Below are 56,437 nucleotides of genomic sequence, written 5' to 3' on the forward strand. Positions count from 1 at the left end.
ACGAGTACATCGCCGGCGCCGTCCCGAAGTCCGAGCCGCAGCGGGTGGGCGGCCTCAACTGGACGCAGTACCCGTCGATCCTCGCCGACGACTGCGTGTTCTACGCCCTCCTCGGCGACAAGTCCTTCGCGTTCGTCAGCGTCTCGGGCCCGGAGCTGGCCAAGTCGTGCGAGCTGGCCAAGACCGTGGTCCCGCAGGTCGCGGCCCACCTGCCCGGCGGGCAGGCCGCGCCGCCGATCACCCCGACCGGGCCGGCGAAGGCCGAGCCGGGCGGCCCGCTGCTGTCGGCGGACCCCTGCGCGACGCTGAAGCCGGACCAGGTCGCGCAGCTGAAGAACATCTCGCCGAACGGCGAAAAGGACAACTCGACCGCGGTGCCCAACGCGACCTACTGCCTCTGGGACGACACCGACGGCAGCGAGGGCCAGAAGGCGTTCGAAGTCTGGTTCGGCCCGAGCACGCCGCTGGCCGACTGGCCGGGCGTGAAGGGCGTCAACCCGCTCGAGACCGTCGACGTCGGCGGCAAGAAGTGGGGCGTCTACCCGAACCTGGGCGGCCTGCGCGTGACCTGCGCGGCGTTCCTGCCGATCACCGAGACGTCGTCGGTGCAGGTGGTCAGCGGGTTCATCGGCGACGACGCCAAGACGTGCGACCTCGTCAAGCAGGGCCTGCCGCTGGTGACGCCGAACCTGCCGGGTTAGTCCTTCGACACCTGGTCGGCGATGTGGCGCGCGATCTCGAGCGCGCTCGTCGCGGCCGGGGACGGCGCGTTCAGGACGTGCACCTGGTCGCGCGCGGTCTCGATGAGGAAGTCGTCGACGAGCGAGCCGTCGCGGCGCATCGCTTGCGCGCGCACGCCGGAGCCGTGGCGGACGATGTCGGCCGCGGTGACGGCCGGGACGAGCCGGGCGAGGCTCGCGGCGAACCGCTTCTTCGAGAACGAGCGGCGCACCTCGTCGAGGCCGGTCGGGAACGCGTACTTCTTCGCCAGCCGCCAGGCGCCGGGGAAGGCGGCGACCTCGGTGACGTCCTTCGCGGAGAAGTCGCGCCAGCGGTAGCCCTCGCGGCGCAGCGCGAGCACGGCGTTCGGGCCGGCGTGGACGCTGCCGTCGAGCATCCGCGTGAGGTGCACGCCGAGGAACGGCAGCGTCGGGTCCGGCACCGGGTAGATCAGGCCCTTGACCAGGCCGCGGCGTTCGGGCTTGAGCTCGTAGTACTCGCCGCGGAAGGGCACGATCTTCGCGGACGGCGTGAGGCCGGCCAGCCGCGCGACGCGGTCGGAGTGCAGGCCGGCGCAGTTGACGAGCGCATCGGCCTGGACGACGTCTTCGCCGGTCGCGACCTCGACCCCGCCGTTCGCCCCGGCGCGGATGGCGAGCACGGGACTGTTCAGCCGCAGGTCGACGCCGGCTTCGTCGAGCAGCCGGACGAGCGCGGCGCAGACACCGGGGAAGTCGATGATCCCGGTCGACTCGACCCGCAGCGCGGCGACGCAGGCGACCTCGGGCTCGTACTCGCGCGCTTCGGCGGGGGAGACCTTCTTCGCCGGGACGCCGTTGGCCTCGGCCCGCTCGGCGAGGGTGTTCAGCGCGGGAATCTCTTTTTCGTCGGTGGCGACGACGAGCTTCCCGCAGACCTCGACGGGCACGCCGTACTGCCGCGCGAAGTCCACGATGGACCGGTTCCCGGCGACGGACATCCGCGCCTTGAAGGACCCGGGCTTGTAGTAGAGCCCGGCGTGCACGACGTTGGAGTTGTGCCCGGTCTGGTGGGCGGCCCAGCGGGATTCCTTCTCCAGCACGGTGACGTCCAGCCCGCGCCTGGTCAGCTCCCAGGCCACGGCCAGACCGACGATCCCGCCTCCGACGACTACGACGTTGCGCACGGTCGACCAGGCTACGCGAGCGGGGAAGGGCCTGGTGAGCCGGTCAGTCCGGCCGTGCTGAGGGCCTTCTGGGCACTCATCCCCAGCCCGGTTCCGTACGCCCGCTCGAAACCCTCCGCGCCCAGCGACTCGACGACCCGGGCCCGCACCGACGACACGTCCGGGTCGCCGCTGATCGCCGTTCCGCGGACGCCGGCCGCCGCTCCCAGCAGGGTTGCCGCGGATTCCGGCCGGGCCACCCCGGCCAGGCCTTCCAGCGCGAACGCCACCACGTCGCCCGCGTGCCAGCGGTGGCCGGCCAGCAGTGCCTCCCGGTGCAGGGCGGCCGCGTCGGCCGGGTGGCCTTCGGCCAAGGCCAGCCAGCCCAGGGCGATCAGCACCGAAGCCCGTGCCGTCTCGGCCGAGAACGAGCCGCCCCGGCACTCGGCCAGTGCGCGCTCGCAGAGTTCCCGGGCCGCCGGCAGATCACGCGACAGCCGGGCCAGCGTGGCCAGGCCGGCGAACGCCGCCGCGCGCGACTCGGGCATGCCCGACCGCCGCGCCGTGGCCGCCGCCAGCTCGTAGTCGGCGCGGGCACCCGCCGCGTCGCCGGCCAGCAACCGGGTGCGGGCGCGGCGGCAGATCAGGTCCGCGACGTCGTCCATCGCGCCGATCGCCCGCATCAGGCCCAGTGCCTCGTCCATCAGCGGCAGCGCGGCGTCGTGCTCGCCCCGCCAGGTCAGCAGCTGCGACAGGTGATCGAGCGCCATCGACAGGCCCCACCGCTCGCCCAGGGCGCGGAACTGGGCCGCGCCCTCGCGCAGGCCCTCCTCGGCCGTGGCGAGGTCGCCGGTCATCATCGCGCCCAGGCCCATCCCCATCGGCAGCAGCGCCCAGCCCCAGGCGTCGCCGGCCGCCAGCAGACCTTCGCCGCGGCTCGTCAGCCCGACATCGCCCGGTGGCCCGCCCACCACACCCAGCAGCATGACCGTCATGGGGTGGTGGGGCCGCCAGGAGTCGTCCCGCACGTACCGGCGGACCAGCGGGAGGTACTGCTCCAGCGACTCGTCCGGATGCCCGGACAACGCGCCGAGCACGCACACCAGGAACTCCTCGGCGTACTGCTCCTGCAGTTCGGGAGGGCAGCACGAGACGACGGCCAGCGACAGCACGGCACCCTCGAACCGCCGTCCGCGCATCCACCAGTACATCGCCAGGTGCGGGACCAGCCGCAGCGCGAGCACGACGTCGTGCTCGGTCGCCCAGCGCAGGGCGGCCAGCAGGTTCTCGTACTCGGCGTCGATCCGGTCGAGCCACTCCAGCTGGGCCGCGGTCCGCAGCATCGGGTCGGCTTCTTCGGCGAACCGCAGGAAGAACTCGGCGTGCGCGCGGTGGACCGCCTCGGTCTCGCCCGCTTCGGCGAGCTTCTCGGCGCCGAACGCGCGGATCGTCTCCAGCATCCGGAACCGGCCGCCGGCGGCCTCGACCAGCGACTTGTCGGCCAGTTCGAGCACCAGCCCGTCGTCGGCGCCGCAGACCTCCGCCGCCGCGGCGAACGTCGCCCCGCCGGGGAACACCGCCAGGCGCCGGGCCAGCTCGCGTTCGTCGTCGCCGAGGAGGTCCCAGCTCCACTCGACGACCCCGCGCAGCGAGCGGTGGCGCGCCTCGGCCGTCCGGCTGCCGCGGCCGAGCAGGTGGAACCGGTCGTCGAGCCGGGCCGCGATCTCGCCGAGGGCCAGGCTCCGGACGCGGGCCGCGGCCAGCTCCAGCGCCAGCGGCAGGCCGTCGAGGGCCGCGCAGAGGTGCTGGACGTCGCCGATGGTGGCTTCGTCGAGGACGAACGCGGGGTCGCTCGCCGCCGCGCGGTCGGCGAACAGCCGGACGGACGGGTACGCCAAGGCCTCCGCGGCGGGCGTGCCCGGCGGTGGGACGGCCAGCCGCGGCACCGGCGCCAGCTGCTCGCCGGTGATGCCGAGCGGCTCGCGGCTGGTGGCCAGCACCCGCAGTCCCGGGCACCCGGCGAGCAACCGGCCGGCCAGCCGGGCGGCGACGTCGACGACGTGTTCGCAGTTGTCGAGCACGAGCAGCGCCGAGCGGTCGCGCAGCGCCGAGATCAGCCGGTCGGCGGGGTCCTGCGGGCCACCGCGCGAGCTTTCGCGCAGGCCCAGCGCGGCCAGGACCGCGCCGGCGACGCCGTCGCCACTGTGCGCGGCGAGTTCCACGAACGCGACCGGCCCGGTCTCCGCGGCGGCGGCTTCGACAGCCAGCCGCGTCTTGCCCGTGCCGCCCGGTCCGGTCAGCGTCACGAGCCGGCTGCGGCCCAGCAGGTCCGCGACCTGCCGCAGCTCGCCGTCGCGGCCGACGAAGCTCGTCAGCTGCGCGGGCAACGCCGGGATCGCCGGCTTCTCGGTCTCGCCGCGCAGCACGGCGAGGTGGGCCTCGGCGAGGTCTGGACCAGGGTCGGCGCCCAGCTCGTCGGCGAGCGTGCGGCGGGCGTCCTCGAACGCGGCCAGCGCGTCGGCCGGCCGTCCGGCGGCGGTCAGTGCCCGGACGAGCTGTGACCGCGGCCGTTCCCGGAGCGGATGCGCGGCGATAGTCTCCCGCAGCTCGCCGAGGACGTCCTCCGCGCGTCCCAACGCCAGCCGGGCCTCGACGTGGTCGTCCGCGGCGTCGGCCCGCAGCTCGTCGAGCCGGGCGGCCTGAGCGGCGGCGAAGGGCGCGTCGGTCAGGTCGGTGAACGCCGCCCCGCGCCACAACGCCATCGCTTCACTGAGGACAGTCGCCGCTCGGGCGTGCTCGCCGTTCTTCAGCAGCGTCCGGCCTTCGCGCGCAAGGCGTTCGAAAGCATGTACGTCCACTTCGTCCGGTTCGACGACCAGCCGGTAGCCCGCCGCGGTGAACTCCACCGGCGCCAGGTCCTTCAACGCCGTCCGCAGCCGGGAGACCTGTGACTGCAGGGCGTTCGCCGCGCCGTCCGGTGGGTGTTCGCCGTACATGCCGTCGATCAGCCGCTCCGCCGGGACGAACCGGCCGGCCTCCAGGGCGAGCAGCGCCAGCAGCGTCCGCGACCGCGGGCCGCCCACCGCCACCTGCGTGCCGTCTTCACCCCACGCGGCGACCGCCCCCAGCACCCCGAATCGCATGCGCACAGCTTAAGACGGCTGCCGACCTGGGGAAGTTGTCACTCGAAAGTGGTCTTCGGCGTGGGGCTGTGAATCACCTGAGTGAGCGTCTATACACTTCGCCGGGTCCCCACGCAATGGGAGAGGTATGTCGACCGACAGCATTGCCCTAGGTCAGCCGACCGTGGGCGAAGAGGAACTCGCCGCCGTCGCGGAGGTCTTCCGATCCGGCTGGCTGGCCGGTGCCGGACCGGCGTGCCGCCGCTTCGAAGAGCGGTTCGCGCAGGTCACCGGCACCGCGCACGCGCTGACGACCGCGAACTGCGGCTCGGCGCTCTTCCTCGGCCTCAAAGTCCTCGGCGTCCAGCCGGGTGACGAGGTCATCGTCGGCGACTACACGTTCCCCGCCACCGGTCACGCCGTCGTGCAGGCCGGCGCGACCCCGGTGTTCGCCGACATCCGCCCGGACGTCTTCAGCGCCGACCCGGCACACGTCGAGTCCCTGATCACGCCGAAGACGGTGGGCATCCTCGCGGTCGACGTCGCCGGCCAGCCCGGTGACTTCGACGAGTACCGCGCGATCGCGGACAAGCACGGCCTCTGGCTGTTCGAGGACGCCGCGTGCGCCGCCGGCGCGACGTACAAGACGCGCCCGGCCGGCAGCCTCGCCGACCTCGCCGCGTTCTCCTTCCACGGCCGCAAGGGCATCACCGCGGGCGAGGGCGGCGCGCTGGTCTCCGACCGGGAAGACCTCATCGCGCACGCCCGCAAGCTGCACACCTACGGCATCGAACCGGCGATCAGCCGCGAAGGCTCGAACGCGCTGCCGATCCCGGAGTTCCACGAGCTCGGCTACAACTTCCGCATGTCGGACGTGCAGGCCGCGATCATGAACGTCCAGCTCGACCGGCTGCCGGACCTCCTCGCCGCCCGCCGGTCGGTCGCGAAGCGCTACCACGAGGCCTTCGAAGACATCGACGCGCTGACCGTCCCGGTGGAACTGTCCGATCGGGAGCACCCGTGGCAGGCCTACCTGCTCACGGTCGCGCCCGAGGTCAGCCGCGACACGCTCGCCCTGCGCATCCGCGAGACGGGCGTCCAGTGCAACTTCGGCACCTACGCCTCGCACCTGCAGCCGATCTACGGTCCCCAGGCGCCGCTGCCCGTCTCGGCCGACGCGTTCGCGCGCCAGCTCGCGATCCCCATGCACGCCAACCTCACCGACGCCGAGGTCACCCGCGTCGGCGAGGTCGTGCGCGAAGCCGTGCAGTCCCTGTCCTGAAGCCCCTACCGAGGAGAAATTGGTGTCCGACAAGAAGGTGCTCTTCACCGGGGGCGGTGGGTTCATCGCCGCGCACGTCATCCCGCTGCTGATCGAGGGTGGCTACACGGTCCGGATCTTCGACAACATGACCCGCGGCGACCGCGCGCGCGTCAACGAGTTCGTCGCCACCGGCCAGGTCGAGCTGGTCGAGAAGGACGTCCGCTACGGCGGCGCGGTCCGCGAGGCCATGCGCGGCTGCACGCACGTCATCCACTTCGCGACGGTGTCGATCAACAAGTCGATCGCCGACCCGCACGAGTCGATCGACATCAACATGATCGGCAACCACAACGTCTTCGCCGCGGCCGCGGACGAAGGCGTCGAGCGCCTGGTGTTCGCCTCGACCGCGTCGGTCTACGGCGACCCGAAGCGGCTGCCGATGCACGAGGACGACGAGCTCAAGCCGCTCACGCCGTACTGCATCTCCAAGCGCGCGGGCGAGGACCTGCTGGGCTTCTACGAGCGCCAGAAGGGCCTGTCCTGGAACGCGTTGCGGTTCTTCAACGTGTACGGCCCGGGTCAGAAGATCGAGGCGTACTACACGTCGGTCATCAACCACTTCATCCAGCGCCTGCGCGCCGGCCAGCCGCCGATCATCGACGGCCGCGGCGACCAGTCGATGGACTTCGTGCACGTCACCGACCTCGCGCGGGCCGTCGTCGCGGCGCTGGAGTCGGAGTCGGCGAACGTGCCGATCAACATCGGCACCGGCATCGACACGTCGATCGCCGCGCTGGCGAAGATCCTCATCGAGGCCGTCGGCGTCGACGTCGAGCCGCTGTTCAACGAGCGTGACGTGCTGGTTTCGCGGCGTGCCGCCGACATCACCCGCGCCCGCGAGGTGCTCGGCTGGGAGCCGCGGATCACCGTCGAGGACGGCATGCGGGAACTGGTCAAGGAATCCGAGTGAACGCCACCGCGGGGCCGGCCCGAGGACGTGCGATGCGCATCGCGGTGGTGAACAACTTCTTCCCGCCCCGCGTGGGCGGGAGCGCGCACATGTCGGCGTCGCTGGCGGCGCAGTTCGTCGAGGCCGGGCACGAGGTCCTGGCCATCACGGCCGCCTACGCCGACGCCCCGGCCGAGGAGGAGCGCGACGGGTACCGCGTCGTGCGCCTCCCCGCGGTGAAGATGCCGCAGGTCGGCCTGTCGATCGACTTCGACATGAGCTTCGCGTCGCTGCGGCCGGGCAACTGGCGGCGGCTGTGGAAGCTCCTGGACGAGTTCAAGCCGGACGCGATCCACCTGCACGGCCAGTTCTTCGACCTGTCGTGGCTGGCCGGGATCTGGGCGCGGCGCCACGGCGTGCCGACGCTGCTGACCATCCACACGCTGCTGATCAGCGACAACAAGCTGTACGGCGGCGTGTTCCGGCTGCTCGACGCGGTGCTCGTGAAGCCGGTGCTGCGGTACATCCGGCCGCGGTACGTAATCCTCGACAAGCTGGGCGTCGACTACTGCGTCGAGCGCTACGGCACCAGCGACGCGAACTCGGAATACTTCCCGATCGCGGTCGACACCGGGCACTTCGCGAAGCCGGTGACGAAGGACGTCCGCGCGGAGCACGAAATCGGCGACGCGCCGCTGATCGTCTCGCTCGGGCACGTCATCCCGCTGCGCAACCGGCTGCCGCTGATCGAGGCGCTGCCGTCCATTTTGGACAAGCACCCCGGCGTCCGGGTGGTCGTCGTCGGCCGCGTGTACCACGACGCGTTCCTGAAGCGGGCGGCCGAACTGGGCGTCTCGGACGCGCTGGTGGTGACGGGCGCGGTGCCGAAGGCGGACGTCCCGGCGTACTTCGCCGCGGCGGACATCGTCACGCACGACCTCAACGGCGGCTGCGGCACGGCGTCCCTGGAGGCGATGCTGTCCGGGACGGCGACGATCGCGTCGGTGACCGAGGACAACTACCCGGGCATCGAGCTGCGCAACGGCGAGAACGTGCTGCTGGTGCGCCCCGACGACTCGGAAGCCGTGGCGCGCACGGTGATCGAGCTGCTCGACGACCCGGACCGCCGCGCCCTGATCGCGCAGCGCGAGAGCGAGATGGTGCGGTCGAACTTCGGCCTCGACGTCGTGGCGGAAGAACACCTTCGTACCTTTGAGAAGCTGGTGTCGGAAGCCGATGTTCTTCGATGACGAGCGCAGCCACCGGCTGCGCCCGCAGATCCTGACCGAGCTCGTTTCGCAGTACATGAACGACGCCGAGCGCGCCCAGTTCTACGGGCTGCCTTCGACATGCCGTGTGCGCGAGCGCGTGAAGATCATCAGCCCCGAGAACCTGAAGATGGGCGACCACTGCTGGGTGGGCGAGGGAGCGGCGCTCGACGCGAGCGGCGGGCTCGAGATCGGCGAGCACACCAGCATCGGGCTGAACACGCTGATCTTCACGCACTCGAGCTGGCTCGCGAACATGACGCTGCAGAACCATTCGGGCAGCGATTTGATCGAGCGCAAGCCGGTGAAGATCGGCAAGGGCTGCTTCATCGGCGGCCTGGTGGTGATCATGGCGGGCGTGACGATCGGCGACTTCGCGACGGTGCAGCCGAACTCGGTGGTGGCGAAGGACGTTCCGCCGCGGACGTTGGTCGCGGGTAATCCGGCGCGGGTTTTCCAGCGGTACGACGAGGAGTACATCCAGTCCGAAGTGGACCGGGTCCGGGCGGAGAACGCCCGCCGCCGCGAGATCGCGGAGCAACGCGGCGGTGACGCCACCGGCTGGGGCGCGCCCTCCGGCGACTTCTCGGAGTAGCGATGGTGACTCTCGACGAGTGGGCCGCGCTGCCCGAAGAAACGGATCGCTTGGTCGAAGTCGTCGCGGGCGAACCGATCCCCGGGCCGCGGCGGGCGGCTTTGCACCAGCTCGCAGTGAACAGGCTGACGAATTGGCTTGATGACAGGCCGCCGACCGAATGCAGTGCCTTGCAGCAGGTCGAACTGATTGTTGCCCGGGTTCCGCTGACGATCCGCGTGCCCGATGTGTTGGTTGCGCCCAGTTCCCTGGTGCAAACCAATCCGCCGCGGCTCGACGCCGGTGATGTCCGGCTGGTGGTCGAGGTGCTCTCCGACGGCACCAGGCGCACCGATCAGGTCATGAAGTTCTCCGAGTACGCCGAAGCCGGGATCGAGCACTACTGGATCGTCGACCTCGACTCGCCGATCAGCATGATCACCTACCGGCTGATCGACAACGACTACGAGAACTTCGGCGAGTTCTCCGGTGTCGCCGAGCTGCAGTTCGCCGGAACGTCGCTCACCATCGACCTGAACGCTCTCGCCGCCCGGCGGCCCTGACGTGGATGACGGCAGCGCCGGCGTCGGCCGCCGGCGCCGCCGTCGTGGGACCGCCCGATCACCCGGCGGCGAAGTCCACGCGCACGGAGGCGCACGCAGCACAATCTAGTCCTTCGTGACCGAGCGCGAGATATCGATTACACAACGTTCGGCGTAGCCTCGGAAGATCAGGAGGCAACCTTTCCGCGGCCCGGCCGTCGCTGGGAGAGGACGGAACGAGGTGACCCATGGCGCGCGGCGACGACGAGTTCGCGGACTTCGTCCGCGCGTCGTCGGCGAGGCTCACCCACGCCGCCTACCTGCTCACAGGTGACCGCCACCAGGCCGAAGACGCCGCCCAGACCGCCTTCACCCGCACCTACGCCGCCTGGGCGCGGGTCCGCCACAAGGACGCCTACGGCTACGCCCGGACCGTCCTGGTCAACCACGTCATCGACGGCTGGCGGCGCCCGATCCGCGAGTACGCCACCGAGGCGATGCCCGACCGGCCGGACCGCCACGACGTCGACAAGGCCGTCACCCAGCGGGCCTGGCTCACCGCGGTGCTGCGGACGCTGACCGACCGCGAACGCGCTGTCGTCGTGCTGCGCCACTTCTTCGACCTGCCCGAGGCCGACGTGGCCCGTGAGCTCGGCGTTTCCCTCGGTACCGTGAAGAGCACGAACTCGCGGGCGCTGGCCAAGCTGCGGGTCGAGGCCGGCGAGGACACGCTGATCGGAGGGAGCGGGCGATGAACGACCTCGACGACTTCCGCGCCGCTCTCCGGCAGCCGCCCGACGAGCCCTTCGCCGAGCCGGACCTCGCCGCCATCATGGCCGGTGGCACGCGCATCCGGCGCCGTCGCCGCGTGCTGACCGGCGCGGCCGGGATCGCCGCCTCGGCCGCCGTCGTGCTGGTGTTCGTCTTCGCCGTCCAGCTGCGTCAGCCCGCGCCCGCGCCGGTCGCGCAGCCGCCTGCGCCGGTCCCGGCCGAGTCGACCACCGCCGCGCTGCCCGCGGAGCAGCCGATGGGGGACGTGATCGGGACGGGGATCCGGACCGGCCGCGGCGAGATCGTCTTCTTCGCGCGGGCGGTCGCCCTGCCGGAACTGCCGGACATCCACTTCGGCCTGGTGGCCGGGTTCCGCTCCGGCGAAACACTGCAGTCGGTGCTGATGACGAACGAGTACCGCGGCTCCGACCGGTCGTTCGGCTTCCACGCCACCGACGGCGGCGAGCTGTCGGGCAACGAGGTGATCCCGGTGTTCGGCTACTTCGCCGGCCAGGCGGCGCGGATCACGACCACGGTGCACGGCAAGACCGTCGAGGCCAGCCTGGCGAGGTGGACCGCGGACCCGAACGTGGTCGTGTTCTGGTTCGACCCCGTCGCCGTGCCGAACTCCGCGGTCCTGACCCCGCTGATCGCCTACGACGCGGCCGGCAAGCGGCTCACCAAGTAGGCGGTACCCGGCGGCACCGCGCGGGCGTAAGAACCCAACCGTGACCTCCAGACGAGCGTTCCTCACCGCGTCGGCCGCGGCCGTGGCGGCGTCCACGATCGGAGTCCCCGCCGGCGCCGCCGAGCTCGGCGACCGCGGGCCCGGCGTCCCCGTCCGCCCCCAGCGTCCCGGCCCCGACTTGCGCGCGCTGCTGCGGCAGGTCGACGAGCGGCGGATCGAAGCGACCGTGCGCCGGCTGGCCGCGTTCGGCACGCGGCACACGCTGTCGGCGCAGGACGACCCCGCGCGCGGCATCGGCGCCGCGCGTGACTGGCTCTTCGCGCAGTACCAGCAGATCGCCGCGGCGTCCGGGGGCCGGCTGACCGTCGCGCTGCAGTCGTACGTCCAGCCCCCGGCCGACCGGATCCCGGTGCCGACCACGATCACCAACGTCGTCGCGACGCTGCGCGGGTCCACCGACCCCGGCCGCGTGTACGTCGTTTCGGGGCACTACGACTCGCGCCGCACGGACGTCATGGACTTCACCGGCGACGCGCCGGGCGCGGACGACGACGCGTCCGGGGTCGCGGTCGCGCTGGAGCTGGCGAGGGTCCTCTCGACGCGGCAGCCGGCCGCGACGATCGTCTTCGCCGCCGTCGCGGGCGAGGAGCAGGGGCTCTACGGCGCGCGGTATATGGCGCAGCAGTTCAAGGCGGCCGGCACCGACGTCCAGGCGATGTTCACCGACGACATCGTCGGCTCCAGCCGCGCCGACGACGGCACGCGCGACCCGTTCACGATCCGCCTGTTCGCCGAAGGCGTCCCGACCGCCGAGACGCCGGCCGAGGCGAACCTGCGCCGCAGCATCGGCGGCGAGAACGACTCACCGCCGCGGCAGCTGGCCCGGTTCGTGAAGTCGGTGGCGGAGAACGACGCGACCGGGATGGCAGTCCGGGTGATCTACCGCCGCGACCGCTACCTGCGCGGCGGCGACCACATCGGCTTCCTGGAGCAGGGCTACCCGGCGGCGCGGTTCACCGAGCCCGCCGAGGACTTCGCGCACCAGCACCAGGACGTCCGCGTGGAGAACGGCGTCCAGTACGGCGACCTGCCGGAGTTCTGCGACTTCCCGTTCGTCGCCCGGGTGGCGCGGGTGAACGGCGCGGCCCTGTGGTCACTGGCGACGGCCCCGGGAACGCCGAAGGGCGTGAAGATCCGCACGGCGGCCCTGACGAACGACTCGGAACTGCTGTGGGACGCGACGCCGGGCGCGGTGGGCTACGAAGTCCTGTGGCGCGAGACGACGGCCCCGGACTGGACGCACGCGCTCGACGTCGGCCCGGCGCTGACGGCGAAGATCGACCTGTCCAAGGACAACGTCTTCTTCGCCGTCCGCGCGGTGGGCCAGGGCGGCCGCCGGAGCCCGGCGGCCTTCCCGGTCCCGGTGAGCTAGGCGGCTGCCTGGGTGAGCACCTGCTCCACGACGTGGTGCGACGGCAGGATCAGGTCGCGCTCGGCGGCCGCGTCGATCTTGCCCTCGAGCAGGTCGCAGAACCGGTCCAGCTGCGTCGCGAGCGGCTCGCGCGCGGTGACCAGCTCCGGGATCTCGATCACCGTCTGCTGGCGGTAGCCGAGGCCGTCCGGCGTGACGGAGTCGTGCGACACGTGCCGGTAGATCGTGACGTCGCGGCGCAGCAGGTCGATCTCGATCAGCCGGTCCAGCTCCGACACCACCAGCGAGCGGACCTTCTTCTGGCCCAGGCGGGACGCCGAAACCGTGGCCAGGCCGGTCGGGAACGACAGCACCGTCTCGATGGTGTCCTCGGCGCCGTCGACCGACGACGGGTGGAAGTACCCCGCACCGGACGTCACGCGCGCCGGCGTCGCGCCGCCGAAGAACTGGATCGCCAGGTCGACGTCGTGGACCAGCAGGTCCCACGCGACGCCCGTCTTGATGCGCGGCGCGTACGGGCCGTGGCGGCGGGCCATCAGGTGCACCGGCTCGTTCACCAGCGCCCGCGCGGTCATCACCGCCGGGTTGTAGCGCTCGAGCAGCCCGCACATCAGCGGGATGTCGTTCTTCGCCGCCAGCGAAACGATTTCCTGCGACTTCTCGAAGCTGTTGCAGACCGGCTTTTCGACCAGCATCGGCTTGCCCTGGCGGAAGATCTCCTGCGCCAGGTCGTAGTGCACCTCGGTGGCCGAGGCGAGCACGACGGCGTCCACATCGGACAGTTCGCCGATCTCCGGCGTCCACTGGGTTTCGTACCGGTCGGCGACCGCCTTGCCGGCTTCCTCGCGCGGATCGATCACGCGCACCAGGTCGACGCGCTCGTTCTGGGCGAGCACGCGGGCGTGCAGCGACCCCATGTTCCCGGTGCCGACAAGAGCGATCCGATGCGTCATGCGCCCAGTACCTCGCGAACGGTTTCGATGATGGTGTCCAGGTCGGACTCGGTCAGGTGCGGGTGCACCGGCAGCGAAAGCGCCTGCTCCGAAACGGCCTTCGCGACCGGGAAGTCCTCGACGCGCGCGCCCGGGATCAGGTCGTGACCCGCGTAGCACTCGTAGTCGAAGACGATCTTGGGGTAGTAGATGCCGTTGCCGATGCCGCGCTCGGTGAGCGCCGCGGCCAGCTCGTCACGCGAGAGGAACGCGTGCGGGCCGACCAGCACGGTGTACTGGTGCCAGACGTGCTCGCGGCCCGGCAGCACCTGCGGGACGTCCAGGCCCGGCGTGCCGGCCAGGCCTTCGGACAGCCGCTTCGCGTTCGCCTGGCGGGCCGCGGTCAGCTGGTCGAGCTTCGCCAGCTGCGGGATGCCGACGGCGGCGTGCAGGTCGGTCATCCGGTAGTTGTGCCCGGCGACCTCGTACTGGTAGCGGGCGCGCATGCCCTGGTTGCGCAGCACGCGCAGCTTGTCGGCCAGCGCGTCGTCGTCCGTCGTGATGACGCCGCCCTCGGCGGTGGTGATGTTCTTCGTCGCGTACAGCGAGAAGCAGCCGATGCCGAACGAGCCGGCCTGCTTGCCCTCGAACGACGCGCCGACGGCCTGCGCGGAGTCCTCGATCACCTTCAGGCCGTGCTCGGCGGCGAGCGGGGCCAGCTTCCCCATGTCCGCCGTCTGGCCGTAGAGGTGCACCGGCATGAGGACCTTCGTGCGGTCCGTCACCGCCTTCGCCACGGCGTCGGGGTCGATCGCGAAGTCGTCGCGCCGGATGTCGGCGAACCGGACGGTCGCGCCGGCCTCGAGGATCGCGTTGAGCGTCGCGACGAACGTGAACGGCGAGGTGATGACCTCGTCACCCGGCTTCAGGTCGAGGACCTGGAGGGCGGCGACCAGCGCGGTCGTCCCGTTGTTGACCGCGATCGCGTGCTTCGTCCCGGAGACGGCCGCGAAGGCGTCTTCGAAGCGCTTGACCATCGGTCCCTGTGCGATGGCGCCGGAGCGCAGCACCTCGACGACGAGGTCCTCCGCGTCGCGAACGTCGACCACGGTGATGGGGATCATGGGCAGTCTCTCTCGGCAGGCGATTTCGGCGCGTCCGGTACAGTGAGCCGCCGGTTCTGCGCCCGGCCGCCCTGCATCAACGCGGGCCACACGTTACCGGGCGCGGTAGCACGCCCAGTACCCAGCCGCCGACGAACGGATACCCGCCCGTGGCCAACCGCATCCACCCGACCGCCGTCCTCGGTGAAGGCGTCGAACTCGGCGACGACAACGTGATCGGGCCGTTCGCGGTGATCGTCGGGCCGGCCCGGATCGGTGACGGCAACTGGATCGGCCCGCACGTGACGATCGGCACGCCCGGCGAAGACCGCGGCCGCCCCCACCCGGACGCCTGGGAAACCGCGCCGGTGGGTGACCCGGATCACGACGGCCACGGCGTCGTCATCGGCAGCCGCAACCGGATCCGCGAGTACGTGAGCGTCCACCAAGGGACCTGGCGGACCACGACGATCGGCAGCGACGGCTACTTCCTGCGCAACTCCCACATCGCCCACGACTGCCTGGTCGGCGACGGCGTGACGATCGCCTCGAACGCCGTCACGGGTGGCCATTGCCACATCTGGGACGGCGCGAACCTCGGCATGGGCGCGATCCTGCACCAGAAGGTCGTGATCGGCCCCGGCGCGATGATCGGGATGGGCTCGGCGGTGCGGCGCGAGATCGGCGCGTTCACCATCGCCGTCGGCAACCCGGCCCGGGTCACCGGCGTCAACGTCGTGGGCCTGTCCCGCCGCGGTGTGGACGAGGAGACGATCGAGGCGCTCGGGCCGTGGCTGAAGGGCAAGGAAGGTCTCCCGGACGTCACCCTGCCCGGCGACCTCTCTACCTTGGTAAAGGCGTGGGACGCCCGCCCGCGCGACGAGCACTAGGAGTCACGCAATGTCTGTCGCCCCCAAGCTGCGCGAGGTCTTCGTCGAGGCGCTGGACCTCGACGGTGACGTGGACGTCGAGAACCTGAAGTACCGCGACATCGAGGCGTGGGACTCGGTCGGCCACATGGCGCTGGTCGCGGCCATCGAGGACGAGTTCGACGTCGAGTTCGACACCGACCAGGTCATCGACATGTCGAGCTTCAAGGTCGCCGTGGACATGGTGACCGAGCTGCAGGCGAAGAATGACTGATCTGTCCGGTCGCGTCGCGCTCGTCACCGGCGGGACGCGGGGGATCGGCCTGGCCACCGTGCGCGCTCTGGTGGAAGCCGGCGCGACGGTGGTGCTCACCGGCCGCGACGAGGCCCGCGCCAAGGAGGCTGCTTCGGCGGCCGGCGCCGCGGCGGGGCTCGCGCTCGACGTCACCGACGCGAAAGCGGTGTCTTCGCTGGTCAGGGGGGTCGCGAAGGAGCACGGCAAGCTCGACGTCGTCGTCGCGAACGCCGGGATCATGGAGGACGCGCTCCTCGGGATGATCCGCGAGGAGCTCGTCGACACGACGCTGAGCACGAACGTCGCCGGCACGCTGCACACCGTCCAGGCCGCGGCCCGGGCGATGATGCGCAAGAAGACCGGTGCGATCGTGGTGCTCGCCTCGATCGTCGGCGAGTACGGAAGCGCCGGTCAGACGGTCTACGCGGCCTCGAAGGCGGCGGTCGCGAACATCGCGAAGTCGGCGGCGAAGGAGCTCGGCCGGTCCGGCATCCGCGTCAACGCGGTCGCGCCGGGCGTGATCGAGACCGACCTGACCGCGGGCCTGAGCGAGGACGCGAAGGCGGAGAACACCGGCAAGACGCCGCTCGGGCGGCTGGGCCGGGCGGAAGACGTGGCGAACGCGATCCGGTTCCTGGTGAGTGATGAGGCGTCCTTCATCACCGGGCAGGTGCTGGGCGTCGACGGAGGCTTGGTGCTGTGACGCTGTTGGGTGCGGGAGCCCGGCTGGTCGATGTGGCCGGGGGCCGCACGCTGGCGGGCGCGGAACTGTCGGCCGAGGTCGGCGAGCGCGTGGACGAGCTGGCGGCGCTGCCCGTCGGCGTCGTCTTCGCGCGGATGTCGATCGACCTGCCGAGCGTGCTGACCTACCTGGGCGCGTTCGAATCCGGCCGGGCGATCGCGCTGATCGACCCCGCGCTGGACGCGGACGTGCTGGCCGGGCTGGTCGCGCGGTTCCGCCCGGCGGCCGTGCTGTCGGCTTCGGGTGACGCTCCGGCGGGTTATTCGCTTCGCGGCTCCGACTGGGTTCGAGACTCCGCCGAGGGTGTCACGCCGCACCCCGACCTGGCCGTGCTGCTGCCGACCAGCGGGTCGACCGGCAATCCGAAGCTCGTCCGGCTGTCGCGCCAGGCGATCCTGTCGAACGCCGACGCCATCGCGCAGGTGCTGCACATCGACGCCGACGAGGTCGCGCCGACCTGCCTGCCCCTGCACTACAGCTACGGCCTTTCGGTGCTGAACTCGCACCTGGTGCGCGACGCGACGATCGTGATCGAGCCGTCCGGCGTGCTCGGGCGGGGGTTCTGGGACGCGGTGACGACGTACGGTGTCACGTCGCTTTCGGGTGTCCCGTACCACTACGAAATGCTGCGGCGGCTCAAGTTCGACCCCGCGAAGTACCCGACGCTGCGCACGCTGACGCAGGCCGGCGGGAAGCTGCGCGACGAGCTGGTCGCCGAGTTCAACGAGAAGATGCTCGCGGTCGACGGCCGGATGTACGTCATGTACGGCCAGACCGAGGCGGCGCCGCGGATGACGACGGTGCCCGCCGAAAAACTGGCCGAAAAGCTCGGTTCCGCCGGGCCGGCGCTGCCGGGCGGCAAGTTCGCGGTCCGCCGGGACGACGGGTCGGAGACCACGCACCCCAAAATTGTCGGTGAGGTCGTCTACCGTGGGCCCAATGTGATGCTGGGTTACGCGGACGACGAGTCCGGCCTGGCCAAGGGCGACGAATGCGGCGGCGTGCTCGCCACCGGTGACCTCGGGTACCTCGACGAAGAGGGGTACCTGTTCATCACCGGGCGGCTCAAGCGCATCGGCAAGGTGTTCGGCAACCGCGTCAGCCTCGACGACCTCGAGCAGGCCGCGCGCACGGCGGCGGTCGGGATCGACGTGGTGGCCGCGGTGCCCGCCGGCGACAAGGTCGTGCTGTTCGCCGAGGGTGTCGACAAGGACATCTGCAAGGACGCGTCGCGGGCGCTGTCCGAGCGGCTGCACCTGCACGCCAGCGGGTTCGACGTCCGCCCGATCGACACCGTGCCGCTGCTGGCCAGCGGCAAGATCGACTACCGGTCACTGGAGGCGAAGGTATGAGCGTGTTCACTCGGTCGCAGGCTGACCGGGAAGCCTTGCTGCTGCCCGAACTCGCCTCGCTGACGGCCCACCACCGGGCGAATTCCGAGGGCTACGACCGGATCCTGTCGTCGCTGGGCATCGCGCCTTCCGAGTCCTTCGCCACGATCGCGGACCTGCCGTGGCTGCCGGTGCGGATGTTCAAGACGCACGACCTGAAGTCGGTGCCGGACAGCGAGGTGTTCAAGACCCTCACGTCGTCCGGCACGACCGGTGCCGGCGCGTCGCGGATCTACCTGGACAAGGAGTCGGCGGGCGCGCAGACCAAGCAGCTGGGCGCGACCCTGCAGGAAGTTCTCGGCGGCGAGCGGCTGCCGATGCTGATGGTCGACACGATCGGCATCATCAAGAACCGCCGGTCGTTCTCCGCGCGTGGCGCCGGTGTGCTGGGCATGGCGAACTTCGGCCGCAAGCACACGTACGTGCTCGACGAGAACGACAAGCCGGACGTCGAGGCCGTCAAGAAGTTCCTGGCCGAGTACGGCGACAAGCCCTTCCTGATCTTCGGCTTCACGTTCATGGTGTGGCTGTACCTCTACGAGGTCGCGCGGGACAACGGGCTCGACCTGTCGAACGGCATCCTGATCCACAGCGGCGGCTGGAAGAAGCTGATCGACCGCGCGGTCGACAACACCGAGTTCCGGCGGCGGTTCAAAGAGGACACCGGGCTCACCCGGATCCACAACTACTACGGGATGATCGAGCAGATCGGCACGGTGTTCCTCGAAGGCCCGTCCGGGAACTCGCTGTACTGCCCGGACTTCGCCGACGTCGTGATCCGGAACCCGGAGACGTGGGAGGAGCAGCCGGTCGGCGAGCCCGGCGTGATCGAGGTCGTCTCGACGCTGCCGACGTCGTACCCGGGGCACGTGCTGCTGACCGAAGACCTGGGGGTCTACAACGGCATCGACGATGGCGACTGGCCGGGCAAGCACTTCTCCGTGCTCGGCCGGCTGCCGAAGGCCGAGGCCCGCGGCTGCTCGGACACGTTCTCGGGAGCGGCGGCGTGACTTCCCTGACTCAGCGTTTTCCCGCTGCTCCTGCTGTTTCCGTGACCGACCTGGTCGACGAGCTGCGGGCTGCCCCGCCGGGCGGCCGGCTGCGCGTGGGCGACCCGCGGATCGTCGAGTTCATCACGAAGTTCGCGCGCAAGCTGCTGGCGCCGGCCACCGCCCGGCGGTTCCCGGAGCTGGCGTCGCTCGGGTTCTTCCTGCGCAAGGGCGAGATCGCCAAGGCGTTGTCCACTTTGGACGCCACCGGTGGCGCGCTGCGGTTCCCCCGCGGGCTGGTGTTCCACGTGCCGCCGGCGAACGTCGACACGATCTTCGTCTATTCGTGGGCGCTGTCGGCGCTGGCGGGCAACCACAACGTCGTGCGCGTGTCGTCGCGTTCAGCCGGTGCCGCGGAAGCGGTGCTGGAGGCACTGAACGCGGCACTGTCCGAAGTGGACGCCGCCGTCGCGGACGCCGTCCGGGCGACCCAGCGCATGGTGACCTACGACCGCAGCGACGAGGTGAGCGGCGCTTTGTCGCTGGCCGCCGACCTGCGCGTCATCTGGGGCGGCGACGGGTCGGTCGCCGCGCTGCGCAAGTACCCGCTGGCCCCGCACGCGCGTGACCTGACGTTCCCGGACCGCTCGTCGTTCGCCGTCGCTTCGGTGGCGGGCTGGCAGCGGGCGTCCTCGGAAGAGCGTCGCGCGGCCGCCGAGGGCTTCTACAACGACTCGTACTGGTTCGACCAGGCCGCCTGCTCGTCGCCGCGCGCGGTGTTCTGGGTGGGCGACGCCGCTGGTGCGACGGCGGCCGGGCAGGAGTTCCGGACGCTGCTGTCGTCGGTGCTCGCGGCGAAACAGCACGTCACCGAGCCGGCGATGGCGGTCCAGAAGCGCGTGTCGGCGTACGGCGCGGCGGTTGACGGCCTGGTGCGCGGCATCGAGTTCGCGGGCAACGGCCTGGCCACCCTGGAGCTGACCGACCCGGCGATCCTGCCGCGCGAGTGGCTCGGCGCGGGCACGTTCGCGAACGCCCGAGTGTCCTCTTTGTCCGATCTGGTGCCGATCGTCCTGCGCAAGGACCAGACGGTCAGCCAGTTCGGCTTCTCGGCCGAGGAGCTGACGGAGTTCGCGCACGAGCTGGCGGGCCGTGGCGTCGACCGGATCGTGCCGTTCGGCAGCGCCCTGACGTTCTCCGCGGTCTGGGACGGTTACGATCTGCTCCACGAATTCAGCCGCCTGGTCACGGTGCAGGCCTGAGGAGACGGTCGATGACGACAGTTGAGGACTTGCCGGCTGCCGGTAAGCAGCCGAAGTCCGCCAAGGCGAAGATCCTCGACGTCGTCAGGTGGGTCGCGATCCTGCTGGTCATCGGCTTCGCGGCGAAGCAGCTGGCCTCGAACTGGGGCGAGTTCTGGCACACGCTGCGGGACGTGGCGTGGCAGTCGTCCCTGCTGAGCCTGGTGGCCCTGGTCGCGGCGATCATGGTGTCGACCTGGGGCTGGCAGGTGATGGTCGACGACCTGGGCAAGCCGATCGGCTACGCCCGGGGAGCGCAGATCTGCCTGGTCGGCTCGCTCGGCAAGTACGTGCCGGGTTCGGTCTGGGCGTACCTGCTGCAGATGGAGCTGGGCCGCAAGGCGGGCCTGGCCCGGGCGCGCATCTTCACGGGCTCGCTGATCCAGCTGGGCGTCGGAGTGGTGTCGGCCCTGGTGGTCTCGCTCTTGGCGGCCCCGGCGGTGTTCAGCAACAGCCCGCGCGCGATGTGGCTGTTCGTGCTGATCCCGGTCGGCCTCGCGATGCTGCACCCGAAGATCCTGACGTGGGGAACATCCCTGGTCCTGCGCATTCTCCGGCGCCCACCGCTGGCCCACCCGCTGGGCTGGAAGGTCGTGGGCAAGGTCTTCGGCGCCTCGACGGCGGCGTGGTGCTTGCAGGGAATCCACCTGTGGCTGCTGGCGAACTCGGTGGGCACGCCCGGTTTCAGCGGTTTCGTGCTGTGCGTGGGCGCGATGGCCGTGGCGATGACGGTGGGCACGTTCGCGTTCATCCTCCCGAGCGGAGTGGGCGTCCGCGAGGTGGCCCAGGTAGCGGTGCTGACGGCGAGCGGTTTGACGGTCGGCCAGGCAACGGCGTTCGCGGTGGCGTCCCGGGTGATGTTCACGGTGGCAGACCTGCTGACGGCAGGCATGGCGGCGGTAGCGGCCCGTTCGAGCCGCCGGCCGGCGGTCACGCCCGCTTGACTGCTTTTATCCACAGCTGCTCGCCCCTGCTTCCCCTGGCAGGCGTATCCGGCGTTGTTTGCGAACCTCACTTCAGCTCATAAAGGCTGTTCACAGGGTCTTTCGCTGGGCTGCGCGGGGGTTGTCCACCACCTGTCCCCAAGTTGTCCACAGCACCTACGCACATGTGGACAACTTGGCCTCGGGAGCCCTCAACCGGGCAATTTGGTCGGCCGCCGCCGATAGACTGGCCAAGGGGACGCCCCCCAAGGGAAGGGCGGGGGCCGCCGACGTCGCGGCACGCGCCGCAGCCTCCGGCAGCCCTCAGGGCACCAGCCGGTAAATCACCGCGTCCGAGTTCCGCCAAGCCTCCTTCAAGAACGGCTTCCCGGCCAACCCCACCAACCCCGGCTGATAAGGCTGCTCCGGCGCCGGCAGCGGCACCCCCAAAATCACCCACCGCACGTTCAACCGAACAACCGCCGCCCGCACCGCCGGGTCCGTCTCGTAGTCCCGAAACCGCTCCGCCAGCAACCGAGCATCCGACGGCGGCAAAGTCTGGTCGTAGTGCGCCGCGACCGTCCGGACCCCCGACAGCGCGTACGTCCAAGCCGTCCCGTCGAAGCGGTCGTTCATCGCCCACTCGCCCGGTGCGGCCAGCTTGCCCAGCTCCACCATCGCCGCCTCCTCGCCCGGCGTCACGTGCAGCTTCGACGGGTCCGCCGCCTGGTACCCCGTGTACACCCGAGCCCCGTTCGAGCGGAAGTACAACCCGTTCGACAGCACCACGAAACCCAGCAGCACCACCACCGCGACCGCCACCGCCGGCACGCGCGGCGGGAGGTGGTCGCGCAGCCACGCCTGCGTCGACGCCAACCCGTGCGCCGCCAGGACGCACAACGGGATCGCCGCCATCGAGAAGAACCGGTACGGGTCGTCCCACCACGGGCGGGACAACGCCATCACCAACGGCGCGTTCGACGACGCCACCGCCATGTACGCCAGGCCCGTCACCGCCGCCGTCAGGCCGATCCAGCGCAACGCCCCCGCCCGCGCGAAGAACACGATCCCCAGGAACAACGCCACCGACAACCAGATCTGCGGGTGTGCCTCGAAGTGCTGGAAGCTCAGCAACGCACCCAACGCCGTCGATGCTCGCCACTCGCTCGGCCAGCCGAAGTACGGGACGTCGCCCGTGGCCAGCCCCAGCGCGCCGAACAACTGCAGCCATGCCACGAACAACGCCGCCACCGCGATCGGCAGCAGCGCCAGCAGGTCACGCCCGATCCGGCGCCACGAAGTCAGCCAGCGCTGCACCAGCAGCGGGCCGGCGAACAGGATTCCGCCGAACAACGTCGACGAATGGACGCACAGCAGGCCCACCGCCGCGAGCAACAGCACGAAACCCGTGTCCGGCGCCACGCGGTCCAAGTACCGCCGCAACGCCACCGCCGCCAACGGCGTGAGCGTCACGCCCAGCGCGAACGGCAGCAGCGGGCCGCGGTCCATCGACTCGTAGACGCCCATCACCGGCGCCACCGCCGTCAGCGCCACCGCGCCCGCCAGCACCGCGCGGCCGCGGAACTCGCGGACCAGCGTCACCAACGACAGTGCCAGCAAACCCGGCAGCAGCAGCGTGTTCGCGTCCAGAGTCGCCGGGATCGATGCCCCGCTCAGGTGGTAAGTCACCGACGCCAGCAGGTGGTAGGCGTTGGGGTAGAACACCGGCAGCGCGTCGCCGTACCAGTTCACGTGTCCCGTGCCGAACAGGCTGCCGTCGCCGGTGTCGGCGATGTAGCGGACGGCGTTGCCGTGGTACACCGCGTCGAAACCCTGCGGCAGCGCGCCGATGTGGCCCAGGCCGCGCAGTGTCGCGTAGAACCCGACCGCCGCGCCGAACAGCAGGCACGCGCCGACCGCGAGGTGCCCGCGCCGGTCCCACAGCCCGGGTTCCGGCTCTGGTGACCAACGGCGGACCGTCAGTTTCCGGACACCGTAAGCGATCGCGGCGAACACGACCGTCGAAAGCGCGTACGTCAACGGGGTGAACGACCACCCGATCGCCGCCGTCCACGGGCCGGTCAGGCCGCCGATCGCGTAGCTCAGCAGCGGTGCCAGTCCGGCCAGGGCCCAGCCGCGCAGTCCCGCGGCGAGACCGGTCAGCAGGCCCGGGACGGCGATGACGGCAATGGCAACGCAGACGGAGAGCACGCTGGAGACTAAGCCGCCGATGATCAGTGAGCGGTCGCGGGGCCGGAGTCCGAACGGGACACTCCGTCGCGATACCCGAACGGGTTATATTGACCAGTGCGTTTCCCTGCTTGACTGACGCCGGGCGGAGCGATCTTCACGAGGGGGCCGGGTGGTCTACGCGGTCGTGGTGGCGTGGCTGGTCCTCGCCGCGATCGTGGTGCTGACCTGGGGCCGTCTCGACACCGACCGCGGCTGGCGCGGCTTCGTCCTCGCTCTCACCCTCGGCCTTTCGCTGCTGCACCAGCTGCTGTTCGCGACCGTCACCGAAGACGCGCTCGTGTCGTTCCGCTACGCGCAGAACATCGCCGACGGGAACGGGCCGGTCTTCAACCCCGGCGAACGCGTCGAGGGCTACACGAACTTCCTCTGGCTGGTCCTGATCGCCCTCCCGCGGGCCGCGTTCGGCGCCGACGTCCGGACCGCCGCCGTCGTGTTCGGGGTCGTCGCCGCGCTCGGCTCCGTCCTCCTGTCCTGCTTCCTGGTCAACCGGATCGTCGCGGCGGCCGCGCCCGGGAACGCCGAGCCGCGGCCGGCGATCGGCGTCGCCGCCGCGGTGCTCACCGCGAGCGCCGGCGGCCTCGCCGTCTACGGGCCGTCCGGCTCCGAGACCCCGCTGTTCGTCCTGCTGCTGCTCGCCGTCTGCTACTCGCTCGTGGCACGCCGGCCGGTGGTCGCCGGGGTGCTCGTCGCGTTCGCCGTGATGACCAGCCCGGAGGGCCTGGTGGCCGGCGTGCTCGGCGGCCTCTGGCTGGCCGGGGCCGCGTTGAAGAAGAAGCACAGCTGGTGGGCGCCGGTCGGCTACCTGCTTGGCGCGCTCGTCTTCCTGATCCCGCGGCTGGCCTGGCGCGCGACGTTCTACCAGCACTTCCTGCCCGCGCCGCTGGCCGCGAAGCTCGGCGGCCCGCTCGGTTCGCAAGTCGACGCAGGCTGGCCGTACCTGTCCGGGTTCGCCTTGGCGCACCAGGGTTTCCTCCTGCTCGGGCTGGTCGCCGCGGTTGCGCTCTTGCTGCGCCGCACCGACGCCGCCGAAGCCCGCACGCTGATCTGGCTGCTGTTCGTGACGGCGCTCGGGCTCGCGGCCGCCGCGGTGCTGATCGGCGGCGACCCCGGACCGTCGTGGCGGCTGCTGGCCCCGGTGCCGCCGCTTATCGCCGTCGCGAGCGTCGCCACCTACGGCGTGCTGACCGTGGACGCCGAGGTGAAGCCGTCGCCGCGGCCGCGCGCGTGGCCCGCGGCGACGCGCCTGGTGCCGGTGACCGCCTGCGGGCTCGCCGGCATCGCCGTGCTCGTCTCGGTCTTCAGCCCCGACATGCTCGACCGCGTGCGCGACTGGCGGGCGCACGGCGACGAGCTCAGCGCGATCGGCGGCTGGCTCGGCGACTACCTGCCGCCCGGGTCGGTCGTCAGCGCCGCCGCGCCCGGCGCGCTCGCCGCCCGCGGCGACCAGCTGCTGATCGTGGACGTCCTCGGCCGCACCGACGACCACATCGCCCGCGAAGGCCGGCATGCCGGCGGCGTCGCCACGGACTACGACTACGTCGTCAACTCCCGTCGCCCGACCGTCGCGGTGCCCGCCGACAGCGGCTACGCCGACCGCCAGCACTGCGTGATCGACCCGGTCTACGCGGGCAAGTACCAGGTGGCCACGTTCCGCCGCGTCGGCACGCCCTACTGGGTCTCGGTGTACCCGCGCGCGGAGGACGCGAAGGCCGTGGTCACGGACCTCAACCGGGGGCCGGACTTCCGCTACGTACCCTGTCCTTCGTGAAGCTGGACGTCCCGAAAGCGCGCCTGGGGTCCGAGGCCCGGCTCGGGATCGGGGTCTTCGGGACGTCGCTGCTGCTCTTCGTCGTGCGGTTCCTGGTGCCGCGCCCGATCGCGATGTCGAACAACGGCGACGGCGGCCGCGTGCTGTGCGGCGCCGGGATCACGTGGAAGGGCCTGCCCGAGCCGTTCGTCCACCTCGCCTACACCGCCGCGCCGGGCGCGACGCCGTGCCGGCCCACCTACCTGCTGACGCAGAGCTGGCTGGCGGAGGCGTCCGTCGGGTTGGCCCGGCTGGCCGGCTTCCCGGCGACGCTGAGCCTGGTCGTGCTCGGCCTGCTGAGCAGCATCGTCGCCGCCGCCGCGATCACGGCGATCGTGCTCGGCCTGCCGTACCCGGTCCGCGTCCGGCTGGCCGTGGCCGCCGGGCTCCTGCTGGTCGTCGCCGACTCGGCGTTCTTCGGCTACTTCGCGGCGATCCTCGGCGAAGGCGCGGCCTTCCTCGGCCTGCTGCTGATCACCGGTGGCCTGCTGCTGACCGCGCGCGAAGGCCGGTGGAGCTACGCGGGCCTGGCGGTGACGTTCGCCGGTGGCGTCCTGGCGGTCAACGCCAAGGTCCAGACGCTGATCATCCTGCCGATCCTCGTGCTCGCGGTGCTCCTCGTCCGGCCGGGCACGCTGCGCGGGACCAAGCGGTGGGCGGCCGCGGCGCTGGTCGTCGGGGCCCTCGGCGCCGTGACGCTGTTCGCGCAGCAGAGCGTCGAACCCGCCCGCGCGCCCGACGGCACGTACACCGCGTTCCCGGGCGACGACTCGCGCGAGATCAACATGTTCAACTCGATCTTCCTGAACATCGTCGACGGCGAGCACGACACCCAGGCCGACCTCGCCGCGCTCGGCCTGCCGCCGTCGTTCGCCCAGTACGCGGGCAACGGCTGGTGGCACCCGCACCCGGCGACGATGGACCCGCTCTACCCGGGTTACCGCGACAAGATGACCCGCGAGAACGTCCTCGGCTACTTCGCGAGCCACCCCGGCCGGACGCTCGAAGTGCTGGACCAGGCCGCGACCGACCAGCTCACCGCCCGGCCGGGCTACCTCGGCAGCTTCGACCAGGAGGCCGGCTTCGCGCCGCACGCGCAGGAGTACCGGGTGCCGGTGGTGTCGTGGCTGACCCGCCTGATCAGCCCGCTCGGCCTGCTCGCGCTGGTGCCGATCTGGCTGTTCGTGCTGGTCAGGGCCTGGAACCAGCGACGCGGGCCGCTCGGCGTCGTGCTGGCGTTCCTGCTCACCGTCTCGCTGACGCAGTTCGGCACCGCGGCCCTCGGCGACGGCATCGAGGGCGTCAAGCACCAGTCCGTGGCGCTGTTCACGATCCTGCTGGCGCTCGTCCTGGCCGCGCTGCCTCAGTCGCGTTCGAGCGAACCCCGGTGGGGGAGGAACTCCTCGGTCGGCGGGCCGTCGTCGGCCGGCGGAACGCGTCCCGACGCCGGCTTGGGCCAGAACGGCGGCACTTCGAGCAGCACGAACACGAGCAGCCCGGCCAAGCCGACCAGGAAGATCGTCGACGACGACGCCAGCTTGTAGTTCACCGCCAGGTAGAGGAAGAACACGACGCCGACCCAGATGCGCCGGGCTTCACCGCGGTGCCGGTCGAGCTGGACCGCGACCAGCCCGATGACCAGCGGCGCGAGCATCACGAAGACGCGTTGCGTGTCCGTGGCGACCAGTCGCCCGGCCAGGCAGCACAGCCCCAGCCAGACGCTGGACACGAGCAGCAGGCTCCGGGTCCGTTCGCGCCGGAACTCGCGGTAGAGGCCGTAGGCGAAGATCAGCCAGAAGAAGCCGAACGTGCTGTACAGCGCGGCCTGGTCGACGCCCTTGTTCGACGACAGGGCGAACCGGATGTTGCCCAGCAGGCCGCTGTTGGCCTGCCCGGCGCCGAACCCGTAGTCGCCGCCGATCAGCGCCTGGGCCCACAGCCGGAACGCGAAGTACAGGCCGCCCGCGACGACCACCGCGACCAGCCCGCCGATGACCTGCTTGTCGCGCAGCGACCGCGACCGCGTCCACGCCGCCAGCGGGTAGAGCGGCGCGAGCAGCAGCGTCGTCTCCTTGTTGATCGCGCCGACGACGATCACCAGCGCGAACAGGATCAGCCGCCGGTCGAACAGCAGCCACAGCGCGAGCAGGTAGAGCAGGTTGTTCAGCGGGTCGACCAGGTACGGGTTGGAAAACGCGTACGGCGCGTACCAGAACGTGCAGGCCAGCGCGACGGCGGCGAGCGCCGAGGTGTAGAGCCGCAGGTTCAGGCGGACCCAGAGGAACTCGAAGAAGACGGTCGCCGCGGCGAGGGCCAGCGCGAACGTGAACGCCAGCCACACGGAGTCCAGGGAGATGCCGGTGAACCGGTTGACGGTGTGGACGAGCCACGGGCTGAGCATCCGCAGCGCGAACGGGTTGTCGACCTGGGCGCCGGTCTGCACCGACATCGCGTAGTACTCGGCGGCGTCACCCCACGCCTTCTCGTGCGCGTTCGGCTGCACGGGGGCGTAGGAGATGAGGTTGAGCAGTGTCACCGTGGCCAGGCCCAGGTACACCGCGACTCGGTGGCCGGCTCGTCTCACAGGCGATTCGATCACTGTCCCCACGCCGAAAGCCTAGTGGTCGTTCGAGCGGCGTGAGTTTCGCCCGGTTTGTGGTCTTCACCGCTGAACGGCGGTCAAGAACCTACGGTCCCGTAACCTGAACCGATGGCCGACCTCGTGTACCCGCCCGTGATCGCGGCGGCCCGGACGATGTTCCGGGTACTGGACAACCGCATCCGGGTCGAGGGCGCGGAGCACATCCCGCGCCGCGGCGGCGCGGTCATCGCGTGCAACCACGTGAGCTACCTGGACTTCATCTTCTGCGGCCTCGGCGCGCGCCCGGCCAAGCGCCTGACGCGGTTCATGGCGAAGAAGGAGATCTTCGACAACCGGATCGCCGGGCCGCTGATGCGCGGGATGCACCACATCTCCGTCGACCGCGACGCCGGCCTCGCCTCCTACCGCGAAGCCCTCGCGAAGCTGCAGGCCGGCGAGGTCGTCGGCGTCTTCCCGGAGGCGACGATCAGCCGGTCGTTCACCGTCAAGGAGATCAAGTCCGGCGCGGTCCGGATGGCCGCGGCGGCGAACGTCCCGGTCGTGCCGATGGCGCTCTGGGGCACCCAGCGGCTCTGGACGAAGGGCCGGCCGAAGGACCTGACCCGCCGCCACGTGCCGATCTCGATCCTCATCGGCGAGCCGATGCACCCGGCCAAGGGCGACGACTGGGACGTCGTCACGAAGGAGCTGCGCACCCGGATGAGCGCGCTCGTCGACCGCGCCCAGGCCGAGTACCCGGACCAGCCCGCCTCCGAGGAAGAACGCTGGTGGCTGCCCGCCCACCTTGGCGGCACCGCGCCGACCCCGGAGGAAGCGGCCGAGCTCGACCGCCGCTAGAACCAGCGCTCGAGAACCTGCGCGACGCCGTCTTCGCCGGCCGGGCCGGTGATCTCGTCGGCGACGTCCTGGACCTTCGGGTGCCCGTTCTCCATCGCGACGCCGTGGCCGGCCCAGCGCAGCATCTCGACGTCGTTGGGCATGTCGCCGAAGGCGATCACCCGCTCCCGCTCGACGCCCAGCCGCTCGGCGACGTCGGCCAGGCCGGTCGCCTTCGTGATGCCGTGCGCGGACAGCTCGACCAGCCCGCCCGAGGACGAGTACGTGACGTCGACCTCGCGGTCGAACAACGCGGTGATCGCGTCCGCCATTTCCTCCGACGACATCCCGACGTGGCTGACCAGCAGCTTGATCGCCGGGTGCCCGAGCACCTCGGCGCGCGGCGCGGTGCGGCCTTCGCCGTCGCCCCACGGGTTGTGGTACTTCGGCTCGATCACGAAGCTGCGCATCTCGTGGTCGGCGTCGGTGCTGACGCGCTCGGCGGCCAGCCGGCAGCCGGGCACGGCCTTGTCGAGCGCGTGCGCGATGTCGTTGAGCAGCTCGGGCCGGAGCAGGCCGTGCACCGCGACGACCTCCTCGCGGCCGCAGTCGTACAGGACGGCGCCGTTCGCGCACACGGCGAACCCGGTCAGGTCGAGGGGCTTGGCCACGGGCGCGATCCAGCGCGGCGGGCGGCCGCTGGCCAGCACGAACGGGACGTCCGCCTCGATCGCCCGGCGGACGGTCGCGATGGTGCGGGCGCTGAGCGATTCGGAGGGGCCGAGCAGGGTGCCGTCGACGTCGGACGCGATCAACTGAGGTCTCTCCACCACCCCATTGTCCCTGACACGTTCGGGTGGCCTCGTCCCCGTCCGAGCGATTGTCGGTGGTTACCGATACGGTCCGGCATTGTGCGAGTAGGCATCGTCATTCTCCCTGAAGATCGTTGGTGGGCGGCCGAGCCGAAGTGGCGTGCCGCCGAGGAGTACGGCTTCGACCACGCCTGGACCTATGACCACCTGGGCTGGCGCAACCTGGTCGACGGCCCGTGGTTCTCCGCCGTCCCGACCTTGACCGCGGCCGCGATGGTGACGTCCCGGATCCGGCTGGGCACCTTCGTGGCGTCCCCGGTCGCGCGGCACCCCGTGCCGTTCATGCGCGAGCTGACCACCTTGGACGACATCTCCGACGGCCGGTTCGTCCTGGGCGTCGGCGCGGGCGTCGACCACCAGCACTACGACGGCGCGGTGCTCGGCGCCCCTGAGCTGACGGTCAAGCAGCGCGCCGACCGCTTCACCGAGTTCGTCGAGGCGCTCGACGGGCTGCTGATGACCGACAAGTTCGACTTCGACGGCGAGTACTACCGGGCCCGCGAGGCCCGCAACCTGCCGGGCACGGTCCAGCGCCCGCGGCTGCCGTTCGTGGTCGCGGCCAACGGTCCCCGGACGATGACGCTGGCCGCGCGCTTCGGCGCGGGCTGGGTCACCACGGGCCGCGGCGGCAAGACCGAGGACGAGTGGTGGGCCGGCATCAAGCAGCTCACCGACCTCTTCGACGAGCGTCTCGACGCGGCCGGGCGCGAGCGGGCGAGCATCCAGCGGCACCTGAGCCTGGACGCGTCGCCGGTGTTCTCGCTGAGCAGCGTGGAGGCTTTCCGCGACGCCGCGGGCCGCGCGGGCGAACTGGGCTTCACCGACGTCATCGCGCACTGGCCGCGCTCGTCGTCGCCGTACGAAGGCCGGGAAGCGGTGCTGGAGCAGGTCGCGAGCGACGTCCTGCCCGAACTGCACGCTGGTCCGAACGGGTGACATCCGGCTAGCCGGGAAACCGATTGCCGTCCCTCAGGCGTCCATCACTGCAGACGCCAGAGATCACCCCGGGGGTGGTTGGGGGACGGAGGGCCCTCGTGGCCGCGGCACGGGGCGCCGCGGCCACGAGGGCTTTGTCATTTGACGAGCTGGTAGATCACGGCGCCCGGGTTCCGGTACACCTCGCGCACGAAGTCGTGCCCGTCGAGGTGCCGCAGGCCCGGCGCGATCGGGGTGTCCCGGCGGATGGTGCCGCTGCCGACCAGCACGTAGTGGATGTTCAGCCGCCGCGTGGCCGCGCGGACCTCCGGGTCGCTGTCGTAGTCGCCGAAGTGCAGCGCCAGGTAGAGCGCGTCCGGGGGCGCGACGCCGGCGTCGTAGTGGCCGGCCACCGGGTGCACCCCGGTGAGCGCGTACATCCACGCCGTGCCGTCCATGCGGTCGTTGAGCACCTTCTCCTCGGCCGGGATCCCCAGCGTGCCGAGGTGCTCCATCGCGTCGATCTCGTCCTGGCTCACCGGCGGGACGGTCTCGCCCGGCAGGCCGTTGTAGTACAGCAGCGACACGGTCTTGGCGTTGGCCGCGCGGTAGAACCCGCCGGTCAGCACGCCCATCGCGACGACCAGCAGCACCGCGGTCGCCAGCCCGACCCGGCCGGTCAGCCACGGCCGCGCGCGCACCCAGGCGCGGCCGCTCGCCAGCTTCGCCACCCAGCGCTGGGCCTCGCTCATGCCGTGCGCGGCGAGCAGGCACATCGGGATCGCGGCCAGTGCCATCAGCCGGAACCGGTCGTTCCACCAGGGCCGCGACAGCGCGATCACCCAGTCTTCGCCGCCGAAGCACGCGACGACGACGAACAGCGCGGACAGCCCGAGCGCCGAAAGCACCACCCAGCGCATCCGCCGCAGCGCCACCAGCGTCAGCACGCCGATCGCGAGGAACACCGTCAGCCAGATCTGCGGGACCGGCAGCACCTGCTTGAACGTCGCCAGCATGGCGAGGGCCTTCCACACCGCCATGTGCGAGCCCCAGGCGTGGTACGGGTACGACCCGGACGTGAAGGTGATCGCGCCGAGGATCATCGGCGCGGACAGCACGCCGGCCCCCGCCATCACCGGCACCATCCGCAGGACGTCACCGCCGACGACCCGCCAAGCCGCCTTTTCCGGTGCGACGCCGTCGACGCGCTTGCCCCGCAGCGCCCGGTACCAGCGCTGCACGACCAGCGGGAACGCGAACAGCAGTGCCCCGAACAACGCGCTCGAGTGCGCGGCCAGCAGGCCGGTCGCGCTCAGCGCCAGCACCGCGCCGGTGTCGACGCCCGGCCGCACGACGAACCGCTGCAGCGCGACCACGGCCAGCGGCGTCAGCACGATCCCGAGCGCGAAGGGCAGCAGGCCGCTCGACACGGACTCGTACGCCCCGGTCGTCGCGCCGCCCGCGACGAGCGCCGCGCTGCCGGCGAACACCGCGCGGCCGCCGAGCTGGCGCACCAGCGCGACCATGGCCAGCGCGAACAGCCCGGCGATCGGCATCGTCACGGCGTTGAGCGTCACCGGGACCGACGTGCCCGACAGCTGGTAGACCAGCGCGCCGACCAGGTGGTAGGCGTTCGGGTAGAAGGAGCCGTCCGGGTACCAGTTGATGGTGCCCATGCCGGTCAGGGAGCCGTCGCCGGTCTCCGCGATGTAGCGGATGCCGTTCGCGTGGAAGACGGTGTCCCAGCGCTGGAACACCGCGGTCGTCCCGCCGCGGCCGGTGATGACGACGGCGATCGACACGGCCGTGGCGACCGCCACGCAGGCCCCGACGGCCAGGTGCGCGCGCCGCGTCCACGGCGTCGGCGGCTCCTCGGCGCCCGGCGTCATCCAGCCCCGGGCGATCGCCAGCCGGCGCAGGCCGTAGAGCACGGCGGCGAGCAGCAGCGTGACCGCGGCGACGCTCAGCGGGCCGTACGGGACGTGCGCGATCGCCAGCCACGGGCCGGCCAGGCCGGTGATGGCGTAGCTGAGCAGCGGCGCGAGCCCGGCCAGAGCCCAGCCGCGCAGGCCGGCGGCCCACCCGACCACGCCGCCGGGCACCGCCAGGACGGCCAGGTAGGTGGCCACGGCGGTGAAGTAGCTCCAGAAGTCCTCGGGTGCAGGCACTGCTTTCCAGGTGTGTCGTAGGCCGAAATGTGATAGTCGGGTGCGAGCCGGGTCAGCGACCCCCGTACCCTCGACGCCCGTGAGCGCGCACACGAACCCCGCACAGATTACTGAAGACGATTTCGCAGGTTACGACCTCGTCGTCGTCGGGTCCGGTTTCTTCGGCCTGACCGTCGCCGAACGGGCCGCGGCCGAGCTGGGCAAGAAGGTCCTCATCCTCGAGCGGCGCAGCCACCTGGGCGGCAACGCGTACTCCGAGGCCGACCCGGAGACCGGGATCGAGGTGCACAAGTACGGCGCGCACCTGTTCCACACCTCGAACAAGCGCGTCTGGGAGTACGTGAACCGCTTCACCGAGTTCACGGGCTACCAGCACCGCGTGTTCGCGCGGGTCAAGGACCAGGTCTACTCGTTCCCGATGAACCTGGGTCTGATCAACCAGTTCTTCGGCAAGTCGCACACGCCGGACGAGGCTCGCGAGCTGATCGCCAAGCAGGCGTCCGAGTTCGAGACGGGCAACGCGCAGAACCTCGAGGAGAAGGCGATCTCGCTGGTCGGCCGTCCCCTCTACGAGGCGTTCATCCGCGGGTACACCGCGAAGCAGTGGGAGAACGACCCCAAGAACCTGGGCGAGAACATCATCACGCGCCTGCCGGTCCGCTACAACTTCGACAACCGGTACTTCAACGACACCTACGAGGGCCTGCCCGTCAACGGGTACACCGCGTGGCTCGAGAAGATGGCCGAGCACGAGAACATCGAGATCCGGCTGAACGTCGACTACTTCGACGTCCGCGAGCACATCCCGGCCGGCACCCCGACCGTCTACACGGGTCCGCTGGACCGCTACTTCGGCTACTCGGCGGGCCGGTTCACCTGGCGCACCGTCGACTTCGAGTCCGAGGTCGCGCAGACCGGCGACTTCCAGGGCACCTCGGTCGTCAACTACAACGACCAGGAAGTCCCCTACACGCGGATCATCGAGTTCCGGCACTTCCACCCGGAGCGCGACTACCCCAAGGACAAGACGGTCATCTTCCGCGAGTACTCCCGCTTCGCGGGCGAGGAAGACGAGCCATACTACCCGATCAACACCCCGGACAACCGCGAGAAGCTCGAGGCCTACCGGGAGCTGGCCAAGACCGAGGCGCGGGAGAAGAACGTGCTGTTCGGCGGCCGGCTGGGCACGTACAAGTACCTCGACATGCACATGGCCATCGGCTCGGCGCTGTCGGCGTTCGACAACAAGATCGCCCCGCACCTGACCGACGGCGCGCCGCTCGACGGGTCCCTCGATGCTTGAGAAGGGGCAGCCCACCGGAGAGGTGGCGGTCCTGGCGAAGGCGCAGGGCTTTCTGAAGAGTGAAGCTTCGGTGAAGGCCGCGCGCGGCATGTCCCACTTCGGTGAGCACGCGCTCGGCTGGTTCGGCCTGGGCCTCCTCGGGGCCGTGGTCGACAAGAAGCGGCGCAAGGACTGGCTGGTCGCCTCAGCCGGGGTCGTGGGCGCGCACGCGGCGTCGATCGCGGTGAAACGCGTGGTCAGGCGGCCGCGCCCGGACCACCCGAGCGTCGAGGTCCTGGTCGGCACGCCGAGCAAGCTGAGCTTCCCGTCGTCGCACGCGACGTCCACGACGGCGGCGGCGGTGCTCTACTCCGGATTGACCGGGCGTAACCTGGTGCCCGCCCTGGTACCGCCGATGCTGGCCTCGAGGCTCGTGCTCGGCGTTCACTATCCGACAGACGTTCTGGCCGGTGCAGCTCTCGGGGGGCTCGTCGGTGGTCTGATACGACGGAAGCTGAAGAAGAACCCATGAGCGAAACGACCGAGCAGCGCCCCAGCGAAGACGCGGACGTGACTCCTGAGGCTCCGGAGACCCCAGTGACCGGGGCGACCGCTTCCCGCGGTCCCTTCGGCCTGGTGGGCGGCGTCATCAAGACGGCACGCCCCCGGCAGTGGGTGAAGAACGTCCTGGTCTTCGCGGCCCCGTTCTTCGCGTTCTCGAAGTCGACCGACCGCACCGGTCTCCTGATCGACGCGATCATCGCCTTCGTGGCCTTTTCGCTGACGGCGAGCTCGGTCTACCTGATCAACGACGCGATCGACGTCGAGGCCGACCGGGCCCACCCGACCAAGCGCAACCGGCCGATCGCCGCCGGCATCGTGCCGGTCCCCGTCGCGTACGGGGCCGCGGTCGTGTTCTTCCTGGCCGGTCTCGGCGTCTCGTTCGCGGCGAGCTGGCAGCTGGCCGTGGTGCTCGGCGTCTACGAGGCCGTCCAGCTCGGCTACTGCTTCGGCCTGAAGCACCAGCCGGTGGTCGACCTGGCCATCGTCGGCTCGGGCTTCCTGATGCGCTCGATCGCCGGCGGTGTCGCGGGCGGCATCGCGCTTTCGCAGTGGTTCCTGCTGGTCACGGCCTTCGGTTCGCTGTTCATGGTCGCCGGCAAGCGCTACGCGGAGATCATGCTGTTCGAGCGAACGGGCGCGAAGATCCGCTCGTCGCTGAAGAAGTATTCGGCCAGCTACCTGCGGTTCGTCTGGGCGACGTCGGCGGCGATCCTGATCATGTCGTACTGCCTGTGGGCGTTCGAGATCCGCCAGACCGAGCACAACTCGGTGTGGGCGCTCATCTCGATGGTCCCGTTCCTGGTGGCGGTCCTGCGCTACGCGGTCGACGTCGACGGCGGCATCGCGGGCGAGCCCGAGGAGATCGCGCTCAAGGACCGCATCCTGCAGGTGCTCGGCGCGAGCTGGGTCGTCACGCTCTTCCTGGCGTTCTACCTGTGAGTTCTCATGGCGGATCGACAGGTTCGTTTCAGGTGCCGCACAGCTGAGCGGCGCACCCTGAGGTGGTGGGGGCGGGCACTGCGCCCGTCCCCGTGACCACAGGAGCGACGATGAACGACCAGCCGCGCGAAGTCCCGGAGGGGACCGAGAAGCCGACCGTCGAGCAGCCCACGGCGCAGTCCGCGGCCGACCAGCCGACGACGCAGCAGCCGGCGCAGGGGGCCGGGGAGACCACGACCCTGCCGAACGCGGCGCAGGGCGAGCCCGCCGCGCAGCCCCCGGCCGCCACTACCGCTCTGCCGAACGCGGCACAGGCAGGCGACCAGACCGCGGCCCACGGCCAGCAGCCGCCGCCCGGGCCGTCCACTCCGCAGCTCTCCCAGCCCGGTCCCGGCCAGGCCTACGGCGCCTGGGGCCCGCCCGCCGCGGCTGCCGCGCCCCGGCAGCCGGGCGGCTTCCGCAGGTTCGTCGGGCACCGCGCCACCCAGCTCGTCGGCGTGGGCGTCCTCGGCCTGCTGATCGGCGGCGGCATCGTCGGTGGCATCGCCGCGGCCACCCACCACGGCGGCGGTCCCCGCGACGGCCGCCCCGGCATCCACCGCCAGTACAACGGCCCCGACGGCAACCAAGGCCGCGGCTTCCCAGGTCGCGGCGGAGGCAACTCGGGCAATTCCGGCGACGGCAACGGCATCTAGCGCCCGGAGCTTTCACGTGAAAGCTCCGGCTTGGGCCTGTGGGCTGAGCCACCAGTACCTCGCTCAGATCACGGAAGCATCACGGGCCGGGTACGGTGGCCGGGATGCGAAGCGCCTCCGCAGAACTCCCCAAGGTCGCCACCGCGCTGTCGGCAGCCGTGCCCGCCGCCCGCGCGTGGGCCTTTCCCGCCGGCGCCGCCGCGGCCTCCGCGCTGATGTTCGCCCTGGTCAGCAGCCATCTCATCGATGACACCTACATCACGCTGTCCTACGCGAAGAACCTCGCCTTCCACGCCCACTGGGGCCTGATCGAGCAGGGGACGGCGAACACCGCGACGTCCCCGCTGAACGTCCTGGCCCTGGCCGCGGTCACGTTCGTCGTCCGCGACGCCGTGCTGGCCGCCGGGATCGTGTTCGTCGCCGCCCAGGTGCTGCTCGTCCTTGGCCTGCGCCGGCTCGGCGAGCGCACCGGGCTGCCGGCGGCGTTCGCGCCCGTGACGTTCGCCTTGCTCCTGCTCAACCCGCTGCTGCTCTCGTCGGTGGGCCTAGAAGTCGCGCTCGGCGCCACCGGCGTCGTCTGGACGCTCGTCTACGCGGGCGAGCGCAAGGCCGGCCGGCTCGGCGTCGTGATCGGGCTGCTCGCCCTCGTCCGGATCGACCTCCTGCTGATCGCGGCCGTGCTGTTCGCGGCCCGCCGCGAGTTCTGGACCGGCATCTGGCGCACGGCGTTCGCCGCCCTCGCCGTGACGCTGCCGTGGTTCGCGTTCAGCTGGGTCGTGCTCGGCTCGGCCGTGCCGGACACGCTGGTCATCAAGATCAGCCAGCAGTCGTGGGGCCCGTTCAGCTTCACGAACGGCCCGCTCCTGTACTGGCGCAACTTCCCGGCCGAGGCGGCGCTTTCGTTCCTGCCGCTGCCGCTCGCGGGACTGGCCGGCGTGGTCTGGCTCGTCCAGTACCGCCGCGGCTCCGAGGCGGCCCGCCGCCTGACGCCGTTCGCGGCGCTGGCCGTCGCGGGTGCCCTGCACTACCTGGCCTACAGCCGCCTGGGCGTCCCGCCGTACCACTGGTACTACGCGCCGAGCATCATCGGCGCGACGATCTTCCTGGCGGCGTGCGCGAGCGCGGTCCCGGAGCACGTCCGCCGCGGCACTTGGACGGCGGCCGGCGTGGTGCTCGCGGCGAGTCTCGCGGCGTACGCGCTACCCGGCCTGCCCCGCCAGTTCGCGCCGATCACGAGCAACCACGCGTCGACGACGGAGTACCGCGAGATCGGCCAGCAGCTGGCCTCGATCGCGCACGGCCGCAAGGTGGAGACGGCGGGCGAAGTCGGCGCGCTGGCGTACGCGTGCGACTGCGAGCTCGTGGACGAGTTCTCCGACCGCGGCGCGGTCGACCCGGCGATCAGCGAGACGAAGCGCCGCAGCGGTGACGTCGGCCGCGCGCTGCTGGAGGCCAACTTCCACAACTTCGACCACAGCGTCGCCCCGATCAGCCCGGACCTGGTCCTCGCCACGACGACGCGCACGCCGCCCCCGACGGCGCTGGCGAGCTGGCGGATCGACTCGCCGTGGGTGGGCCCCCAGAACCTCTACCTGGTGCCCGCTCACGCGGCGGGCAGCTGATCCCGGCCGCGGAACAGCCGGTTCAGCGTGCCCTCGCGGGCCAGCAGCACCTGCGTGACGACCTGGAGCAGCACGAAGCTCCCGATCGACAACCCCGTGTCGAGGCCCGGCACGACGTCGACCGGCAGCGTGTACGCCATGACGATGCTGCCCGCGCTGTGCAGCAGCCCGCCGACGCCCCACACGACCGCCAGCACCCGCCAGACCCGCCGGAACGACGCCGTGTCCGCCCACCGCGCCTCCAGCGCGTCCGCCCGGCCGGGCAGCAGGGCCAGCGTCGCCTGGTAGGTCGTCGGGCGGCGGCCGACCCACAGGCTCGCCAGCATCCACACCCCGATCAGCACGCTGAACCACGCCCCGCGGACCAGCTGCAGCCGCGCGTCGCCGGTCAGCAGCGTCGTCGCCAGGCTCACCGCCACGATCAGCAGCACGAAGACGCCCATGCCGTCGACCCGGCGGTGCCGCCCGGCCAGGTAGAGCACCCGCAGCGCCGGCGGCAGGCCGCTGAGCGTCAGCGCCCAGACGGGTGCGACGTCGAACGCGCGCAGCAGGTAGTAGCCGCCGACCGGGGCGGCGAAGTCGAAGAGCAGCGTGCCGAGCATGTCCCCGAGCATCGCGGACGAGGACGGCCGCCGGCATCGTCGAGCCGGTTCGTCACGCATCCACCGTCCGGTTGATGCCCAGCCGCTGCCGCGCCAGCTTCACCCCGAGCACGACGCTGACGGTGGTCAGCACGGCGTCGAGGAACGGCACGATGTCGACCGGCAGCGTGAACGCCATCACGACGACGGCGCACCCCAGCAGGAGGCAGCCGGCGCCGCACCAGAGCGTCGCCGAGCGCCACCGCTCCCGGAACGCCCGCGAAACGCCCCAAAGCCGGTCGAGAGACTCGGCGCGAGCGGGCTGGAGGGCGCAGACGGCCCGGAACAGCAGCGGCCGCCGCCCGACGACCAGGCTGGCCAGCATGACCGCGCCGAGCGGCAGCGTGAGCCACGCGCTGCGGACGAGCAGCAGCCGGGGATCGCCGGAGAAGACCGCCACCGTGGCGTTGACCAGCAGCACGGCCAGCACGAACGCGCTGAGCGGGTCGATCCGCCGGTGCCGCACCAGGACGTACCCCGTCCGCAGCACCGGCGGGACGGCGCTGACCAGCAGCGCCCACAGCGGGGCGACCTCGAAGGAGCGCAGGACGTAGAACAGGGCCATCGGGAGGGCGACGTCGCGGAGCAGCATCGTCAGCCCACCGCGGTCGCTCGTCGTGTTCACCATGGTGACAGTCTGTTTCGACCGTCCGGTGCGCACATCGGCGTGCGGGCCGGTCCCGGATGGAACCGCGCGTCAACCCCCGGGTGGAGGCCTCAGATGGGGAGCTTGCGGAAGATCGGCCGCGGGACGTGCCGCAGGGCCGACATCACCAGCCGGAACTGCGCGGGCGCCCACACCAGGTCCTTGCCGGCGCGCGCGGCCGTCACGGCCGTCTCCGCGACCTGCTCGGCCGTCTGCGCCAGGGGAGCGTCCTTAAGACCCTCGGTCATCTTCGTCTTGACGTGCCCCGGGCGGACGACCGTCACCTGCACGCCGGACGGCGCGAGCGCCTCGCCCAGACCCAGGTAGAAGCCGTCGAAACCGGCCTTCGTCGAGCCGTACACGAAGTTGGACCGGCGGACGCGCTCGCCGGCCACCGACGACAGCGCGATCACCGTGCCGTGGCCCTGGGCCTTGAGCTTCTCCGACAGCGCGACGCCGACCGACACCGCCGCCGTGTAGTTCACGGTCGCCAGCTCGACGGCCTTCGCGTGGTCCTGCCAGACCTCTTCGGGGTCGCCGAGCAGGCCGAACGCGACGACCGCCACGTCGATGTCGCCGCCCTCGAACGCCTTGGCCAGCACCGCCGGGTGCGACGCCGTGTCCTTGGCGTCGAAGTCCACAGTGGACACCTCGGCGCCGCGGTCCTTCAGGCGCTGGGCGGCCGCGTCGAGCCGGGGCGATGGCCGGGCCGCGAGCACGACCCGCAAGGGCTTCTCGGCCAGGTACTTCTCGGCGATCGCCAGCGCGATGTCGGACGTGCCGCCGAGCAGGAGCAGGGACTGGGGGTTGCCCACCGCGTCGATCACAGTTCGAGCCTCCGGCTCATGTCAGAGGCGAAAACGCCTTCGGGGTCAACGGAAGCGCGGATCTTGCGCCACTCTTCGAGCCGCGGGTACATCTTCGCGAACGTCTCCGCCGACGTCCGGGAGTCCTTCGCGGTGTACAGCCGGCCGCCCGCTTCGAGGACGGCGTCGTCGAGCTCCAGGCAGAACCGGCTCAGGCCGTCCTTGATCGGGAAGTCGACGCTGAGCATCCAGCCCGGCGACGGCCACGACATCGGCGCCGGGTTGGCGTCGCCCATGCGCTTGAACACGTTGAGGAACGAGTAGTGGCCCGACGTCGCGATCCGCCGGCAGATGGCCTTGAGCTGGTCCTCCGCGCCGAACGGCACCGAGAACTGGTACTGCAGGAAACCCTTGGAACCGTAGGCGCGGTTCCACTCGCTCAGCATGTCCAGCGGGTGGTAGAACTGCGTCAGGTTCTGGATCTTGCCGCGCGCGCCCTTCTTGGGCACGGTCTTCTGCCACAGCTCGTTGATCAGCCCGAACGTGAGCTTGTTGCCCAGGCCGTTCGGGAAGACGTCCGGCAGCGTCGCCAGCTGCGGCGCGTCGAACTTCAGCGGCTCCGAACGCAGCTTCGGCGGCAGCTGGTCCAGCTTCGCGAGCGAGCCGCGGGAGAACGTCGCCCGGCCGAGGCGGTGGTCCGAGGAGATCAGGTCCGGCACCGACATCGAGTAGTCGTAGGTCAGGTCGGAGCCGTCGGTGAACAGGCCGAGCGTCTCGTCCAGGCTCGCCGTGCGGTCGGCGTCCACGATGAAGTACGCGGTCTCGGTCTTCTTCATCCGGACCGTCGCCCGGACGATGATCCCGGTCAGCCCGACCCCCGCGACGGTCGCCCAGAACAGCTCCGACTCGGGGCCCTCCGGCGTGAGCGTGCGCACCTGGCCGTCCGCGGTCAGCAGGTCCATCGACACGACGTGGTTGCCGAAGCTGCCCGCGCTGTGGTGGTTCTTGCCGTGGATGTCGTTGGCGATCGCGCCGCCGATCGTCACCTGGCGGGTGCCCGGCAGCACCGGGACCCACAGGCCGTACGGGAGCGCCTCGCGCATCAGCTTGTCGAGGCTGACGCCCGCGTCGAGGTCCACGAGGCCAGAGTCCGGGTCGATCGAGTGGATCCGGTCGAGCGCGGTCATGTCGATGACCAGGCCGCCCGCGTTCTGCGCCGGGTCGCCGTAGGACCGGCCGAGGCCACGCGCGATGACGCCGCGCTCACCGGCCTGGCGCACGGCCCGGGCGATGGTCTCGACGTCCGGCGTGGTCAGGACGTCGGCGACGGTCGGCGCGGTGCGTCCCCAGCCGGAAAGCGTGCGACGCTGTGTCTCGGGGGATTGGGTCACCCGACCAGGGTAGCCACGCCGAACGACGCCCGGAACGTGACCCTGAAGTGCCCGCTTCTACACTTTGCGCATCAAGGCACAAGCGCCCGCGCGGGTGACCATGACTCAGGCAACGAGGTAATGCAGTGGTGGCGACCGATCCGCAAGCCGAGGCAACGGCTGCTCAGTCCACTCCCGGACTGCTGGGCCAGCTCATCCGCTTCGCCCTGATCGGGGGCTTCTGCGCCCTGGTCGACCTGGGCACGTACACGCTGCTGACCCAGGTGGCCGGGATGGCCGCTTCACCGTGGGTCGACGTCGCTCGCGCTATCAGTTTCATCGTGGGCACGACCACGGCGTTCTTCCTGAACCGGAAGTTCACGTTCGCCGGCGGGCGCAAGGACGGCAAGGCGCAGATCGGCTCGTTCGTCCTGCTCTACACCGTGACGTTCTTCGTCGCGGTCGGGGTGAACCAGCTGATGCTGAACGTCCTGCCGGAGTCCGCCTGGCAGCACACCCTGTGCTGGGCCGTGTCGCAGGCCACCGCCACGGTGATCAACTTCGTGATGCTCAAGTGGGTCGTGTTCCGCGAGCCGTCGACCGAGGAGAACTGAGGAACCCAATGCCCGGTAAAACAGCCACCCCGGCGCCGACCACTCAAGCCGGCGCGGCCGCCGAGACGCGGTTCACCGAGCACACTCCGCAGGGCCGCCTGACGGCGCAGCGCGGTCTCTACGCCGGTCCGGCGCCGATCGTCAGCAAGGACCTCTACGCCGAGCTCGAGTGGGGCGCGGCCGTGCGGGAACGTGCGGTGATCACCGTCGAGCCGGCCTCCAAAGTGTCCGGCAACACGTACTTCGGCCGCTTCCCGGCGAGCTACTGGCAGCGCTGGACGACGGTGACCGAGGTCTCGGTCGAGGCCGTCGTCACCGGCACCGGCCTGCTGTCGATGGGTGCTTCCGACGTCGAGGGCGAGCCGCGCGTGGTGGCCGCCGAGCAGGTCGCCGACGCCAAGCAGGCCAAGGTGACGCTGACCTCGAAGCTGGACAAGTTCTACGACGGCGGCGCGCTCTGGCTGGACCTCGAGACCGAGGGCGGCCAGACGCTGCGCGTCGAGCAGGTCCGCTGGACGGTCGAGGCGCCGGAGAAGATCCGCCCGACCGCCGTGACCATCTGCACGATGAACCGCGCTGACGACTGCCTGAAGAACCTGCAGGCCCTCGCCGCGGACGTCTCCTCGCTGGAGACCCTGGACGCGATCTACGTCGCCGACCAGGGCACCGACCTCGTCGAGTCTCGCGACGGCTTCGAGCAGGTCGCGAAGGACCTCGCCGACAAGCTGCACTACATCAAGCAGCCGAACCTCGGCGGCGCCGGCGGCTTCACCCGCGGCCTCTTCGAGGTCGCCGGGCACACCGCCACCGAGCACGCGAACGTCCTGTTCATGGACGACGACGTCCTGCTCGAGCCGGACCTGGTGATCCGGATGACGGCGTTCTCCAACCGCGCCGCCAACCCGATCATCGTCGGTGGCCAGATGCTCAACCTGTTCCACCCGAACCAGCTGCACGTCGGCGCGGAGTACGCCCGGCTCAACACCCTAGAACCCGGCCAGCCGGTCGAGCACTCGCTCTCGACGGCCGACCTGCTCGGCGTCGACGAGGAGACGCTGAAGCCGAACCGCCAGGAGCGGCGCCTCGACGCCGGCTACAACGGCTGGTGGTCGTGCCTGATCCCCTACGAGGTCGTCCAGGCCACCGGCTACCCGATGCCGTTCTTCTTCCAGTGGGACGACGCGGAGTACTCCTACCGCGCCCGCGCGCACGGCTTCCCGACCGTCACCCTGCCGGGTGCGGGCGTGTGGCACGCGGACTTCCACATGAAGGACTGGGACGAGTGGCACCGGTACTTCAACCTGCGCAACTCGATCATCACCGCGGCGCTGCACTCGCCGTTCAACCTCAACCTGCTCTCGCGGGTCCTGCTCGCGCAGCTGGTGCGCTACCTGCTGGGCATGCAGTACGGCCTGTCGGCGACGCTGATCAAGGCCGTCGAGGACTTCCTCGAGGGCCCCGAGATCCTGCGTGACGGCGGTGTCGAGGCGATGAAGGAGATCCGCCGCATCCGCGACCAGTACCCGGAGACCAAGCGCCACAAGGCGACCGACGTCCCGGGCATCGCGTCCAACGACATCGGCATCATCAACAGCGCGCCGCGGCCCAGCATGCAGCGCCTGGTGCTGATCAAGCGCGTGCTCGACCGGGTCCTCGGCCGCAGCCGCTTCGGTCTCGGCGCGGTGCCGATCGACGAGGCGAACTGGTGGCACATCGCCCTGTTCGACACGGCGGTCGTGACGGACGCGAACCAGGAAGGCGTGCGCGTCCGCTCCTACGACAAGGCCAAGATGTTCGACCTGGCCAAGCGCGGCGCGAAGGTGGTCCAGCGGCTACGCAAGGAAGGCGCGGCGGTGCAGGAGCAGTACAAGCGCGCCATGCCGGAGCTCACCTCGCGCGAGAACTGGAAGCGCCTCTACAAGCTCTGATCGCTTTACGCGAAGGCCGTCTCACGCTGGTCGTGAGGCGGCCTTCGCCGTGTCAGGCGTGCATGCCGAACGCCGTGGTCTTGCGGGTGTCGTCGACGTACGCGGCGGCGACGTGGGCGAAGTTGATCGCGACCGCCGGGTGGTCCTTGGTGGTCACCGTTTCGACCGCGCCGGCCTTCACCAGCTGGGCGAGCCTGCCCGCCAGCTTGCCGGACTCCTCGGTCGTCATTGCGAACAGCAGCGGCTCCCCGCCGGTGGCGAGGTGCAGCACGAGTACGGGTTTCGGGTCGGCCATGCGTCCATCGGACCAGCGGCGATCTCGTTCGGGCAAGCGGGTTCGCCGAGAGCGGATGGACTACCGTTTCGGCAAGTCCGGATGAACCCGCGGGGGAGATGGAAGCGATGCCGCACTCGTTCTCGCTGTCACTGGCAGCGGTGGACATCCTGCTGGAGCAGCTCGGCCTCGGCCGCGCGCCGACGCCGTTCGAGGTCCCGCACGTCGGCACGACGGTCGAGCAGCGCGCGATGATCCGCGACGCCGTCGTCCGCGACCTGAACGGGCGCGGGCTGTGGAGCCGCGGCCGCCTCGACGCGGACGCGGAGCTGGCGCTGGCGACGTTCGTCCGCGGCAGCGTGGCGATCACCGCGGCCGCCGAACTGGGCGACCGCCACCTGTTCGCCCGCGTGGCGTCCGACGGCCAGTTCGCGGTGCTCGCGCGTCAGGACGAGAACCTGATCGTGTTCGAGGAAGTCCGCCCGACGGGCATCGTCCCGGCGATCGTCGACCTCCTCCCGCTGACCCCGGCGGCGCCCGGCCAGTCGGTCACCATCTCCCGCCCGGCACAGCAGCCCCGCCACCAGCGCCGCGACGACGCGTACGACCCGTTCGCGGGAGTGAGCGGCCCCCGTTCGTCCGGCGGCAGCGGCGGCCCCCAGCTCCGCATGATCGAGCGCGTGTTCCAGGAGCCGAAGAAGCGGGTGGGCCAGTTCACGGCCCAGACCCGCGGCGGAACGTACCCCCCGCTGGCGTGGTTCGACACGGAATCGGGCCGCTGGCTGATGTCCTCACGCGCGGCAGCGGACGGCCAGCGCTGGATCACGTACGCCCCAGCCGACAACGCGCGGCTGGCCCAGCAGCTGTACGCCCAGCTCGAAGGGCAGTTCTGAGGGAACCGCACGTCGCGGCCCCGCGTCTCAGGTGAAGATCGGTGAACGGCAGTTGCGCAGGGTGCCCGGCTAGTAGACTTCCGGGTGCACACGCACGGGCGAAGCGATACGGGGTGGAACAGCGATGTTGATAGCCGATGGCGGTGGCGGCTCGGTGTCGGACATCGTCAACCCGCTTTCATCCGCCGGCATGGGCGCCGCGGTGCAGGCGGTCACGGCCGAGACCCAGAAGCTGGTGGACGCCGCCAAGGGCGGCGGTTTCAAGATCACCCCGGAAGGCGTCAAGCCCCTCCGCGACGCGCTGACCGACTTGGTCAACGACCTCGCCGACGTGCAGGCCACGAGCTACTTGCTGGACCAGAACCCGAAGCTCGGCAACCACCCGTACGGCCACGCCGTCGCCAAGCACGACGCGTCCGCCGCGGGTAAGGCGACCCAGATCCTGGAGCAGCTCAGGCAGGCCGCGCGGCAGGCCGACGAGGCGCTCGCCAGGGCCTCGGGCCTCTACAAGGAAACAGAGAACCAGGCCTTCTCCGCTCTTCAGACCAAGCAGGCTTGAGGGATGACGAAACTTCTCGTTCGGGTTCTCCTTCCGCTCGCGGCCGGTGGCGCGCTGCTCGCGGGGTGCACTTCCACGCAAGGGGGAACGGCGTCACCCGCCCAGTCGTCCCCGGTCAGCGAGCCGGGAACCTCGGAAAGCCAGTCTTCCGGGGGCGGCGGGACCCAGTCGATCACCGATGCCTGCTCGCTGCTGGAAGCTGGTGACGTCAGCAGCTTCGGCGAGTTCAAAGAGCCGGTGCCGGGCACGACCGGTGACGTGCGAACTTGCCGGTTCCAGCAGAAGGTCGCCTCGGCGAGTGAAAACGCCAAGGTGATCGGCGTCAACATCCGTGACACCGCGTCGGTCGCGCAGGTGAACGACACGGGCGGCGGCGTGGTCGACAAGGACGTCAACGGCCGGAAGGCGAAGGAGGCGCCGGGCGGCGCGTCCGTGGCGGCCTGCACGCTCGCCCTGCCGGTGGGAGATTCGTCGCGCGTGGACGTGGCGGTGACCGGCGCCGAATCGGCGGACCAGGCATGCCAGGTCGCCGAGGCGGTCGCGAAGGCCGTCGAACCGCGGCTGCCGAAGGGATAGGGGAAACCGGATGACCACGCGACAGGGACCGCCGCCGAAGACCGAGGACAAGACGCCCCAGCAGGTCCAGGACATGGCGCCCGCCGAGCGGGACGCGTACCTCCAGAAGAAGGCGGAGGAAGGCGTCGACCCGGGCAGCTGGTTGTTCGGGCCGGTGCAGCAGTGGGTGGCCCAGGCCAAGGCGAAGAACCAGGCCCAGCAGATGGGCGACCAGAACATCAAGGACGCCACCCAAGGCCGCGATGTCGAGTACGTGCCGGGCCTGAACCCGTCGGACGCGGACTACAAGGGCAGCGACCACACGCAGCTTCAGGGGTACCTGGACTCCAACCTGGACGTCGCTCAGGTTTCGGAGCTTTCGACCAACTACCACAAGGTCCACCAGGTCTTCGACAAGTTCGCCACGTCGATGAGCACCGCGGTCAACGCCTCCAAGGGCACTTGGGAAGGCACCGCCGCCGAGAACGCGCAGCAGTACTTCACCACACTCAGCAAATGGTCCGACGCCAACTCGCAAAACGCGAAGCTCGCTTCGGAAACCATTTACGACCAGGGCCAAGCGGCGTCGACGGCCAAGAACTCCATGCCCGCCCCGATCCCCTTCTCCTGGGGTGACGAGTTCAAGTCCTGGGCGACGTCGAACCCGTTCAGCCTGCCCGACAACGTCGACAAGTCGCTCCAGAAGCAAAAAGACAGCCAGGCAGCCCACGACCAGGCCGCCAGCGTCATGTCGACCTACGACAAGAACCTCTACGAGGCCGCCTCGAAGCAGCCGGCCTTCGCGCCGCCTCCCAGCTTCAGCACCGGTGGCGGTTCCGGTGATCCCAACGGCACCGGGGGCAAGAACGGCATCGACAACCCCGGCCGCGTCGACATGCCGGGTGCCAACCCGGTGAACACGCCGAGCGGCACCGGCAACAACTTCACCACCGGGAACATCCCCGGCACCACCGGCACCCCGCAGTTCAACGGGCCCGGCTCGACGACCGGCGCGGGGCTGCTCCCGGCCGGTACCACCACGCCGTCCAGCTTCACGCCGGGGACGATCCCCGGTGGGTCGACGTCGAACCCGAACCAGTCGCTCGGGGGCATGCCGCCGATGAGCCCGATGCCGATGGGCGGGATGAACTTCGGCGGGGACGAGGCCTACAACTCCAAGGTCGGCGGCGGCGCCGGCCGGGGTGGGGGCGGCTTCGGGCCCGGTGGCTCGGGTGCGGGCAGCGCGACCGGCGCGGGTGCCGCGTCGGGCGCGGCGCGGCCGGGCGGCATCGGTGCCGCCGAAGCCGCCGCCGGCCGGGGCATGGGCGGGCTCGGCGCGGGCAGCGCCGCCGGGCGCGGCAGCGGCATGGGCGGGGGCGGTCTGGGCCGCGGCCAGAAGGGCGAGGGCGACGAGGACACGGAGCACTCGCGGCCGACCTACCTCGTCGAGGGCGACCCGGACGAGGTCTTCGGTACGGACATGCGCACCGCGCCGCCGGTCATCGGCGAATAACGGACATAACGGAAACGGCCCCGGAAACCGGGGCCGTTTCTTGTTTGTGCTGGTCGGGGAACCAGTAGCCTTCGCCTCGCGTCGGACACCGCGGAGGCGAGCGATGACACCTGAGGAATGGCTGGCGGGCTTCGAAACGAAGATCGCCGACGTCCAGGCGAAGGCCGAACAGTTCCGCGTCGGGCTGGAGGCCGCCGGGACGACCGTCGCCTCGCCGGACGGCGGCATCCGCGTCGGCGTCGCCCCGAACGGCTCGCTCACCGACCTGCAGCTCGCCGACTCCGCGCTCGCCGGGAAGTCCGGCGCCAAGCTCGCGGAAGAGATCCTCAAGCTCGCGCGCAAGGCGCAGCGCGGTGCCGCGGTCAACGTCGCCGCCGCGTTCGAGCCGCTGGGCGGCGGCTCCGAGGCGATGCACATGGTCACCGGGTACGTGCCGCCGGAGGAGCCGGAAGAGCCGCCCGCGCCCGAGCCGGTCCGGGAACGCCGGCTCTGGCAGCACGACGAGCCGGAAACCCCGCCGCCGTCACCGCCGGCCCGCCGTCCGCGGCCGCCGCGCGACGACGATGACGACTTCGGGGACAACACGTTCATGCGCCGGGACTGAGGGGGACCATTGACCACCGCGACTTCGGGTGCCGGGATCTTCGACACCTACGCCGGGCTCGTTGACTCGATCAAGTCGGACTCCGAGTCCGAAGGGGAACACGTTCTCGGCGTGGCGGTCAGCGCGGCCGGCGCGGTCGTCGACACCGTGGGCGCGGCGATCGACCCGCTCGGCGCGATCCTCAACGCCGGCGTCGGCTGGCTGCTCGAGCACGTCAGCTTCCTGCGCGAGCCGCTCGACGCGCTGCTCGGCAACCCCGACGAGATCAACGCGAACGTCGACCAGCTCAAGTCCGCCGCGGCCGAGATGCACACCCTGGCCCAGGAGCACCGCGACGACCTCCGCAGCGTCGCCGAGTGGACCGGCCAGGCCGCCGACGCCTACCGCGACAGTCTCACGAAGATGGCCGAGGAGCTGGAATCGCTCGGCAAGACGCTCGACGGGACCGCGGCGGTCGCGGGCATCTCCGGCATGCTCGTCTGCACGCTGCGCGGCATCGTCTTCGGGCTGATCTCGTCGGTGATCGCCGAGCTGATCCGCGACGCGCTGATCGCGGCGGCCTCGGCGGTGGTGACGTTCGGCGGCTCGATCGCGGCGTTCTGCGGGGTCGCGTCGGCCCGCGCCGCGGCGACGGCGTCGAAGATCGCCGGCAAGATCAGCAAGCTCCTGGAGGGCTTCGCGCGGCAGGGTGGCCGGCTGGCCAAGCTGATGGAGGCGATGGAGAAGCTGACCAAGGGCCTCGACCGGTTCTCCACGGTCGGCGGCCTCGCGATGGGTGCGTACCAAGCCGCGAAGCCGTACGAAACGGAGGCGTGACATGGCGACCCACCACACGAGCACGCCTCACCACACGAGCACCCCGCACCACGTCGACACGACGCCGACGCACCACGAGACGCCGAACCCGCACCCCACCGAGCCCCGGCCCGCGCGCGAACCACACGCCCCGGCCGGCGGCCACGGCGGCGGGTACGGCGTCCACACGGACTCGCTCGGCACGATGGAAGGCCACCTCGGCCGCACGAAGGACAAGGTCCACGCGGTCGGCCAGACGGTGGCGGGAGCGAACTTCGGCGCGAAGTCGATGGGCGTGGTCGGCGCGGGCATGACGGGCACGCTCAACGGAACGGTGACCGCGGCCAAGGAGCACGTAGCCCGAGCGGGCAAGGCGGTCGAGGACGCGGGAGCGCGCACGAAGGCGGTCCGCGAGCACTACGAGACAACGGAAGCGAACAGCGCGGCCACGATCGCGGCGGCGGGCAAACCGGTCGACGCCCCCAAGCCGGCCGCAGCCGGCGGCGGCAACAACCCGCCCCCACCAGGGTCGAACCCGCCCCCGACGCACCCACCGGACGACGGCGGCGGGATGCACAACAACCAGGGCCACCACGCATCGGACGACGAGCTCAGAGGGCAGTACACCCGCGAGTCGATGCAGACGCGCCCGACCTCGACGGACAACCAGATCCGCGACGCGGCAAGCAGGTTGGGCTACGACCCGGACCAGCACCTGGCGATGACCCTCCAGCCAACGGCGGATCTGACCCCGGCCCAGCGAGCGGAGATCGTGGCGGTCCGCAACGAGCTGAAGGCCAACCCCGGCGAGATCATGACGAAGGTGGTCAAGCCGGAGATCGGCGAGGCCACCTTGGGCAACCAGGGCAGCTACGTGGACGGCCACAGCGGCAAGACGGAGCCGAATTACCCGACCTCGGTAGGTGGGTCGGTCGCTCGCGGCAGCGACACGGCGCAATACGGAACTCCGCAGGAGTTCCGGGACAAGCTGGCGCTCGACGACAAGGGTGCGGGGTGGACGCCGGTCAAGGCAGGGGCCGGCGAGGCCTACCAGCTGCGATTCCCGGCGGATCCGGATCCGAGGGCGATGGACATCAGCTACGGCGGTACCACGCAACGCGCGGCCGACGAGATGCAAGCTCTCTCCGGGTCGCCGCAGAACCGGCACTGGAACCCGCCGTTCCTGGGCACCGGCTACACCGGTGGAGGTGTGCCGGAATGGATGCACAACCCCACCGCTTACCGGAGTCGCGCCGAGATGTACCTGGTCCGCGCCGACGGTACGGAAGTGCTGGCCGGCGTGTACCTGAAAGACCGCGGCTGGTTCGATGTGCGAGGTGGAGGTGGTGGGGCGTGAGTGACATCCGGCGGATTTCGCCGACCGAATGGGTCGTGTACCGAGGCGAACGGTTCCCCGCCGAGATCACGTTGCCCGATCGTGCGGAGTTACGGCGCAAAGGTGCGGCAGCGGTGACCGTGCCCATCACGGAGCTGGACGAATGGTATTCGATCCGTACGTGGGGCACGTTCCTCGAGCACGAGTTCGAAGTGGTCGACGAGCGCGATGGCCGCTATTCGCTCTTCATGATGTCCGGCGACGGGAAGTGGGCGGAGCGGGTTTGGGCGGAGCCGGAAGCCCATCCCGAAGTCGCTTTCCAGCGGATGGACCGGATGACCTTCGTCGCTGTCGCTCCGAAGCACATGGTCACCGGCTTCCGCGAGGTGCGGTCCGACATCCTGCCGTCCTACGTGGCCCGACTGAAGGAAACCGATGAGTCCTGACGCTCCCGCTGGTCTCCTCGGCAGCACGGTCGTCCAGCTCCCGGTCAAACCCGGCCTGGTCGGCCTCTACCTGGGCAACGTCATCGTCCCCGGCCGCTTCGAACCGCACCGGATCCAGGGCTTCGCCGGCCGCGCCGAGGACGTCGCCGAACTCGACACCGCCGCCATGATCCGGAACTACGGCCTCGGGAAAATCCCCGGCTGGGGCCCGCTCGACCACCTCTACCTGCTCCGCTTCACCGCCGGCCACACGTTCCCGTTCCGCACCTCCTACGGCTCCACCGACCGGGAAATCGCGCACGAGCTGGGAATGGCCCGCGTGTACCCGCCGCCGTACCTCGGGACCGGGTACTTCCCCGGTGTCGACCACCCGCTGCCCGAATACGTCCTTCAGCTCACCGAAATCCCCGCCGGCGCCGAACTCCTCGTGCGTCGCGGCGACAACACCGAAGAACGGCTCGCGCAGTACCACTCCCGGAAGGTCGGCTGGATCCCCGACCAGAAGGACGTTTTCGGCGAGGCCGCCTTCTTCTCGCCGCCCGTTTCGCTGCCGCCGCTCGTGCGGCGCGGCTACACCGCCCGGTACCGCGGTGGTGACTTCGACGCCGAGTTCGCCGGGCCCGCGCGGGTCGTCCTGCACCCGCTTCCCGGCGCCGCCGCACCGGCGGACTTCGGGGAGACCTACGGCTTCCGGATGAAGGCCGTCGACCAGGTCGAGCTGGACGACCTGACCTTCGTGCGGACGCTGTGCCGGTGGCGCGGGGGCACATTCGAGCTCCTCGGCCGGACGCGCGACACTGCCGATCTGCACCTGGCCGACGAGGACTACCTCACCGCGCGCGACCTCGGGCTGTCCGAAGTGGACTACCGCGTGTGGCGGAAGACCGTGCCCGCCAACGAGCTCACCGACGTCCGGACGGAGTCCGTGCCGGTGCCGCTCGAAGGGCAGTTTCAGTAGCGGTAGAACTTCTCCGCGCGGCCCTGGCGCACCAGCTTCAGCCACTGCAGGAACGCCTTCGGGTCGCGCTTCACACCCACGAAGTACAGCCCGAACCGGAGGATCTCCAGCGCGCCGATCTTGCGCATCCCGGGCTGGGACAACAGGTACCCGCGGTTGCGGTACGTGTAGTACCGCTTGACCTCGTTCTCGGGGTCCTGCGCGTGGAACTTGCCGCCCAGCATCGGCTTGAACTCGTCTGAGCCGTCCGGGTGCAGGTACTTCGTCTTCAGCGACGTGCCGAACGGCAGCCCCGAGCGCGCGAGCCGGCGGTGCAGCTCGACCTCGTCGCCGCGGAAGAACAGGCGCAGGTCCGGCACGCCCACGACGTCCAAAGTGGACGATCGGAAGAGCGCGCCGTTCATCAGGGACGCGATGCCGGGCAGGAAGTCCACGCCCAGCTCCGACTGCGACCGCTTCCACGTCAACCCGCGACGCAGCGGGAACGCCAGCTTCTCCGGGGCGTCGATGTTGGACACCACCGGCGAAATCTCCGCCAGGCCCCGCTTTTCCGCCTCTTCCAGCAGGATCGCCAGCACGTTCTCATCGGCCGGGCGGCCGTCGTCGTCGGCCAGCCAGACCCAGTCCGCGCCCAGCGACAGCGCGTGCAGCATGCCGAGCGCGAACCCGCCCGCACCGCCGAGGTTGCGGTGCGACGGCAGGTACGTATGCGGCAGCGGGTAGTTCTCGACGACTTCGCGAGCGGAGTCGTCCGGCCCGTTGTCCACCACCACGAGGTGGTCGACCGGCCGGGTCTGGGCCGCGATGATCTTCAGCGAGTCCGCGAGCAGCTCCCGCCGGTGCCGCGTGACGACCACGCCGACGACCGCGCCGTCGGGCAGCTGCCGGGTCTCGCTGGCCATCATTCGCCGCCGTTCGTCGTCGCCACCGGCTCGATGCCCAGGCGCTGCAGCGTTTCCTTGCTCATGTCCTGGAAGGGGTCGCGGCCCTTGTAGCCGGTGAGGACGTCCCGCAGCGAGCCCTGCTGCTTGATGTGGCCTTCGTCCATCCACAGCGCCGAGTCGCACAGCTCGAAGAGGAACTCGTCGGCGTGGCTCGCGAACACCAGGATGCCCGAGCGCTTGACCAGGTCCTTGAGGCGGTCGCGCGCCTTGTTGAGGAACGCCGCGTCGACCGCGCCGATGCCCTCGTCGAGGATCAGGATCTCGGGGTCGATCGAGGTGACGACGCCGAGCGCGAGCCGCACGCGCATACCCGTGGAGTACGTCCGCAGCGGCATCTGCAGGTAGTCGCCGAGCTCGGTGAACTCCGCGATGTCGTCGACCCGCTTCTCCATCTCCTTGGCGGTCATGCCGAGGAAAAGGCCGCGGATGATGATGTTCTCCTCGCCGGAGATCTCCGGGTCCATGCCGATGCCGAGGTCGAAGACCGGGGCGATCTTGCCCTGGATCCGGGCGGAACCGCGGGTCGGCTCGTAGATGCCGGCGAGCAGCCGCAGCAGCGTGGACTTGCCCGCGCCGTTGTGCCCGACGAGCCCGACCCGGTCGCCTTCGCGGAGGTTGAGGGTCACGTCGTGCAGGGCTTCGATGATCGGCACCTTGGTGTCGGTGCCGATCTTGCCGCCGACCTTGCCGAGGACCCGCTTCTTCATCGACCGGGTCTTCGCGTCGAAGATCGGGAAGTCGACGAAGGCGTTGTGGACGTCAATGGAAACCATGTGTCACACCCAATAGGAGACGCGGGCACGGTAGTTGCGCATCGCGACGAGCGCGAGCGCCCACCCGACGACGGTGATGGCGCCGACCACGATCCAGTTCTCCGCGGAGAACTCCTGGCCCAGCAGCGGCGCGCGGACCACCTGCATGAAGTGGTAGAGCGGGTTCGCCTTGACGATCGGCAGGATCCACGAGATTTCCGAGCGCTGGCCGCCGGCGAGCAGCTGGTCGACCGGCCAGACGATCGGGGTGCCGTAGAACAGCAGCTGGATCAGCGAGTTGACCACCTGCGGGATGTCGCGGAAGCGGGTGGAGATGATGCCGAACAGCAGCGTCACCCAGGCGGCGTTGATCGCCAGCAGGAACAGGCCGGGGATGGCCAGCAGGATGGTCCAGCTCAGGCCCGGGTGGCAGATGCCACCGGGCTGGCACGCGCCGTTGCTCACCGAGTACTGGTTGCTGAGCGCGTTGAAGAAGATGATCAGGACGGCGACGTAGACGATCATGTTGTGGGCCAGCAGCAGGGTCTGCCGCCAGACCGTGCGCAGCATGTACACGCTCAGGGGCGCCGGGAGCTGCTTGATCAGCCCCTCGTTCGCGATGAACGTCTCCATGCCCTCGGAGAGGCACCCGCTGATGAAGCCCCAGATGATGAAGCCGGTGGAGATGTAGGGCAGGAAGACCTCGACGGGCACCTTGAACAGCTGCGAGTACAGCAGCCCGAGCCCGAGCGCGATCACGGCCTGGCTGATGGTGATCCAGAAGGGCCCGATCACCGAGCGGCGGTAGCGCTGCTTGATGTCCTGCCAGCCGAGGTGACCCCACAGCTCGCGGGCGGAGAAACCGGCCTTGATGTCGGCGAAGGCGCGCGCGAACGTCTTGCTGTCCGACGTCGGCGGCGCCGACGCGGCAACGGGGGAGTTCGCGGCCTGAACCGTGCTGGTGGCATGCACGTGGACGAGGGTACCGATGAGGTGAGCGGCGGCCGGGCCACCCCGCCCGTGTGGTAGACGTTAGGCACCGCTACGCGGCGGGGTGTGTCCAGCGTGCTGGTACTTTCTCGGCTTATGACTGCTGCTCTCGGCGCGGCGAGCTTGATGGTCAACCTGCTCGCGGCGTACGCCGACCGGCCCGAACCCCGTTCGGTGGCCGTCGTCGGAAACCAGCCGCTCCCGCCCGACCCCCAGCGGGCGAAGGCGATCGACGCGTGCGACCTGGTGATCCGGGTCAACGGCTTCGTCGTCGACAAACCGGGCGAGGAGATCGTCGGCTCGCGGACGCACGTCGTGGTGTTCAACCGGGCGATCCGGGCCACCCCGTACGTCTTCCAGGACTACCGCAGGCGCCTCTACCTGCTGGTCGAGCCCGGCCGGATGCACTGGGAGCCGGAGGACGTGCCGGGCTGGTGGCCCGCCGACCTCGGCGCGGTCCCGGTGTCGAACCGCGAGGTCGTGCTGCCGCTGTCGGACGCGCTGGGCCTGCCGACGCGCGACGAGCCGACGTGGTCGACCACCGGCACGCTGGCCGCCTGGATCGCGCGGACGTCGTTCCCGACCGCGCAGCTCGTGCTCACCGGGTTCTCGTTCATCGACAACCCGGACCAGACGTCGTGGGAGCACGCCGCGGGCGACTCCTGCATCGTCGGCCCGGAGCACCAGATCGCCGCCGAGGGGCGGCTGCTGGACTCCTGGACCAAGACCGGCGACACCACCCTCCTGCGCTAGCCGCGCGTCCCCACCCACGTAAGGACCACCCATGGCAATGCAGAAGCTCGGCAGAGGCCTCGTCGGCCGGATCGCCCGGCTCATCGACTTCCGGGTCGACGACCGCACGCGCGGACTGGCCGAGCGCGTCAACAACCTCGAGCACGCCACCGCCGACCACCGGCGCCGGCTGGACAACGCCGAGCACAGCCTCGAGCAGGCCCGCGGCGACCTGCGCTGGACGCGCGCCGAGCTCGACCGGCTGATCCCGCACGTCGCCGCGCAGGAAGGCCGGCTGGAGACGCTGCGCGAGTCGATGTCGCTGGTGCCGAAGGCCGATTCGGCGGAGATGGCCGAGGCCCGCACGCTGATCGAGGAGATCCAGCGCCAGCACGCCCAGATCCGCGTCCGGCTGGCGGGCATCTCCCGCTACGAGGACCGGCTGCGCCGCCTCGAGGACCGGGTCGAAGAGCCCGTCAGCCAGTAGGTTGCGCGCCCGGGAAGCCACCGAAGCCGACGCCGAGCTGCTGCTCGGCTGGCGCAACGACCCGCGGACGCGGCAGTCGTCACGCTCGACGGCGGTGGTTTCCCTGGACGAGCACCTCGCGTGGCTGCGCGGGGTGCTCGCGGACCCCTCGCGGCTGCTGCTCGTCGTGGAGCACGAAGAGGCGCCGGTCGGCACCGTCCGGTTCGACCGGCGCGACGGCGACGGCTGGGAGGTCAGCATCACGCTCGCCCCCGAAAGCCGCGGCCGTGGCCTGTCCGGCGCGGTGCTCGCCGAGGGGGAGCGGACGGCCCGGGAGCGCCTCGGCGTGCGGGTCGTGTTCGCCGCCGTCCACCAGGACAACACCGCTTCGGCGAAGCTCTTCGAGCGTGCCGGCTACGCCGAAGCCGCGCCTGCCGTCAGCGGCTTCCGGCAGCTGCGCAAGACTCTGAGCTGACCCGCAGTCCACCCCGGGGAGGCACCATGCACGACATCCGGTTCGGCGCGCACACGATCGGCCCCGGTCACGCGCCGTTCGTCATCGCCGAGATGTCCGGCAACCACAACGGCGACCTCGACCGGGCGCTGCAGATCATCGACGTCATCGCCGAGACCGGCGCGCAGGCGGTCAAGCTGCAGACCTACCGCCCCGACACGATCACGATCGACGTCGACACCCCGGCGTTCCGGATCGGGGACTCGCATTCCCTCTGGGGCGGCGAGAATCTGTACAAACTGTACGAAAAGGCCCACACGCCGTGGGAGTGGCACGCGCCGCTCTTCGAACGCGCCCGTGCTCGCGGGCTGGAGATCTTCTCGAGCCCGTTCGACCCGACCGCGGTCGAGCTGCTGGAGTCGCTCGACGCGCCCGCGTACAAGATCGCGTCGTCGGAGATCGTCGACCTGCCGCTGATCGAGCTGTGCGCCCGCACCGGCAAGCCGCTGGTCATCTCGACCGGCATGGCGAACGTCGCGGAGATCGACGCGGCGGTCCGCACCGCCCGCGAGGCGGGCAACGAGCAGCTCATCGTGCTCGGCTGCAC

General features: G+C 70.7%; 55 protein-coding genes (2 of these 55 only partly in view). 40 read left to right on the plus strand and 15 right to left on the minus strand.

What is annotated here, in order from left to right; genetic code table 11:
• Positions 1-701, plus strand: the 3' portion of a protein-coding gene (locus BLV96_RS22740) for a DUF3558 family protein (RefSeq protein ID WP_086675582.1). The gene continues 301 nt to the left of window position 1, outside the view; only the last 701 of its 1,002 coding nucleotides appear in the window; its start codon lies beyond the left edge, outside the window; it ends in the stop codon at positions 699-701.
• On the opposite strand, the gene lhgO is transcribed toward BLV96_RS22740, so the two are convergent.
• Positions 698-1,885, minus strand: a complete 1,188-nt coding sequence (lhgO, locus tag BLV96_RS22745; RefSeq protein ID WP_086675581.1) for an L-2-hydroxyglutarate oxidase — start codon at positions 1,883-1,885, stop codon at positions 698-700. The genes BLV96_RS22740 and lhgO overlap by 4 nt on opposite strands.
• Positions 1,886-1,896: 11 nt before the next feature.
• Positions 1,897-5,007, minus strand: coding sequence for an AfsR/SARP family transcriptional regulator (locus tag BLV96_RS22750; protein ID WP_086675580.1), 3,111 nt, complete (start codon positions 5,005-5,007; stop codon positions 1,897-1,899).
• A 127-nt stretch (positions 5,008-5,134) separates the two neighbouring features.
• Here BLV96_RS22750 and BLV96_RS22755 point away from each other — a divergent pair, with 127 nt between their 5' ends.
• The 8 genes from BLV96_RS22755 to BLV96_RS22790 all read left to right on the plus strand — a co-directional run bounded on the left by BLV96_RS22755 (position 5,135) and on the right by BLV96_RS22790 (position 12,474).
• Positions 5,135-6,268 carry a DegT/DnrJ/EryC1/StrS family aminotransferase gene (locus BLV96_RS22755; RefSeq protein ID WP_143051016.1) on the plus strand — a complete coding sequence of 378 codons (1,134 nt, stop codon included), beginning with the start codon at positions 5,135-5,137 and terminating at the stop codon, positions 6,266-6,268.
• Positions 6,269-6,290: 22 nt separating this feature from the next.
• Positions 6,291-7,220, plus strand: coding sequence for an NAD-dependent epimerase/dehydratase family protein (locus BLV96_RS22760; RefSeq protein WP_086675578.1), 930 nt, complete (start codon positions 6,291-6,293; stop codon positions 7,218-7,220).
• A gap of 32 nt (positions 7,221-7,252) precedes the next feature.
• A complete protein-coding gene (locus tag BLV96_RS22765) occupies positions 7,253-8,449 on the plus strand; it encodes a glycosyltransferase family 4 protein (RefSeq protein WP_086675577.1) in 1,197 nt (398 codons plus the stop codon).
• Positions 8,436-9,062 (plus strand): acyltransferase, encoded by a 627-nt coding sequence (locus tag BLV96_RS22770; protein WP_086675576.1) that lies wholly within the window; start codon positions 8,436-8,438, stop codon positions 9,060-9,062. Before BLV96_RS22765 ends, BLV96_RS22770 begins: the two co-directional genes overlap by 14 nt.
• 2 nt (positions 9,063-9,064) lie before the next feature.
• The gene (locus BLV96_RS22775) at positions 9,065-9,604 is read left to right on the plus strand and encodes a Uma2 family endonuclease (protein ID WP_086675575.1); all 540 of its coding nucleotides are present in this window, start codon (positions 9,065-9,067) and stop codon (positions 9,602-9,604) included.
• 227 nt (positions 9,605-9,831) lie between these two features.
• A complete protein-coding gene (locus BLV96_RS22780; protein WP_086675574.1) occupies positions 9,832-10,338 on the plus strand; it encodes a SigE family RNA polymerase sigma factor in 507 nt (168 codons plus the stop codon).
• Entirely contained in the window at positions 10,335-11,042 is a 708-nt protein-coding gene (locus BLV96_RS22785) for a hypothetical protein (RefSeq protein WP_086675573.1), read from the plus strand. The genes BLV96_RS22780 and BLV96_RS22785 overlap by 4 nt, the downstream gene beginning before the upstream one ends.
• A 40-nt stretch (positions 11,043-11,082) precedes the next feature.
• The gene (locus BLV96_RS22790; protein ID WP_086675572.1) at positions 11,083-12,474 is read left to right on the plus strand and encodes a M20/M25/M40 family metallo-hydrolase; all 1,392 of its coding nucleotides are present in this window, start codon (positions 11,083-11,085) and stop codon (positions 12,472-12,474) included.
• Here the strand turns inward: BLV96_RS22790 and BLV96_RS22795 are convergent.
• A complete protein-coding gene (locus BLV96_RS22795; protein WP_086675571.1) occupies positions 12,471-13,427 on the minus strand; it encodes a Gfo/Idh/MocA family protein in 957 nt (318 codons plus the stop codon). The genes BLV96_RS22790 and BLV96_RS22795 overlap by 4 nt on opposite strands.
• Positions 13,424-14,530 (minus strand): DegT/DnrJ/EryC1/StrS family aminotransferase, encoded by a 1,107-nt coding sequence (locus BLV96_RS22800; protein WP_086675570.1) that lies wholly within the window; start codon positions 14,528-14,530, stop codon positions 13,424-13,426. Before BLV96_RS22800 ends, BLV96_RS22795 begins: the two co-directional genes overlap by 4 nt.
• 149 nt (positions 14,531-14,679) lie before the next feature.
• Between BLV96_RS22800 and BLV96_RS22805 the strand changes: the two genes are divergently transcribed.
• The 7 genes from BLV96_RS22805 to BLV96_RS22835 are packed head-to-tail and all read left to right on the plus strand — an operon-like array spanning position 14,680 to position 21,040.
• On the plus strand, positions 14,680-15,399 hold the full coding sequence (locus tag BLV96_RS22805; RefSeq protein ID WP_086675569.1) for an acyl-ACP--UDP-N-acetylglucosamine O-acyltransferase family protein: 720 nt from the start codon (positions 14,680-14,682) through the stop codon (positions 15,397-15,399).
• A gap of 10 nt (positions 15,400-15,409) precedes the next feature.
• The gene (locus tag BLV96_RS22810) at positions 15,410-15,652 is read left to right on the plus strand and encodes an acyl carrier protein (protein WP_086675568.1); all 243 of its coding nucleotides are present in this window, start codon (positions 15,410-15,412) and stop codon (positions 15,650-15,652) included.
• Positions 15,645-16,376: an SDR family NAD(P)-dependent oxidoreductase gene (locus tag BLV96_RS22815; RefSeq protein WP_086675567.1), complete on the plus strand. Its 732-nt coding sequence runs from the start codon at positions 15,645-15,647 to the stop codon at positions 16,374-16,376. The genes BLV96_RS22810 and BLV96_RS22815 overlap by 8 nt, the downstream gene beginning before the upstream one ends.
• Positions 16,373-17,767, plus strand: a complete 1,395-nt coding sequence (locus tag BLV96_RS22820; protein WP_086675566.1) for an AMP-binding protein — start codon at positions 16,373-16,375, stop codon at positions 17,765-17,767. Before BLV96_RS22815 ends, BLV96_RS22820 begins: the two co-directional genes overlap by 4 nt.
• Positions 17,764-18,816, plus strand: a complete 1,053-nt coding sequence (locus BLV96_RS22825; RefSeq protein ID WP_091389469.1) for a LuxE/PaaK family acyltransferase — start codon at positions 17,764-17,766, stop codon at positions 18,814-18,816. Before BLV96_RS22820 ends, BLV96_RS22825 begins: the two co-directional genes overlap by 4 nt.
• The gene (locus BLV96_RS22830) at positions 18,813-20,057 is read left to right on the plus strand and encodes an acyl-CoA reductase (protein ID WP_086677316.1); all 1,245 of its coding nucleotides are present in this window, start codon (positions 18,813-18,815) and stop codon (positions 20,055-20,057) included. Before BLV96_RS22825 ends, BLV96_RS22830 begins: the two co-directional genes overlap by 4 nt.
• Positions 20,058-20,068: 11 nt before the next feature.
• Positions 20,069-21,040 carry a lysylphosphatidylglycerol synthase transmembrane domain-containing protein gene (locus BLV96_RS22835; protein WP_086677318.1) on the plus strand — a complete coding sequence of 324 codons (972 nt, stop codon included), beginning with the start codon at positions 20,069-20,071 and terminating at the stop codon, positions 21,038-21,040.
• 303 nt (positions 21,041-21,343) lie between these two features.
• On the opposite strand, the gene BLV96_RS22840 is transcribed toward BLV96_RS22835, so the two are convergent.
• Positions 21,344-23,230 carry a DUF6541 family protein gene (locus BLV96_RS22840; RefSeq protein ID WP_167379700.1) on the minus strand — a complete coding sequence of 629 codons (1,887 nt, stop codon included), beginning with the start codon at positions 23,228-23,230 and terminating at the stop codon, positions 21,344-21,346.
• 151 nt (positions 23,231-23,381) lie between these two features.
• Here BLV96_RS22840 and BLV96_RS22845 point away from each other — a divergent pair, with 151 nt between their 5' ends.
• From BLV96_RS22845 to BLV96_RS22855, 3 genes are all read left to right on the plus strand, one after another.
• Positions 23,382-25,040 carry a hypothetical protein gene (locus BLV96_RS22845; protein ID WP_086677320.1) on the plus strand — a complete coding sequence of 553 codons (1,659 nt, stop codon included), beginning with the start codon at positions 23,382-23,384 and terminating at the stop codon, positions 25,038-25,040.
• Entirely contained in the window at positions 25,037-26,623 is a 1,587-nt protein-coding gene (wsfD, locus tag BLV96_RS22850) for a glycan biosynthesis hexose transferase WsfD (RefSeq protein ID WP_244180410.1), read from the plus strand. Before BLV96_RS22845 ends, wsfD begins: the two co-directional genes overlap by 4 nt.
• A 1,166-nt stretch (positions 26,624-27,789) precedes the next feature.
• Positions 27,790-28,518 carry a lysophospholipid acyltransferase family protein gene (locus BLV96_RS22855; protein WP_086677322.1) on the plus strand — a complete coding sequence of 243 codons (729 nt, stop codon included), beginning with the start codon at positions 27,790-27,792 and terminating at the stop codon, positions 28,516-28,518.
• Here the strand turns inward: BLV96_RS22855 and BLV96_RS22860 are convergent.
• Positions 28,515-29,312 carry a Cof-type HAD-IIB family hydrolase gene (locus tag BLV96_RS22860; RefSeq protein ID WP_086677324.1) on the minus strand — a complete coding sequence of 266 codons (798 nt, stop codon included), beginning with the start codon at positions 29,310-29,312 and terminating at the stop codon, positions 28,515-28,517. The genes BLV96_RS22855 and BLV96_RS22860 overlap by 4 nt on opposite strands.
• Positions 29,313-29,408: 96 nt before the next feature.
• Here BLV96_RS22860 and BLV96_RS22865 point away from each other — a divergent pair, with 96 nt between their 5' ends.
• Positions 29,409-30,305 carry an LLM class flavin-dependent oxidoreductase gene (locus BLV96_RS22865; RefSeq protein WP_086677326.1) on the plus strand — a complete coding sequence of 299 codons (897 nt, stop codon included), beginning with the start codon at positions 29,409-29,411 and terminating at the stop codon, positions 30,303-30,305.
• A gap of 137 nt (positions 30,306-30,442) precedes the next feature.
• On the opposite strand, the gene BLV96_RS22870 is transcribed toward BLV96_RS22865, so the two are convergent.
• A complete protein-coding gene (locus BLV96_RS22870; protein ID WP_086677328.1) occupies positions 30,443-32,452 on the minus strand; it encodes a DUF6541 family protein in 2,010 nt (669 codons plus the stop codon).
• 79 nt (positions 32,453-32,531) lie between these two features.
• Here BLV96_RS22870 and glf point away from each other — a divergent pair, with 79 nt between their 5' ends.
• From glf to BLV96_RS22895, 5 genes are all read left to right on the plus strand, one after another.
• Entirely contained in the window at positions 32,532-33,755 is a 1,224-nt protein-coding gene (gene glf, locus BLV96_RS22875) for a UDP-galactopyranose mutase (protein WP_086677330.1), read from the plus strand.
• Positions 33,748-34,266: a phosphatase PAP2 family protein gene (locus BLV96_RS22880; RefSeq protein WP_086677332.1), complete on the plus strand. Its 519-nt coding sequence runs from the start codon at positions 33,748-33,750 to the stop codon at positions 34,264-34,266. The genes glf and BLV96_RS22880 overlap by 8 nt, the downstream gene beginning before the upstream one ends.
• Complete coding sequence (locus tag BLV96_RS22885) at positions 34,263-35,237, plus strand: decaprenyl-phosphate phosphoribosyltransferase (protein WP_086677334.1); 975 nt, start codon at positions 34,263-34,265, stop codon at positions 35,235-35,237. The genes BLV96_RS22880 and BLV96_RS22885 overlap by 4 nt, the downstream gene beginning before the upstream one ends.
• A 110-nt stretch (positions 35,238-35,347) precedes the next feature.
• The gene (locus BLV96_RS22890) at positions 35,348-35,932 is read left to right on the plus strand and encodes a hypothetical protein (protein WP_086677336.1); all 585 of its coding nucleotides are present in this window, start codon (positions 35,348-35,350) and stop codon (positions 35,930-35,932) included.
• Between the two features lie 104 nt (positions 35,933-36,036).
• Entirely contained in the window at positions 36,037-37,554 is a 1,518-nt protein-coding gene (locus BLV96_RS22895) for a hypothetical protein (protein WP_086677338.1), read from the plus strand.
• On the opposite strand, the gene BLV96_RS22900 is transcribed toward BLV96_RS22895, so the two are convergent.
• From BLV96_RS22900 to dprE1, 4 genes are all read right to left on the minus strand, one after another.
• On the minus strand, positions 37,536-38,216 hold the full coding sequence (locus BLV96_RS22900) for a VC0807 family protein (RefSeq protein ID WP_244180411.1): 681 nt from the start codon (positions 38,214-38,216) through the stop codon (positions 37,536-37,538). The two genes, BLV96_RS22895 and BLV96_RS22900, sit on opposite strands and share 19 nt — an antisense overlap.
• Entirely contained in the window at positions 38,209-38,823 is a 615-nt protein-coding gene (locus BLV96_RS22905) for a VC0807 family protein (RefSeq protein WP_086677342.1), read from the minus strand. The genes BLV96_RS22900 and BLV96_RS22905 overlap by 8 nt, the downstream gene beginning before the upstream one ends.
• A gap of 89 nt (positions 38,824-38,912) precedes the next feature.
• Positions 38,913-39,668 (minus strand): decaprenylphospho-beta-D-erythro-pentofuranosid-2-ulose 2-reductase, encoded by a 756-nt coding sequence (gene dprE2, locus BLV96_RS22910; protein ID WP_086677344.1) that lies wholly within the window; start codon positions 39,666-39,668, stop codon positions 38,913-38,915.
• Positions 39,665-41,038 (minus strand): decaprenylphosphoryl-beta-D-ribose oxidase, encoded by a 1,374-nt coding sequence (gene dprE1, locus BLV96_RS22915; protein ID WP_086677346.1) that lies wholly within the window; start codon positions 41,036-41,038, stop codon positions 39,665-39,667. Before dprE1 ends, dprE2 begins: the two co-directional genes overlap by 4 nt.
• A 125-nt stretch (positions 41,039-41,163) precedes the next feature.
• Here dprE1 and BLV96_RS22920 point away from each other — a divergent pair, with 125 nt between their 5' ends.
• Together BLV96_RS22920 and BLV96_RS22925 are read left to right on the plus strand one after the other, a co-directional pair.
• Positions 41,164-41,631 (plus strand): GtrA family protein, encoded by a 468-nt coding sequence (locus BLV96_RS22920; RefSeq protein ID WP_167379701.1) that lies wholly within the window; start codon positions 41,164-41,166, stop codon positions 41,629-41,631.
• Positions 41,632-41,639: 8 nt separating this feature from the next.
• Positions 41,640-43,559, plus strand: a complete 1,920-nt coding sequence (locus BLV96_RS22925) for a glycosyltransferase (protein ID WP_086677348.1) — start codon at positions 41,640-41,642, stop codon at positions 43,557-43,559.
• Between the two features lie 52 nt (positions 43,560-43,611).
• Here the strand turns inward: BLV96_RS22925 and BLV96_RS22930 are convergent, their stop codons facing one another.
• On the minus strand, positions 43,612-43,854 hold the full coding sequence (locus BLV96_RS22930) for a hypothetical protein (RefSeq protein ID WP_086677350.1): 243 nt from the start codon (positions 43,852-43,854) through the stop codon (positions 43,612-43,614).
• A 107-nt stretch (positions 43,855-43,961) separates the two neighbouring features.
• On the opposite strand from BLV96_RS22930, the gene BLV96_RS22935 reads away from it, so the two are divergent.
• The 9 genes from BLV96_RS22935 to BLV96_RS22975 all read left to right on the plus strand — a co-directional run bounded on the left by BLV96_RS22935 (position 43,962) and on the right by BLV96_RS22975 (position 51,492).
• Positions 43,962-44,726 carry an ESX secretion-associated protein EspG gene (locus BLV96_RS22935; RefSeq protein ID WP_086677360.1) on the plus strand — a complete coding sequence of 255 codons (765 nt, stop codon included), beginning with the start codon at positions 43,962-43,964 and terminating at the stop codon, positions 44,724-44,726.
• 124 nt (positions 44,727-44,850) lie between these two features.
• Entirely contained in the window at positions 44,851-45,285 is a 435-nt protein-coding gene (locus BLV96_RS22940; RefSeq protein ID WP_086677352.1) for a hypothetical protein, read from the plus strand.
• Positions 45,286-45,288: 3 nt separating this feature from the next.
• Positions 45,289-45,861 (plus strand): DUF3558 family protein, encoded by a 573-nt coding sequence (locus BLV96_RS22945; RefSeq protein WP_244180413.1) that lies wholly within the window; start codon positions 45,289-45,291, stop codon positions 45,859-45,861.
• 10 nt (positions 45,862-45,871) lie between these two features.
• Positions 45,872-47,353, plus strand: a complete 1,482-nt coding sequence (locus BLV96_RS22950) for a hypothetical protein (protein ID WP_091389471.1) — start codon at positions 45,872-45,874, stop codon at positions 47,351-47,353.
• Between the two features lie 103 nt (positions 47,354-47,456).
• Complete coding sequence (locus tag BLV96_RS22955) at positions 47,457-47,957, plus strand: YbaB/EbfC family nucleoid-associated protein (RefSeq protein ID WP_086682223.1); 501 nt, start codon at positions 47,457-47,459, stop codon at positions 47,955-47,957.
• Between the two features lie 9 nt (positions 47,958-47,966).
• On the plus strand, positions 47,967-48,773 hold the full coding sequence (locus tag BLV96_RS22960; RefSeq protein ID WP_086682219.1) for a WXG100 family type VII secretion target: 807 nt from the start codon (positions 47,967-47,969) through the stop codon (positions 48,771-48,773).
• A gap of 1 nt (position 48,774) precedes the next feature.
• Positions 48,775-50,109 carry a hypothetical protein gene (locus BLV96_RS22965; RefSeq protein WP_086682216.1) on the plus strand — a complete coding sequence of 445 codons (1,335 nt, stop codon included), beginning with the start codon at positions 48,775-48,777 and terminating at the stop codon, positions 50,107-50,109.
• The gene (locus BLV96_RS22970) at positions 50,106-50,534 is read left to right on the plus strand and encodes a hypothetical protein (protein WP_086682213.1); all 429 of its coding nucleotides are present in this window, start codon (positions 50,106-50,108) and stop codon (positions 50,532-50,534) included. The genes BLV96_RS22965 and BLV96_RS22970 overlap by 4 nt, the downstream gene beginning before the upstream one ends.
• Positions 50,524-51,492 (plus strand): hypothetical protein, encoded by a 969-nt coding sequence (locus BLV96_RS22975; protein WP_086682210.1) that lies wholly within the window; start codon positions 50,524-50,526, stop codon positions 51,490-51,492. The genes BLV96_RS22970 and BLV96_RS22975 overlap by 11 nt, the downstream gene beginning before the upstream one ends.
• Here the strand turns inward: BLV96_RS22975 and glfT1 are convergent.
• From glfT1 to wzm, 3 genes are read right to left on the minus strand one after another with little or no spacing between them, the layout of a single operon-like run.
• Positions 51,486-52,394: a galactofuranosyltransferase GlfT1 gene (gene glfT1 / locus BLV96_RS22980; protein WP_167379702.1), complete on the minus strand. Its 909-nt coding sequence runs from the start codon at positions 52,392-52,394 to the stop codon at positions 51,486-51,488. The two genes, BLV96_RS22975 and glfT1, sit on opposite strands and share 7 nt — an antisense overlap.
• Positions 52,394-53,209 carry a galactan export ABC transporter ATP-binding subunit Wzt/RfbE gene (gene wzt / locus BLV96_RS22985; protein WP_086682204.1) on the minus strand — a complete coding sequence of 272 codons (816 nt, stop codon included), beginning with the start codon at positions 53,207-53,209 and terminating at the stop codon, positions 52,394-52,396. The genes glfT1 and wzt overlap by 1 nt, the downstream gene beginning before the upstream one ends.
• 3 nt (positions 53,210-53,212) lie before the next feature.
• Positions 53,213-54,160 (minus strand): galactan export ABC transporter permease subunit Wzm/RfbD, encoded by a 948-nt coding sequence (gene wzm, locus BLV96_RS22990; RefSeq protein ID WP_086682201.1) that lies wholly within the window; start codon positions 54,158-54,160, stop codon positions 53,213-53,215.
• A gap of 144 nt (positions 54,161-54,304) precedes the next feature.
• Between wzm and BLV96_RS22995 the strand changes: the two genes are divergently transcribed.
• The 4 genes in view from BLV96_RS22995 to pseI are tightly spaced (at most 31 nt apart) and all read left to right on the plus strand, a layout consistent with a single transcriptional unit that may run on beyond the window.
• Positions 54,305-54,931 (plus strand): glycosyltransferase family 29 protein, encoded by a 627-nt coding sequence (locus tag BLV96_RS22995; protein ID WP_086682198.1) that lies wholly within the window; start codon positions 54,305-54,307, stop codon positions 54,929-54,931.
• Between the two features lie 31 nt (positions 54,932-54,962).
• The gene (locus BLV96_RS23000) at positions 54,963-55,397 is read left to right on the plus strand and encodes a hypothetical protein (protein ID WP_086682195.1); all 435 of its coding nucleotides are present in this window, start codon (positions 54,963-54,965) and stop codon (positions 55,395-55,397) included.
• A 1-nt stretch (position 55,398) separates the two neighbouring features.
• A complete protein-coding gene (locus tag BLV96_RS23005) occupies positions 55,399-55,851 on the plus strand; it encodes a GNAT family N-acetyltransferase (protein WP_086682192.1) in 453 nt (150 codons plus the stop codon).
• Positions 55,852-55,877: 26 nt separating this feature from the next.
• A protein-coding gene (gene pseI / locus BLV96_RS23010; protein WP_086682189.1) for a pseudaminic acid synthase crosses the window boundary here: on the plus strand, positions 55,878-56,437 show its 5' portion. The gene runs 490 nt beyond the window's last position; only the first 560 of its 1,050 coding nucleotides appear in the window; it begins with the start codon at positions 55,878-55,880; its stop codon lies off the right edge, out of view.

It is taken from the genome of Amycolatopsis pretoriensis, assembly GCF_900107925.1.
Lineage (GTDB): Bacteria > Actinomycetota > Actinomycetes > Mycobacteriales > Pseudonocardiaceae > Amycolatopsis > Amycolatopsis pretoriensis.

Coding starts and splice junctions, on each gene's coding strand:
- BLV96_RS22750 (WP_086675580.1), bottom strand. CDS start 5,007: ATGCGATTCGGGGTGCTGGGGGCGGTCGCCGCGTGGGGTGAAGACGGC.
- BLV96_RS22775 (WP_086675575.1), top strand. CDS start 9,065: ATGGTGACTCTCGACGAGTGGGCCGCGCTGCCCGAAGAAACGGATCGC.
- BLV96_RS22855 (WP_086677322.1), top strand. CDS start 27,790: ATGGCCGACCTCGTGTACCCGCCCGTGATCGCGGCGGCCCGGACGATG.
- BLV96_RS22780 (WP_086675574.1), top strand. CDS start 9,832: ATGGCGCGCGGCGACGACGAGTTCGCGGACTTCGTCCGCGCGTCGTCG.
- BLV96_RS23000 (WP_086682195.1), top strand. CDS start 54,963: ATGGCAATGCAGAAGCTCGGCAGAGGCCTCGTCGGCCGGATCGCCCGG.
- BLV96_RS22810 (WP_086675568.1), top strand. CDS start 15,410: ATGTCTGTCGCCCCCAAGCTGCGCGAGGTCTTCGTCGAGGCGCTGGAC.
- BLV96_RS22835 (WP_086677318.1), top strand. CDS start 20,069: ATGACGACAGTTGAGGACTTGCCGGCTGCCGGTAAGCAGCCGAAGTCC.
- BLV96_RS22895 (WP_086677338.1), top strand. CDS start 36,037: ATGCGAAGCGCCTCCGCAGAACTCCCCAAGGTCGCCACCGCGCTGTCG.
- BLV96_RS22795 (WP_086675571.1), bottom strand. CDS start 13,427: ATGACGCATCGGATCGCTCTTGTCGGCACCGGGAACATGGGGTCGCTG.
- wzt (WP_086682204.1), bottom strand. CDS start 53,209: ATGGTTTCCATTGACGTCCACAACGCCTTCGTCGACTTCCCGATCTTC.
- BLV96_RS22905 (WP_086677342.1), bottom strand. CDS start 38,823: ATGGTGAACACGACGAGCGACCGCGGTGGGCTGACGATGCTGCTCCGC.
- BLV96_RS22940 (WP_086677352.1), top strand. CDS start 44,851: ATGTTGATAGCCGATGGCGGTGGCGGCTCGGTGTCGGACATCGTCAAC.
- BLV96_RS22995 (WP_086682198.1), top strand. CDS start 54,305: ATGGTCAACCTGCTCGCGGCGTACGCCGACCGGCCCGAACCCCGTTCG.
- BLV96_RS22885 (WP_086677334.1), top strand. CDS start 34,263: ATGAGCGAAACGACCGAGCAGCGCCCCAGCGAAGACGCGGACGTGACT.
- BLV96_RS22900 (WP_244180411.1), bottom strand. CDS start 38,216: ATGCGTGACGAACCGGCTCGACGATGCCGGCGGCCGTCCTCGTCCGCG.
- BLV96_RS22950 (WP_091389471.1), top strand. CDS start 45,872: ATGACCACGCGACAGGGACCGCCGCCGAAGACCGAGGACAAGACGCCC.
- glfT1 (WP_167379702.1), bottom strand. CDS start 52,394: ATGGCCAGCGAGACCCGGCAGCTGCCCGACGGCGCGGTCGTCGGCGTG.
- BLV96_RS22880 (WP_086677332.1), top strand. CDS start 33,748: ATGCTTGAGAAGGGGCAGCCCACCGGAGAGGTGGCGGTCCTGGCGAAG.
- BLV96_RS22945 (WP_244180413.1), top strand. CDS start 45,289: ATGACGAAACTTCTCGTTCGGGTTCTCCTTCCGCTCGCGGCCGGTGGC.
- BLV96_RS22825 (WP_091389469.1), top strand. CDS start 17,764: ATGAGCGTGTTCACTCGGTCGCAGGCTGACCGGGAAGCCTTGCTGCTG.
- BLV96_RS22800 (WP_086675570.1), bottom strand. CDS start 14,530: ATGATCCCCATCACCGTGGTCGACGTTCGCGACGCGGAGGACCTCGTC.
- BLV96_RS22965 (WP_086682216.1), top strand. CDS start 48,775: ATGGCGACCCACCACACGAGCACGCCTCACCACACGAGCACCCCGCAC.
- BLV96_RS22815 (WP_086675567.1), top strand. CDS start 15,645: ATGACTGATCTGTCCGGTCGCGTCGCGCTCGTCACCGGCGGGACGCGG.
- BLV96_RS22975 (WP_086682210.1), top strand. CDS start 50,524: ATGAGTCCTGACGCTCCCGCTGGTCTCCTCGGCAGCACGGTCGTCCAG.
- BLV96_RS22925 (WP_086677348.1), top strand. CDS start 41,640: ATGCCCGGTAAAACAGCCACCCCGGCGCCGACCACTCAAGCCGGCGCG.
- BLV96_RS22890 (WP_086677336.1), top strand. CDS start 35,348: ATGAACGACCAGCCGCGCGAAGTCCCGGAGGGGACCGAGAAGCCGACC.
- BLV96_RS22785 (WP_086675573.1), top strand. CDS start 10,335: ATGAACGACCTCGACGACTTCCGCGCCGCTCTCCGGCAGCCGCCCGAC.
- BLV96_RS22935 (WP_086677360.1), top strand. CDS start 43,962: ATGCCGCACTCGTTCTCGCTGTCACTGGCAGCGGTGGACATCCTGCTG.
- BLV96_RS22765 (WP_086675577.1), top strand. CDS start 7,253: ATGCGCATCGCGGTGGTGAACAACTTCTTCCCGCCCCGCGTGGGCGGG.
- BLV96_RS22955 (WP_086682223.1), top strand. CDS start 47,457: ATGACACCTGAGGAATGGCTGGCGGGCTTCGAAACGAAGATCGCCGAC.
- BLV96_RS22930 (WP_086677350.1), bottom strand. CDS start 43,854: ATGGCCGACCCGAAACCCGTACTCGTGCTGCACCTCGCCACCGGCGGG.
- BLV96_RS22755 (WP_143051016.1), top strand. CDS start 5,135: ATGTCGACCGACAGCATTGCCCTAGGTCAGCCGACCGTGGGCGAAGAG.
- BLV96_RS22770 (WP_086675576.1), top strand. CDS start 8,436: ATGTTCTTCGATGACGAGCGCAGCCACCGGCTGCGCCCGCAGATCCTG.